The sequence below is a fragment of the Stenotrophomonas sp. 78350_Sma genome, from assembly GCF_056482105.1.
Genome location: NZ_CM151182.1, coordinates 1,760,233 through 1,811,834 on the forward strand (window position 1 = coordinate 1,760,233; position 51,602 = coordinate 1,811,834).

Annotated in this window: 63 protein-coding genes, 2 tRNA genes and 1 riboswitch (1 of these 66 running past the window's edge); of the genes, 43 read left to right on the forward strand and 22 right to left on the reverse strand. The window is 66.0% G+C overall.

The genetic code is table 11. The features are described from left to right. Positions 1-346 precede the first annotated feature (346 nt). From ACZK4H_RS08225 to ACZK4H_RS08235, 3 genes are all read left to right on the forward strand, one after another. On the forward strand, positions 347-847 hold the full coding sequence (locus tag ACZK4H_RS08225; RefSeq protein ID WP_004350481.1) for a DUF305 domain-containing protein: 501 nt from the start codon (positions 347-349) through the stop codon (positions 845-847). A 471-nt stretch (positions 848-1,318) separates the two neighbouring features. After that, positions 1,319-1,392: transfer RNA gene (locus tag ACZK4H_RS08230), tRNA-Cys, on the forward strand. A 53-nt stretch (positions 1,393-1,445) separates the two neighbouring features. Continuing rightward, positions 1,446-1,850, forward strand: a complete 405-nt coding sequence (locus ACZK4H_RS08235) for a nuclear transport factor 2 family protein (protein ID WP_260678128.1) — start codon at positions 1,446-1,448, stop codon at positions 1,848-1,850. Positions 1,851-1,900: 50 nt separating this feature from the next. Here ACZK4H_RS08235 and ACZK4H_RS08240 read toward each other — a convergent pair whose 3' ends face one another. Next, on the reverse strand, positions 1,901-2,305 hold the full coding sequence (locus tag ACZK4H_RS08240; protein ID WP_099552666.1) for an NUDIX hydrolase: 405 nt from the start codon (positions 2,303-2,305) through the stop codon (positions 1,901-1,903). Positions 2,306-2,412: 107 nt separating this feature from the next. On the opposite strand from ACZK4H_RS08240, the gene ACZK4H_RS08245 reads away from it, so the two are divergent. From ACZK4H_RS08245 to ACZK4H_RS08255, 3 genes are all read left to right on the forward strand, one after another. Next, positions 2,413-2,910: a GNAT family N-acetyltransferase gene (locus ACZK4H_RS08245; protein WP_099552665.1), complete on the forward strand. Its 498-nt coding sequence runs from the start codon at positions 2,413-2,415 to the stop codon at positions 2,908-2,910. Positions 2,911-2,988: 78 nt separating this feature from the next. Then, entirely contained in the window at positions 2,989-3,498 is a 510-nt protein-coding gene (locus ACZK4H_RS08250; protein WP_239503701.1) for a GNAT family N-acetyltransferase, read from the forward strand. Positions 3,499-3,590: 92 nt separating this feature from the next. Beyond that, entirely contained in the window at positions 3,591-4,118 is a 528-nt protein-coding gene (locus tag ACZK4H_RS08255) for a DUF4124 domain-containing protein (RefSeq protein ID WP_239503700.1), read from the forward strand. A gap of 4 nt (positions 4,119-4,122) precedes the next feature. Here the strand turns inward: ACZK4H_RS08255 and ACZK4H_RS08260 are convergent, their stop codons facing one another. Next, a complete protein-coding gene (locus ACZK4H_RS08260) occupies positions 4,123-4,770 on the reverse strand; it encodes a flavin reductase family protein (protein WP_099552662.1) in 648 nt (215 codons plus the stop codon). 105 nt (positions 4,771-4,875) lie between these two features. On the opposite strand from ACZK4H_RS08260, the gene ACZK4H_RS08265 reads away from it, so the two are divergent. Together ACZK4H_RS08265 and ACZK4H_RS08270 are read left to right on the forward strand one after the other, a co-directional pair. Further along, on the forward strand, positions 4,876-5,580 hold the full coding sequence (locus tag ACZK4H_RS08265; RefSeq protein WP_099552661.1) for an ArsR/SmtB family transcription factor: 705 nt from the start codon (positions 4,876-4,878) through the stop codon (positions 5,578-5,580). A gap of 124 nt (positions 5,581-5,704) precedes the next feature. Then, entirely contained in the window at positions 5,705-5,974 is a 270-nt protein-coding gene (locus ACZK4H_RS08270) for a hypothetical protein (protein WP_099552660.1), read from the forward strand. A gap of 15 nt (positions 5,975-5,989) precedes the next feature. Here the strand turns inward: ACZK4H_RS08270 and ACZK4H_RS08275 are convergent, their stop codons facing one another. The 3 genes from ACZK4H_RS08275 to ACZK4H_RS08285 all read right to left on the reverse strand — a co-directional run bounded on the left by ACZK4H_RS08275 (position 5,990) and on the right by ACZK4H_RS08285 (position 8,239). Further along, positions 5,990-6,754 carry a thioesterase family protein gene (locus tag ACZK4H_RS08275; protein ID WP_099552659.1) on the reverse strand — a complete coding sequence of 255 codons (765 nt, stop codon included), beginning with the start codon at positions 6,752-6,754 and terminating at the stop codon, positions 5,990-5,992. Between the two features lie 117 nt (positions 6,755-6,871). Then, positions 6,872-7,072 (reverse strand): hypothetical protein, encoded by a 201-nt coding sequence (locus ACZK4H_RS08280; RefSeq protein ID WP_099552658.1) that lies wholly within the window; start codon positions 7,070-7,072, stop codon positions 6,872-6,874. Between the two features lie 90 nt (positions 7,073-7,162). Then, complete coding sequence (locus tag ACZK4H_RS08285) at positions 7,163-8,239, reverse strand: alpha/beta hydrolase family protein (protein ID WP_099552657.1); 1,077 nt, start codon at positions 8,237-8,239, stop codon at positions 7,163-7,165. A gap of 261 nt (positions 8,240-8,500) precedes the next feature. On the opposite strand from ACZK4H_RS08285, the gene ACZK4H_RS08290 reads away from it, so the two are divergent. Continuing rightward, a complete protein-coding gene (locus ACZK4H_RS08290) occupies positions 8,501-9,019 on the forward strand; it encodes a P-loop nucleotide/nucleoside kinase family protein (protein ID WP_099552655.1) in 519 nt (172 codons plus the stop codon). A 10-nt stretch (positions 9,020-9,029) separates the two neighbouring features. Here ACZK4H_RS08290 and ACZK4H_RS08295 read toward each other — a convergent pair whose 3' ends face one another. Next, the gene (locus tag ACZK4H_RS08295; RefSeq protein ID WP_099552654.1) at positions 9,030-9,947 is read right to left on the reverse strand and encodes a LysR family transcriptional regulator; all 918 of its coding nucleotides are present in this window, start codon (positions 9,945-9,947) and stop codon (positions 9,030-9,032) included. A 103-nt stretch (positions 9,948-10,050) separates the two neighbouring features. On the opposite strand from ACZK4H_RS08295, the gene ACZK4H_RS08300 reads away from it, so the two are divergent. Next, positions 10,051-11,070 (forward strand): aldo/keto reductase, encoded by a 1,020-nt coding sequence (locus ACZK4H_RS08300; protein ID WP_099552653.1) that lies wholly within the window; start codon positions 10,051-10,053, stop codon positions 11,068-11,070. Positions 11,071-11,089: 19 nt separating this feature from the next. After that, positions 11,090-11,500 carry an SRPBCC family protein gene (locus ACZK4H_RS08305; RefSeq protein ID WP_099552652.1) on the forward strand — a complete coding sequence of 137 codons (411 nt, stop codon included), beginning with the start codon at positions 11,090-11,092 and terminating at the stop codon, positions 11,498-11,500. Positions 11,501-11,558: 58 nt separating this feature from the next. On the opposite strand, the gene ACZK4H_RS08310 is transcribed toward ACZK4H_RS08305, so the two are convergent. Beyond that, complete coding sequence (locus tag ACZK4H_RS08310; protein WP_099552717.1) at positions 11,559-12,053, reverse strand: DUF6265 family protein; 495 nt, start codon at positions 12,051-12,053, stop codon at positions 11,559-11,561. Between the two features lie 134 nt (positions 12,054-12,187). On the opposite strand from ACZK4H_RS08310, the gene ACZK4H_RS08315 reads away from it, so the two are divergent. Next, complete coding sequence (locus ACZK4H_RS08315) at positions 12,188-13,021, forward strand: AraC family transcriptional regulator (RefSeq protein WP_099552651.1); 834 nt, start codon at positions 12,188-12,190, stop codon at positions 13,019-13,021. 3 nt (positions 13,022-13,024) lie between these two features. On the opposite strand, the gene crcB is transcribed toward ACZK4H_RS08315, so the two are convergent. Both crcB and ACZK4H_RS08325 read right to left on the reverse strand, forming a co-directional pair. Continuing rightward, complete coding sequence (gene crcB / locus ACZK4H_RS08320; RefSeq protein ID WP_049430634.1) at positions 13,025-13,417, reverse strand: fluoride efflux transporter CrcB; 393 nt, start codon at positions 13,415-13,417, stop codon at positions 13,025-13,027. 74 nt (positions 13,418-13,491) lie between these two features. Then, a riboswitch (Fluoride riboswitch) is annotated at positions 13,492-13,555 on the reverse strand. Between the two features lie 22 nt (positions 13,556-13,577). After that, complete coding sequence (locus ACZK4H_RS08325) at positions 13,578-13,979, reverse strand: transcriptional regulator (protein WP_005408921.1); 402 nt, start codon at positions 13,977-13,979, stop codon at positions 13,578-13,580. A gap of 111 nt (positions 13,980-14,090) precedes the next feature. Between ACZK4H_RS08325 and ACZK4H_RS08330 the strand changes: the two genes are divergently transcribed. Together ACZK4H_RS08330 and ACZK4H_RS08335 are read left to right on the forward strand one after the other, a co-directional pair. Continuing rightward, on the forward strand, positions 14,091-14,300 hold the full coding sequence (locus ACZK4H_RS08330) for a helix-turn-helix domain-containing protein (protein WP_010486042.1): 210 nt from the start codon (positions 14,091-14,093) through the stop codon (positions 14,298-14,300). 353 nt (positions 14,301-14,653) lie between these two features. Continuing rightward, complete coding sequence (locus tag ACZK4H_RS08335; RefSeq protein WP_005408923.1) at positions 14,654-14,890, forward strand: hypothetical protein; 237 nt, start codon at positions 14,654-14,656, stop codon at positions 14,888-14,890. 1 nt (position 14,891) lies between these two features. Here the strand turns inward: ACZK4H_RS08335 and ACZK4H_RS08340 are convergent, their stop codons facing one another. Then, positions 14,892-15,941, reverse strand: coding sequence for a 4Fe-4S dicluster domain-containing protein (locus tag ACZK4H_RS08340; RefSeq protein ID WP_099552650.1), 1,050 nt, complete (start codon positions 15,939-15,941; stop codon positions 14,892-14,894). After that, on the reverse strand, positions 15,938-16,225 hold the full coding sequence (locus ACZK4H_RS08345; protein WP_099552649.1) for a hypothetical protein: 288 nt from the start codon (positions 16,223-16,225) through the stop codon (positions 15,938-15,940). The genes ACZK4H_RS08340 and ACZK4H_RS08345 overlap by 4 nt, the downstream gene beginning before the upstream one ends. A 178-nt stretch (positions 16,226-16,403) precedes the next feature. On the opposite strand from ACZK4H_RS08345, the gene ACZK4H_RS08350 reads away from it, so the two are divergent. Both ACZK4H_RS08350 and hemN read left to right on the forward strand, forming a co-directional pair. Continuing rightward, the gene (locus ACZK4H_RS08350; RefSeq protein WP_099552648.1) at positions 16,404-16,844 is read left to right on the forward strand and encodes a group III truncated hemoglobin; all 441 of its coding nucleotides are present in this window, start codon (positions 16,404-16,406) and stop codon (positions 16,842-16,844) included. Between the two features lie 44 nt (positions 16,845-16,888). Further along, a complete protein-coding gene (hemN, locus tag ACZK4H_RS08355; protein WP_099552716.1) occupies positions 16,889-18,298 on the forward strand; it encodes an oxygen-independent coproporphyrinogen III oxidase in 1,410 nt (469 codons plus the stop codon). A gap of 25 nt (positions 18,299-18,323) precedes the next feature. Here the strand turns inward: hemN and ACZK4H_RS08360 are convergent. Continuing rightward, a tRNA-Leu gene (locus ACZK4H_RS08360) sits at positions 18,324-18,410 on the reverse strand. 129 nt (positions 18,411-18,539) lie between these two features. Between ACZK4H_RS08360 and ACZK4H_RS08365 the strand changes: the two genes are divergently transcribed. The 4 genes from ACZK4H_RS08365 (at position 18,540) to ACZK4H_RS08380 (ending at position 22,646) form a co-directional block, all read left to right on the forward strand. Then, positions 18,540-18,974: a BLUF domain-containing protein gene (locus ACZK4H_RS08365; RefSeq protein ID WP_099552647.1), complete on the forward strand. Its 435-nt coding sequence runs from the start codon at positions 18,540-18,542 to the stop codon at positions 18,972-18,974. A gap of 142 nt (positions 18,975-19,116) precedes the next feature. Further along, entirely contained in the window at positions 19,117-20,403 is a 1,287-nt protein-coding gene (locus tag ACZK4H_RS08370) for a nucleotide sugar dehydrogenase (RefSeq protein ID WP_099552646.1), read from the forward strand. 55 nt (positions 20,404-20,458) lie between these two features. Beyond that, a complete protein-coding gene (locus ACZK4H_RS08375) occupies positions 20,459-22,081 on the forward strand; it encodes an FMN-binding glutamate synthase family protein (RefSeq protein WP_099552645.1) in 1,623 nt (540 codons plus the stop codon). A 103-nt stretch (positions 22,082-22,184) separates the two neighbouring features. After that, positions 22,185-22,646 (forward strand): GNAT family N-acetyltransferase, encoded by a 462-nt coding sequence (locus ACZK4H_RS08380; protein ID WP_099552644.1) that lies wholly within the window; start codon positions 22,185-22,187, stop codon positions 22,644-22,646. Between the two features lie 77 nt (positions 22,647-22,723). Here the strand turns inward: ACZK4H_RS08380 and ACZK4H_RS08385 are convergent, their stop codons facing one another. Both ACZK4H_RS08385 and ACZK4H_RS08390 read right to left on the reverse strand, forming a co-directional pair. Next, complete coding sequence (locus ACZK4H_RS08385) at positions 22,724-23,971, reverse strand: TIGR03862 family flavoprotein (RefSeq protein ID WP_099552643.1); 1,248 nt, start codon at positions 23,969-23,971, stop codon at positions 22,724-22,726. Next, positions 23,958-24,392 (reverse strand): FKBP-type peptidyl-prolyl cis-trans isomerase, encoded by a 435-nt coding sequence (locus ACZK4H_RS08390; RefSeq protein ID WP_088025589.1) that lies wholly within the window; start codon positions 24,390-24,392, stop codon positions 23,958-23,960. Before ACZK4H_RS08390 ends, ACZK4H_RS08385 begins: the two co-directional genes overlap by 14 nt. A 70-nt stretch (positions 24,393-24,462) precedes the next feature. Between ACZK4H_RS08390 and ACZK4H_RS08395 the strand changes: the two genes are divergently transcribed. From ACZK4H_RS08395 to ACZK4H_RS08410, 4 genes are all read left to right on the forward strand, one after another. Beyond that, positions 24,463-24,828 carry a DUF6164 family protein gene (locus ACZK4H_RS08395; RefSeq protein ID WP_099552642.1) on the forward strand — a complete coding sequence of 122 codons (366 nt, stop codon included), beginning with the start codon at positions 24,463-24,465 and terminating at the stop codon, positions 24,826-24,828. A gap of 353 nt (positions 24,829-25,181) precedes the next feature. After that, complete coding sequence (locus ACZK4H_RS08400) at positions 25,182-25,949, forward strand: sulfurtransferase (RefSeq protein ID WP_099552641.1); 768 nt, start codon at positions 25,182-25,184, stop codon at positions 25,947-25,949. Positions 25,950-26,140: 191 nt separating this feature from the next. Then, on the forward strand, positions 26,141-27,136 hold the full coding sequence (locus ACZK4H_RS08405; protein ID WP_099552640.1) for an LLM class flavin-dependent oxidoreductase: 996 nt from the start codon (positions 26,141-26,143) through the stop codon (positions 27,134-27,136). Between the two features lie 68 nt (positions 27,137-27,204). Beyond that, positions 27,205-27,702, forward strand: coding sequence for a pyridoxamine 5'-phosphate oxidase family protein (locus ACZK4H_RS08410; protein ID WP_099552639.1), 498 nt, complete (start codon positions 27,205-27,207; stop codon positions 27,700-27,702). A 92-nt stretch (positions 27,703-27,794) separates the two neighbouring features. Here ACZK4H_RS08410 and ACZK4H_RS08415 read toward each other — a convergent pair whose 3' ends face one another. Beyond that, positions 27,795-28,454 (reverse strand): exopolysaccharide biosynthesis protein, encoded by a 660-nt coding sequence (locus tag ACZK4H_RS08415; protein WP_099552638.1) that lies wholly within the window; start codon positions 28,452-28,454, stop codon positions 27,795-27,797. Further along, on the reverse strand, positions 28,438-29,742 hold the full coding sequence (locus ACZK4H_RS08420; protein ID WP_099552637.1) for a hemolysin family protein: 1,305 nt from the start codon (positions 29,740-29,742) through the stop codon (positions 28,438-28,440). The genes ACZK4H_RS08415 and ACZK4H_RS08420 overlap by 17 nt, the downstream gene beginning before the upstream one ends. Before the next feature lie 292 nt (positions 29,743-30,034). On the opposite strand from ACZK4H_RS08420, the gene ACZK4H_RS08425 reads away from it, so the two are divergent. Together ACZK4H_RS08425 and ACZK4H_RS08430 are read left to right on the forward strand one after the other, a co-directional pair. After that, positions 30,035-30,661, forward strand: coding sequence for a DUF47 domain-containing protein (locus ACZK4H_RS08425; RefSeq protein WP_004152833.1), 627 nt, complete (start codon positions 30,035-30,037; stop codon positions 30,659-30,661). Between the two features lie 13 nt (positions 30,662-30,674). After that, the gene (locus tag ACZK4H_RS08430; RefSeq protein WP_099552636.1) at positions 30,675-31,796 is read left to right on the forward strand and encodes an inorganic phosphate transporter; all 1,122 of its coding nucleotides are present in this window, start codon (positions 30,675-30,677) and stop codon (positions 31,794-31,796) included. A 370-nt stretch (positions 31,797-32,166) separates the two neighbouring features. Here the strand turns inward: ACZK4H_RS08430 and ACZK4H_RS08435 are convergent, their stop codons facing one another. From ACZK4H_RS08435 to parE, 3 genes are all read right to left on the reverse strand, one after another. Then, a complete protein-coding gene (locus ACZK4H_RS08435) occupies positions 32,167-33,663 on the reverse strand; it encodes a S10 family peptidase (RefSeq protein WP_099551457.1) in 1,497 nt (498 codons plus the stop codon). A gap of 110 nt (positions 33,664-33,773) precedes the next feature. Then, entirely contained in the window at positions 33,774-34,352 is a 579-nt protein-coding gene (locus ACZK4H_RS08440; RefSeq protein WP_099551460.1) for a GNAT family N-acetyltransferase, read from the reverse strand. Between the two features lie 126 nt (positions 34,353-34,478). Continuing rightward, positions 34,479-36,368, reverse strand: a complete 1,890-nt coding sequence (parE, locus tag ACZK4H_RS08445; protein WP_049429545.1) for a DNA topoisomerase IV subunit B — start codon at positions 36,366-36,368, stop codon at positions 34,479-34,481. A 172-nt stretch (positions 36,369-36,540) separates the two neighbouring features. On the opposite strand from parE, the gene ACZK4H_RS08450 reads away from it, so the two are divergent. The 10 genes from ACZK4H_RS08450 to truD all read left to right on the forward strand — a co-directional run bounded on the left by ACZK4H_RS08450 (position 36,541) and on the right by truD (position 44,434). Beyond that, positions 36,541-36,774, forward strand: a complete 234-nt coding sequence (locus ACZK4H_RS08450; protein ID WP_049429546.1) for a hypothetical protein — start codon at positions 36,541-36,543, stop codon at positions 36,772-36,774. Positions 36,775-37,174: 400 nt separating this feature from the next. Next, positions 37,175-38,839, forward strand: a complete 1,665-nt coding sequence (locus ACZK4H_RS08455) for a CTP synthase (protein ID WP_099551456.1) — start codon at positions 37,175-37,177, stop codon at positions 38,837-38,839. A gap of 89 nt (positions 38,840-38,928) precedes the next feature. Next, on the forward strand, positions 38,929-39,759 hold the full coding sequence (gene kdsA / locus ACZK4H_RS08460) for a 3-deoxy-8-phosphooctulonate synthase (RefSeq protein ID WP_019338187.1): 831 nt from the start codon (positions 38,929-38,931) through the stop codon (positions 39,757-39,759). Continuing rightward, the gene (locus ACZK4H_RS08465) at positions 39,756-40,103 is read left to right on the forward strand and encodes a hypothetical protein (protein WP_099551455.1); all 348 of its coding nucleotides are present in this window, start codon (positions 39,756-39,758) and stop codon (positions 40,101-40,103) included. Before kdsA ends, ACZK4H_RS08465 begins: the two co-directional genes overlap by 4 nt. Further along, positions 40,103-40,432: a hypothetical protein gene (locus ACZK4H_RS08470; protein WP_099551454.1), complete on the forward strand. Its 330-nt coding sequence runs from the start codon at positions 40,103-40,105 to the stop codon at positions 40,430-40,432. Before ACZK4H_RS08465 ends, ACZK4H_RS08470 begins: the two co-directional genes overlap by 1 nt. Positions 40,433-40,528: 96 nt before the next feature. Beyond that, on the forward strand, positions 40,529-41,821 hold the full coding sequence (gene eno / locus ACZK4H_RS08475; RefSeq protein WP_099551453.1) for a phosphopyruvate hydratase: 1,293 nt from the start codon (positions 40,529-40,531) through the stop codon (positions 41,819-41,821). Positions 41,822-41,825: 4 nt separating this feature from the next. After that, positions 41,826-42,179: a cell division protein FtsB gene (gene ftsB, locus ACZK4H_RS08480; protein ID WP_099551452.1), complete on the forward strand. Its 354-nt coding sequence runs from the start codon at positions 41,826-41,828 to the stop codon at positions 42,177-42,179. Continuing rightward, positions 42,176-42,874 (forward strand): 2-C-methyl-D-erythritol 4-phosphate cytidylyltransferase, encoded by a 699-nt coding sequence (gene ispD, locus ACZK4H_RS08485; RefSeq protein ID WP_099551451.1) that lies wholly within the window; start codon positions 42,176-42,178, stop codon positions 42,872-42,874. Before ftsB ends, ispD begins: the two co-directional genes overlap by 4 nt. Positions 42,875-42,908: 34 nt before the next feature. Beyond that, entirely contained in the window at positions 42,909-43,406 is a 498-nt protein-coding gene (gene ispF, locus ACZK4H_RS08490; protein ID WP_005409005.1) for a 2-C-methyl-D-erythritol 2,4-cyclodiphosphate synthase, read from the forward strand. Then, positions 43,403-44,434 carry a tRNA pseudouridine(13) synthase TruD gene (gene truD, locus ACZK4H_RS08495; RefSeq protein ID WP_099551450.1) on the forward strand — a complete coding sequence of 344 codons (1,032 nt, stop codon included), beginning with the start codon at positions 43,403-43,405 and terminating at the stop codon, positions 44,432-44,434. The genes ispF and truD overlap by 4 nt, the downstream gene beginning before the upstream one ends. Positions 44,435-44,503: 69 nt before the next feature. Here the strand turns inward: truD and ACZK4H_RS08500 are convergent, their stop codons facing one another. Continuing rightward, positions 44,504-45,043 (reverse strand): Smr/MutS family protein, encoded by a 540-nt coding sequence (locus ACZK4H_RS08500; RefSeq protein ID WP_099551449.1) that lies wholly within the window; start codon positions 45,041-45,043, stop codon positions 44,504-44,506. Positions 45,044-45,251: 208 nt separating this feature from the next. Between ACZK4H_RS08500 and surE the strand changes: the two genes are divergently transcribed. From surE to ACZK4H_RS08525, 5 genes are all read left to right on the forward strand, one after another. Beyond that, positions 45,252-46,031, forward strand: coding sequence for a 5'/3'-nucleotidase SurE (gene surE, locus ACZK4H_RS08505; protein WP_010485979.1), 780 nt, complete (start codon positions 45,252-45,254; stop codon positions 46,029-46,031). Beyond that, positions 46,028-46,705 (forward strand): protein-L-isoaspartate(D-aspartate) O-methyltransferase, encoded by a 678-nt coding sequence (locus tag ACZK4H_RS08510; RefSeq protein WP_049429575.1) that lies wholly within the window; start codon positions 46,028-46,030, stop codon positions 46,703-46,705. Before surE ends, ACZK4H_RS08510 begins: the two co-directional genes overlap by 4 nt. Positions 46,706-46,723: 18 nt before the next feature. Beyond that, positions 46,724-47,338, forward strand: a complete 615-nt coding sequence (locus ACZK4H_RS08515) for a YqaA family protein (protein WP_014036746.1) — start codon at positions 46,724-46,726, stop codon at positions 47,336-47,338. Continuing rightward, positions 47,335-48,117 (forward strand): peptidoglycan DD-metalloendopeptidase family protein, encoded by a 783-nt coding sequence (locus ACZK4H_RS08520; RefSeq protein WP_099551448.1) that lies wholly within the window; start codon positions 47,335-47,337, stop codon positions 48,115-48,117. The genes ACZK4H_RS08515 and ACZK4H_RS08520 overlap by 4 nt, the downstream gene beginning before the upstream one ends. A 180-nt stretch (positions 48,118-48,297) precedes the next feature. Beyond that, positions 48,298-48,786, forward strand: a complete 489-nt coding sequence (locus tag ACZK4H_RS08525; protein ID WP_099551447.1) for a hypothetical protein — start codon at positions 48,298-48,300, stop codon at positions 48,784-48,786. Between the two features lie 27 nt (positions 48,787-48,813). On the opposite strand, the gene ACZK4H_RS08530 is transcribed toward ACZK4H_RS08525, so the two are convergent. Together ACZK4H_RS08530 and yhbY are read right to left on the reverse strand one after the other, a co-directional pair. Next, positions 48,814-49,188, reverse strand: coding sequence for an Mth938-like domain-containing protein (locus tag ACZK4H_RS08530; RefSeq protein ID WP_099551446.1), 375 nt, complete (start codon positions 49,186-49,188; stop codon positions 48,814-48,816). A gap of 13 nt (positions 49,189-49,201) precedes the next feature. Further along, positions 49,202-49,507: a ribosome assembly RNA-binding protein YhbY gene (gene yhbY / locus ACZK4H_RS08535; RefSeq protein WP_004152868.1), complete on the reverse strand. Its 306-nt coding sequence runs from the start codon at positions 49,505-49,507 to the stop codon at positions 49,202-49,204. A 65-nt stretch (positions 49,508-49,572) separates the two neighbouring features. Between yhbY and rlmE the strand changes: the two genes are divergently transcribed. Beyond that, positions 49,573-50,205, forward strand: a complete 633-nt coding sequence (gene rlmE, locus ACZK4H_RS08540) for a 23S rRNA (uridine(2552)-2'-O)-methyltransferase RlmE (RefSeq protein WP_005409014.1) — start codon at positions 49,573-49,575, stop codon at positions 50,203-50,205. 69 nt (positions 50,206-50,274) lie between these two features. After that, a protein-coding gene (gene ftsH / locus ACZK4H_RS08545; protein WP_049427664.1) for an ATP-dependent zinc metalloprotease FtsH crosses the window boundary here: on the forward strand, positions 50,275-51,602 show its 5' portion. It continues 607 nt past the right edge of the window; the window shows 1,328 of its 1,935 coding nt (coding positions 1-1,328); its start codon is at positions 50,275-50,277; the stop codon falls past the right edge of the window.

Here is a 51,602-nt window from a genome sequence, read left to right on the forward strand (position 1 = left end):
GAAGGCGGAGGAGGCCATTGGCGTCCGCCGCAGGTGGCCTTGTCTTGCTTGATATGCAAGAATCGATCAGTTGCCGGCCCATCGAGCGATGAGGACGCAAGCTCGATATTGGCGCTCACGGTACCAGCGTCATAGGTGGCGCAAAGCCCATCAAGACCGATTTGGTATGGTCTGATATCCAGACGGTTCAAGACCAGCGAGTTGAAGCGTTCGACGCCCCTACGTCCAGTTGGGGACTGGAAATCAGCGGTTAGTGATGCATCGCTCCACATGCTGATATATCGACAAAGTATCTGCCGCAGTACCAGTGACCCTGCCAGGTTGCCCCAGCACATAGGAGACGGAGATGGCTGAACATTCCAATGAACATCAACATCACACATCCGGTCAGATGGGTAAGCACGGCCGACCATACGCCAAGTTCTGGGTGAACATGGTGTTGGGCCTCGTCGTCATGTACTTCGTAATGTTCAGCATGATCGACGGCGCCAGGGACTTCAGAAACAATCTCAACATGCTCTACATGGCGGTCACTATGTGGGCGCCAATGGGCATCTTCATGCTAGCGACAATGCCCGGCATGTTTCCAAACCGGCGGCTCAATCTCGTGCTGTACGGCTTGTTTGCCGTTCTCACACTCGGTTCTTTTGCCGCTACCCGTGCTCAAACCGGAATCGGCGATCGACAGTTCATCGCGTCTATGGTCCCGCACCATTCGGGAGCGATCCTCATGTGCCGCGAGGCGCAGCTCTCAGATCCGGAACTCGTCAACCTATGCCAAGCGATTTCCGATGGCCAGCGCGCGGAGATCGAGCAGATGAACCGGATTGCTGCACGCCTTCGTTGAGGCTGGCTGCCACTACACTGGCGCCGCGTTGCGCTCCGGCGAAGTTAGCCGCAGCGATGTAAAGATGAGTACTTGCGGTGTTCCGATGCCGGCGGTTGTGTCCTACAGCCGTCCAGGTGCCAGGTAGTCCACGCGACACCACCCCGCGCTGCCTGCGGAGCGAGCGCAAGTCATGATCGTCGCAAGTTGGAGTTCGATAGCGAACCCGCTCAGCAGCTGGACGCATCAGGCGTAACGACGGGTGGATGGATCATCCTTGGACGCTGGTGGAAGTGGTTGGATGAACTTTGTTGCCGAGGGCGAAAAACAAGGCTATAATTGAGTTCTTCGCTGATCACCACAGTGGAGAAAGTGATTGGGAAACAGAGACTTAGCGCTCTAGTGCATGACTCGTTTCCCGCTCCATGTTCCGACAGGCCCCATCTTGGGGTTTTGTCTTGTCAGGGCTACGTTCCTGGCGCGCAGTACGTTGGCCTCATGGCAGAGTGGCTATGCACCGGATTGCAAATCCGTTTACAGCGGTTCGATTCCGCTTGAGGCCTCCAATTGAAAAGCCCTGACTCCGGTCAGGGCTTTTTGTTTTTCTGCGGTCTGGAATGTGCTGTACGAGCGCTATGATCGGGTCTGGGCCTTGGCGGACTTCATGCGGATGACTCCCCGGCATATCGTGGAAACCTGGATCGAGCGCTTCAACGCAGGCGATGCTGCTGGCCTGGCGGAGCTGTATCACCCCGACGCGATCAATCACCAGGTCACCCAGGACCCGATCAAGGGCCGTGATGCGATCCGTGCCACCTTCGAGCGTGAATTCAACAACGCCGAAATGGTCTGCATTCCCGAAGTCATCCATGAGGCCGGCAATGTCGCTGCGCTGGAATGGCGCGACCCTCTTGGCCTGCGAGGATGCGGTTTCTTCACGGTTGATGGAGGGTTGATCACGTTCCAGCGCGGCTACTGGGACAAACTCTCGTTCCTGAAGATGCATGGCCTTCCGATCGAGTGAACCGCAAGCCAGGCCGGCAGCTGTGCTGACTTTCATCGTGGTCTGAGCAGCTACAGCCTTGCCAGCGCCCGCACCGTGGCCTGGGTCAGCGGCTGGGGCAGGGCATCCAGCGCGAACCAGCCCAGCCCGGTCTGCACACCCGGCTCCTGGACGGAGGCTTCGGCACCGGCAGGTGCCCGTGCCTCGTAGATCGGCGCGACCCAATGCTGCGCAAGCGCCGGCTCGAAATGATCGGCCACGCACAGCAGGCGCAGCAGCGTCACTTCCAACGCCGTCTCCTCGCGGACTTCGCGGACCACGGCGGCCTCCACCGTTTCCATCCAGTCGACTTTCCCACCGGGCAGGCCCCAGTGCCCGCGCTCCGGCTCGCGTCCGCGCTGGATCAGCAGGATGCGGCCGTCGGCATCACGGACGACGGCGCCACATCCAACGCGGGGAATCTGCAGTTCAGTCATGGCGGAGAATGAAGAAAGGGCAGTCTTCATTCTTGCATCCACGCCGTATCGGGCGAACCCGCGCTAGGCTGGGCACCTGCACATCAACAACCTCGCAGGTGGGTCGCATGCTCATCCGGCAACTTGGTGCTGACGACGCCGACATTCTCTGGCAGGCACGGTTGCAGGCGCTTCGCGAGTCGCCCGCTGCGTTCCTGTCCACGCTGGCCGAGGCGCAGAATGAGACGGCAGACGTGATGCGCGCCCAGCTTGCCGATCCCGGCACGCGTTATTTCGGCGCTTTCATCGACGGCATGCTTGCGGGCTTCCTGCGCTACGTACGCCCGATGCGGATGGCGCGACGGCATACGGCGGAAGTGCACAGTGTCCATGTGGGCACCGGCCATCGTGGCCAGGGTGTCGCCCGCCAGCTTTTTCTTGCTGCGTTTGCGTCTGCGCGCGCCGAGGGCATTGAATTGGTCACCCTGACGGTGCTGGCGGACAATGCTGCTGCGCGCGGGCTGTATGAATCGCTGGGTTTCAGCGTACTCGGCAGGGAGCCGCGGGCGGTCAAGCGCGAGGGCATCTACACGGATATCGTCTCGTACGGGATCACACTGCACTGAGAGTGAAACCTTGCCGCGGGCCCGGTCATGTTTCCGTGGCACGATGAGGCTGGACACATGTTCCAGGAAGACGGGGCAATGCACGTTCAGGTATCCAGCAGGGAGCGTGTGGCGCCGGAACACCGTCAGCAGGCGGTGGATCTGCTCCGCCAGGCTTTCCCGGACATGCAGGGCGAGGGCTACGCCATCCCGGGGCCGGTCGCTCTGGTCCTGGCAATGGAGTGTGATCAGGTGGTCGCACACCTCGCACTGTACGAACGCAACGTACTGCTGGACGGCGAGCCGGAACGCATCGGCTTGATCGGCGGGGTGGTGGTGCGTGCCGACGTTCGCCGGCAAGGCGTTGCCTCGCGCTTGATCGAAGCTGCGCACGCTGAACTGCGCCAGCGCGGGATCGATTTCGCGGTGTTGTTCGCCCTGGATCATCGGCACTATGCCTCTGCGGGCTATGTGCCGATGCAGAACGAGACCTGCTTCATTGAAGACGGCCATGCACGCCGGTTCGTCTATCGCGGCGGCATGGTGGCCATGCTGGGGGCGCGCCGCTGGACCACGGCCGTGCTCGATCTGCAGGGCGAAACGGTCTGAACGACGCCATCGTGCAGTCGCCCCCAAACCACCGTATCGTGTCGGTTGTCCAATGAACCAGGGAGCGGTGCAGGATGAAACGGAAGGTAGTGATGGCGATGATCCTGCTGGGGTGTGCCCCGCTGGCATCGGCCCAGGTCTACAAGTGCAAGGGCGCTTCCGGGGAAACGGTATACAGCCAGAATCCTTGTGCTGCCGGCGCTGAACCCATGAAGCTGCGTTCCAGCCGTTCCTCCACGGAAACGGCGGGGGAGGCATCGAACCGCGCGGCGGTGTACCAGAACACCGAACTGGCCGACGCCGGCATCGCCGAGCGCAACTGCGTGCAGGGCGAGCGCTCGCGCATCTACGGTCCGCTGGAGTCCCGCAGCCAGCAGGTTGGCCGGCAGGTCGCCGAGCTGAACCGTCAACTGGCCGCGGCGGGCATCAGCCTGGCCGGCGCAACACAGGACTCCGGCATCCGTGCGCAGATCGCCAGCCTGCAGCAGTCGCTGAGCGCTGAGCGTGTTGCAGCAGATACGCAGATGTCGAATGCGCGCGAACAGTGTGCATCGGTCCGGCGCGAACGTGAGCGGTCGGTGCGCGACAAGTTCAGCAGTTCGACCGCCCCTGCGAATTGACTGCTCACTGCGAGGCAGACGCGCGCATGGGCATTTCCGCACGGAAGTTGCGCCCGACCGGCTCTCCTACACCCAGGTAGTGCCGGAACAGGTAGATCAACGGTTTCCAGCGCGCCACGTCGATGTGCTGGGTGCCGTCCACGGTGATGTCTTCGTGCGCATGCACGCAGCGGATGCGGGCTTCGACGATCACGAAGCCCTGGCCGTCATCCTCGCCGGGTGGATGCATCGCCATTACGCTGGCCTCCACCTGCAGCGGGCACTCGGCAATGGCCAGCGGAGCAACGTGCGTCGACGCGACGGTACTGAACCCGCCCAGCGCGAATTTGTCACGCACGTGCACGTAGCCCATCGCCTGCTTGGCGGCCGGCACAGGGTTGCAGCCGGTCGCTCTGGCGATGGCCTCGACTTGTGCAGCCTGGGCGGATGAGGGGAAGTTCAGCACGCACTCGTTGCGCAGCTGCAGGTTGCGATAGCCCTGGCCCTGCGTACCGAGGCCCAGCACCACCCGGTTGCCCAGCGCCCAGAACGAAGAAAGCGGGCTGATGTTGCTGCTTCCATCGTCATTCAACGTGGTCATCAGCAGCACGGGCGTGCCTGGGTACAGGACAGAAGGGGTGATGCGGCGGCGGGGAATCGGGGCGTTTTTCACGGCAGGCCTTGCGGTATCGGGGTGCGCACTGTGCCTTGGCAGCAGGTGCAGACGCTTCGGCCTGCATCGAACTGTCGGCCGGCAACGGCGTGCCACAATGCGGGCATGGTCCACACCTCCGGTTCCCTTGTCAGCGTCGGTGCCCTGGTCGGTGACCAGGCGCGCGCGGCCATGCTGCTGCAGCTGATGGATGGACGGGCGTATACCGCGACGGAGCTGGCACGCGTGGCCGGGGTGACACCGCAGACGGCGAGCACGCATCTGCGCAGGTTGGTCGAGGGCGACCTGCTGGTCGCTGTCGCGCAGGGGCGCCACCGCTACCACCGGCTGGCCTCAAGCGAGGTGGCAGAGATGCTCGAAGGCATCCTGCGCGTGGCCGACCGCACGCCCTCGTGCACCGCGGCGGCCTCACGCAGCATGCCGGCGCTGCGCGAGGCACGTTCCTGCTATCGGCACCTGGCCGGCGTGCACGCGGTAGCCATCACCGATCGCCTGCTGCAGGCGGGGCACGTGCTGCCGTGCGAAGGGCATTGGCAGATCAGCGCTGGGGGCGCCGGATTCCTTGCCGGGCTGGGCCTGCCGTTGCGCGAGCTCCTGCAGCAGCCGGTGACGGCCAAGCCGGCGCGCTACTGCCGTGGTTGCCTGGATTGCACCGAGCGGCGGCCGCACCTGGCAGGGCTGGTCGGTGAGGCGATGCTGGACAGTTTCGTGAACAACGATTGGCTGCGGCGCGTCGAGGGCCGACGCGAACTGCGGCTGACGCCACCTGGGCGCGAGGCGTTGTGGCGGCTGTTCAACCTGGCGACCTGAGGCGCCCGGTCAGTCTCAGTCACCCACGACATGGCAAGGCGCTATGGTCAGGTTCCAAGTCTTAGGGAGCTGCAATGGCGAGCAGGGACATGAACGACCGTGGTACGCAGCCGGTACGCGGGCAATGAGCAAATCCTCTGCGGAAGTGCGCTGGCTGACGTTCCGGCTGATGAATGGCCAATCCATCGGGCCGGACCGTTTGAAGGACGGTTGGGTGATCGCTTCGGAAACCCGGCACTGCGGCGTACGCCGCGAAGCCATCGAAGGCGCAGGCGTGGTCTACGCGCTGTATGCGCCGGCCAACCTGGCCTCGCCGCGGCGCGCGGAGATGCGCATGCGCGAATTCCTGATGAGCTCCGGCTACACCTTCACGATGGGCACGCTGGGCGGCTGATCCGGCCTGTTGCGGCTACGGGCGCACGGTCAAGGCCTGGCCAAGCGTGCCAACTGGACCGCGCGCATCGTGGAGCACCGTGCTGGTCAAGCCAAGCCCCTGGCGGCCGAATGAGACTGACGTATCGAAGCCCAGCCATTCCCCTTCAGGCGTGCCGAACAGGTGGGCGGTCAGATCGAGGTTGGGGAAGGCGATCTCCTTCGGATCGGCGCGTACGGCCATGCCATTGGACAGATCGAACAGGGTGGCGGCACGCGCCAGCGGACTGACCGGTTCGCCCTCCAGCAGCGCATGCTTCGCGCGCGCCCAGTAGGTGGCACGGCCGGGACCCTGATCGTGCCGGCGGATCTCCACGCTCCTGATGAATCCGCCGGGCCAGACCGTGCCCGGGTCCCACGCCGGCATCGATTCCGGTGGCGCGATGGCAGCGATCGGCGTTCCGGCGATGGCCTGCGTATCGTTCGGGCGCATCAGCCACGCACGTACGCGTAGCGCCGCGCGATCGTCATGGCGCAGCGTGGCTTCGACCAGTTCGATGGTGCGACCACCACGCAGCACCTGCACGTCGGCCTCCATCGCTTCGATCGGAATGGTGCCGAGAATGTCGTAGGACAGGCGCGCGATCAGGAAGCCGTGGCCACGTGCGGCGGCGTTGCGTTCCAGATGGTGGGCCAGCAGTCCGATCGCAGGCGCGATGTGCTGTTCGCGGATGTTCCAGGCGCCGCCGGTGTGTTCGGTCGGCAGGTAGCGGGTGTCGCTCAGACGTTCGAAGAAGGCCATCGTATGCATTGCTTCAGCAGGGAGGGAGGCGGCAGGTGTTGCACCGGCCCCTGCATCGTAAGCGTTTGGCAACGTGACGGGCCGAGCCGGCCCCCGAAGGAGCCGGCCGGACACCGGTCAGGGCGACGGGCAGTCCGTTTCACGGCACAGCTTGTACTCGGCCAGGCACTGCTCGGAGGTCTTGCCCAGCGGTCCATGGGTTGCACGCAGGCATTGCTCGTACCGCAAGGTGCAGAACTCGCAGGAGTCTGCGGCGAAGGCCAGGCCGGTCACGGCCATGCCAAGGAGCATCACGGTCTTCAAGGTCATCTTGATCATCACGTCAGTCCTTTGTGTGCCCGTCAATGGGCCGGTCCACCATAGCAGCACTTCCTGGTCGGTCCTGACGCGCTGCGGCACGCGTTGGACTCAGGGCCGTACCGCCTTCAAGGCGTTGACCACCTGTGCTTCCGAAAAGCCACAATGCCCTTCGCCCACCGATGGCAGTACCTGCGGCACCGGCCGCGCACCGGCGTGTGCGGCCAACTGCGGATATACCGTCTGCATGTGCGGCACGATGGTCGGGTCGTTGTGGTTGAACTGGATCACCAGCGGTCGCTTCAGTGCGCCCGTCAGCGCCAGCGTCGCGCGCACCTTGGCCTGCGCGGCAGGTACAGCATCGATGCGCCGTACCCCGGCGTTGAATGCGGAGTCATCGCCGAAGCCGCTGTAGACCACGCCCATGTTGCCGACCGGCATGCCACCGCTGCGTGTGGCCAGTTCATGCAGGACCAGGGCGTGCAGGCTGATCGTGCCGGCCACTTCGTCGGGGGAAACCTGCAGCCGCTGCGCCAGCAACGCGGCATGCGCTGGGTCGCGTTGCAGCGCAGTGGCGATGCCCTGGTACAGCTCACCCTGCGGCAGCATGGCTGCATCACGCGATGCCAACCCGGTGCCCGGCAGCCCCTCGGCCCTGGGGAAGAAATAATCGAACGCGACCAGTGTGGTCAGCAGGTCGGCCGCGATCTGTTCGCCACTGAGATTGGCGCCGCACAGCGACACACCACCGGCATAGTGCTGCGGGAAGCGCTCGAGGCTGCCGATGGTCACGGCACCGCCCATCGAAAAGCCCAGCATCCAGGCGTGTCGCACGCGCTTGAGTTCACCCAGCGCATGCTGTCGCAGGTGTTCCATGTCGGTGATCGCCTCGGCCACCGCCCAGCCCTGGCTGGAATACGCGCTCTGCGCGACGGCGTAGCCCGCAGCCAGCAGTGCTGCGGTGCTGTCACTGGCGGCCATCGGCGTGGTGCGCGGCACGCCCACGGGCTCATAGCCATGGGCCAGCATCACCAGGTCGCCGTTCCAGTCTGCCGGTACATCCAGCCGCCAGGGGGCGCCCTGCAGCTCGCCGCTGAGCGTGCGCGGCGCGGTGGGCGCTGCGGCCAGCAAGGTCGTCGAAGGCAACAGCAGGCAGAGGGCAAGAGCGCATCGAAGCAGGGGGCGCATCGTGGTCATTCCATGCGGGAATGGCGCCGAGCATAGATCCCCGCACTACCTTGCGCGCGCTGCACTGCCGCAGGGCATTGCCTGCCGGCCGTGCTGCGCTCTACGCTGGCGGCATGGCCCTGCACAGTATCGCGTCGATTATCCGCATTCCCCACGGGAAGGCGGGGTAGCGCGCGGTCATCACGGCCATGCAACCCGCCCGGGAAGGCGGGTTGCATGCAGCACTCTCCCGGGTAATGGAATCCACCAAGGAGAACGCAGATGCACGACCTTTCATCGAACGACCCTGCGCCGACCCTGCACCTGGTGTGCGGCAAGATCGGTGCCGGCAAATCCACTCTGTCGCAGCAGTTGGCGTTGAAGCCGCGTCACGTATTGATCAGCGAGGACGCATGGCTGGCGGCGCTCTATCCGGGCGAAATCCATTCCATTGCCGACTATCTGCAGCGCGCAGCCACGTTGCGCACTGTGCTGGCCGATCATCTGCGCGCATTGCTGCAGGCGGGTGTTTCGGTGGTGCTCGATTTTCCATTCAATACGCCCGCCAGCCGCGCGTGGGCACGTGAAGTGTTCTCGCCGGCTGGCGCTGCACATCAACTGCATTTCCTCGATGTGGCAGACGAGGTCTGCAAGGCGCGGCTGCACGCGCGCAATGCACTCGGCGAGCATCCGTTCCAGGCCAGTGACGAGGAATTCGAGCAGATCACCCGCCACTTCGTTGCACCGGCCGCAGAAGAGGGCTTTGTGGTGATGCGCTACACCGAAGCAGGCCCGGCATAGCGCGGTCGGTTCAGTCGACGAAGGCCGGCTTGCCCTCGGTAGCGGTCTGCACCAGCGTCCTGCGGAAGGTCTCGACCAGCGGGCGCAGGTTGATGCGGTGCCAGGCCGCCCACAGCGGCGTGCGGTAGCTGAACCACGGCAGCTCGCGCAGCACCACGCCCGTCGGTGCCTGGTGGTCCAGGCTGCGCTGGATGGTGGTCAGGCCCAGCCCCGCGGCGACCAGCCCAAGTGCGGCCAGTGGTTCGGTCGCTTCCATGGCGATGGTCGGGGTGAAACCGGCCTTCGCGCAGGCGGCGATGAAGGTGTCATGGCGCAGCGCGCTTTCCTTGTGCATCACGCCGATCCACTGCTGGCTGGCCAGATCCGCGGGCGTGATGGTCTCTGCGCTGGCCAGTGGGTGGTCGGCCGGCAGCGCCAGCAGCATCGGGTCATTCAGTACCTGCGTGGCTTCCAGGTCCGGATCGTCGAACGCGGGTGGTTCGCAGACCAGGGCGATGTCCAGGCTGCGTTGGCGCAGGCCTTCCAGCTGCACGTCCGACTGCTGGTTGTACAGCGCGATGTGCACGGCAGGACGGTCGCCACGCAGTTCGCGCAGGGCGGTGGGCAATACGCCGGAGTGCATCGCGTATTCCAGATAGCCGATGCACAGGCCGCCTTCATCGCCGCGGCCGAGCCGGCGCGCCAGCGATTCCAGTCGGTTGGCGTGGGTCAACAGGGCGCGCGCCTCGGCGAGGAAGGTGCGGCCATCGGCGGTCAGCCGGATGCGCTGTTGCGAGCGTTCGAACAGCTGCAGCTCCAGCCGTTCCTCCAGCTGGGCGATCTGGCGGCTGAGCGGGGATTGGGAGATGTGAAGGCGCTCGGCGGCGCGGCCGACGTGTTCATCTTCGGCGACGGCCACGAAATAGCGCAGTTGGCGGAGATCGAGCATAAGACCATCCGGGACTCAAGATTGATAAATTATGTCTTGGACGGTCTGGCTGAGCAAGCCTAGCCTGTGCCTCAACCTCAACAACCTCCCCAAGGGGAATCCCATGAGCATCAACACTCTGCTGGCTGGCAAGACCCTCGGCTTCGGTACCGCGCCGCTGGGCAACATGTTCCGTGACATCCCGGAAGCCGAGGCCCAGGCCACGGTGGACGCGGCCTGGGAACAGGGCACCCGCTACTTCGATACCGCCCCGTTCTACGGCGCAGGCCTGGCCGAGATCCGGCTCGGCGACGCGCTGGCCAAGCGCAACCGCGACGACTTCGTGCTCAGCACCAAGGTCGGCCGCCTGATCCTGGACGAAGTGGAAGACACCAGCGCCCGCGACCTGGGCGAGAAGGGCGGCCTGTTCGTCGCCGGCCGCCCCAACAAGCTGGTCAACGACTACTCGGCCGATGCCACCCTGCGTTCGATCGACGACAGCCTCAAGCGCCTGAAGACCGATCGCCTGGATATCGTCTGGGTGCACGACATCGCCCAGGACTTCTACGGCGATGAGTGGCTGTCGTACTTCGAGACTGCACGCCGTGGCGCCTTCAAGGTGCTGACCCGCCTGCGCGAGGAGGGCGTGATCAGGGCCTGGGGCCTGGGCGTCAACCGCGTCGAGCCGATCGAGCTGACCCTGGACCTGGACGAAGCCCGTCCGGACGGCTTCCTGCTGGCGGGCCGCTACTCGCTGCTCGACCATGAGCGTGCGCTGCAGCGGGTGATGCCGAAGGCGGCCGAGCGCAACACCGGCATCGTGGTCGGCGGTCCGTACAGCTCCGGCGTGCTGGCCGGTGGCAGCCACTTCGAGTACCAGAAGGCGTCGCCGGAGATCCTGGCCAAGGTCGAGCGCATCAAGGCCATCGCGGCCGAGTACGGCATCAGCATCAAGGCGGCTGCCCTGCAGTTCTCGCTGGCCAACCCGGCGGTGACTGCGGTGATCCCGGGCGCCAGCCGTCCCGAACGCATCGCCGAGGACTACGCCGCACTGAAGGAAATCATCCCGGCCGGGTTCTGGCAGGAACTGCGCGCCCAGGGCCTGGTTGCGGCCAACGCCCCGTTGCCGATCGACAACATCTGAGTCCCAAGGAGACCTTCCCATGGCAACTGCATCTGTATCCATCACCGTGCCGACCCCGGCCGACCAGGTCTGGAACCTCATCGGCGGCTTCGATTCACTGCCCGACTGGCTTCCGTACATTCCCCGGAGCACGCTCAGCGAAGGCGGTCGCGTGCGCCATCTGGCCAATCCCGATGGCGATGCCATCGTCGAGCGCCTGGAAACCTTCGATCAGGCCGGTCGCAGCTACACCTACTCGATCCTGCAGGCCCCGTTCCCGGTCACCGGCTATCGCTCCACCCTGCGTGTGGTCGAGCAGGGCACTGGTTCGAGGATCGACTGGTCCGGTGAGTTCACTCCGGTGGGCGTCAGCAACGAAGAAGCGTCCGCGCTGTTCGAGGGCATCTATCGCGATGGCCTGAAGGTACTGGAAACCACGCTGGCTGGGTGAATGCCCGTGTGGTGTTGATCGCATGCAGACGCCCCGGCCGGTCCGGGGCGTTTGCGTGTCAGTGTGCGGGCGTCGGTCCACCGCAGGCGACGCGATGCATGGGAAAGTCCATTGCCTGCTTCGGGTTGTCCTGGGCGATCTCGATACGCGCATGCGCGCGCTGTTCATCGAGGCGTCGGTAGCGGATGCGCTGCGGGAAGTCGTTGGCCGGGTTCTCGAACACGGCCTCGTTGCCATCGACCCGGGTGGCATTGAACTCGGTGGCGTTCTGGCCGGAGGGCAGGGCGGTCAGCACCAGGCGGCCGTCGTCATGCTGGCGCAGCTGCATGAACTCGAAACCTACGGTGCGGCCGTCACGCAGGCTGCGGCTGCTGCCGAACAGGGTATTGCCTGCCAGGGTGGACCACTGCTCGCCGGCACCGGCCGGCTGGCCATCAAGCTGCCAGCAACCGGCCAGCCAGGCCAGGTGCTCGATCTTCGAGGGCGGGGAGGCCTGTGCGTGGGCCACCGCAAGCAGCAGCGGCAGCAGGGCCAGGGCAATGCGGATCGACATCGGTGCCTCCATGCGCGGGAATCCGTGGCCTGTATAGCGCCCGAGGGACGAGGCAGCCAGTGCCGTCCTTTCCAGTGTTGATTCCGATACGATCTGTCGCACTGAGCCTGTCTCGCTTGACCCAACGTCCCGCCATGGTCGATCGCCTCGCCATTCTGCTTGAACGCTTCGCGGTCACCGCCTCGGTGTTCCATGCCGGTGCGCTGTGCGGCATCAACACACTGGACGGCGAGGATGAGGCCGGTCAACTGCACCTGGTGCGACGTGGCCCGCTGCAGGTCAGTCATGGCCAGCAGACCGTACAGGTCGATGTACCGAGCCTGCTGCTGTATCCGCGCCCGATGCCGCACCGCTTCAGTACCGACCCACGGCAGGGCGCCGACATGGCCTGCGCGAACCTGCATTTCGAAGGTGGCCGGCTCAATCCGATCAGTGCCGCGCTGCCTGATTTCATCTGCCTGCCGCTGGCCGAGCTGTATGGCGGCAACGCGGCGCTGGAGTTGTTGTTCGAAGAGGCGTTCGAGCAGCGTTGCGGGCGAGCAGCGATGGTCAACCGCCTGTTCGAGGTGGTGATGATCCAGGTGCTGCGCCAGCTGATGGAAGGTGGCGAAATGCGCGGCGGCCTGTTCGCCGGGCTTGGCCATCCGCGATTGCGGCTGGCGCTGGTGGCGATGCATGAAGCCCCGGCGCAGGGATGGACGCTGGAAGATCTGGCCGAGGTGGCCGGCATGTCACGCAGCGTGTTCGCCGCCAGCTTCCGCGAGGCGATGGGGACCACCCCGGGCCAGTACCTGCAGGGCTGGCGGGTAGGGCTGGCGCAGCAGGCGCTGCGCCAGGGCCGGCCACTGAAGCGGATTGCCGACGAGGTGGGTTATGGCAGCGAGGCGGCACTCTCGCGCGCGTTCAAGGCGCACACGGGGCAGTCGCCACGCGAATGGCGCGGACAGGCGCGCGCTGGCGCGACCTGAGTTTCAGCCCAGGACCAGCCGGGCCAGCTTCATGCCACCGAACAGGCCGGCCAGGCCCAGTGCCACCGAGCCACCGGCATACAGTGCCGCCAGTCCATGCTGGCCGCGCTGCAGCAGCAGGCCGATCTCCAGCGCATAGGTGGAGAACGTGGTATAGCCGCCGAGGATACCGGTGGCGAGCAACAGGCGCAGCTGCGGCGAGGCACCATTGCGCATCGCGAAGACCTCGACCACCACGCCCATCAGCAGCGCGCCGCTGATGTTGATCAGGAAGGTCGACCACGGCCAGGGGCTGCCGACGGCCACCCGCGCGCCGATCAGGTTGCAGGCGTGGCGAAGGCAGGCGCCAATGCCACCCCCGATGAAGACAAGGACATAGTTGTTCAGCGTTTGCATCGCGTGCCTCGAGTGCGGGTTCGATGGCGAACGCCGAGGGCAGGCACTGCCTGCCGTCGACGAACACCGGGTTCGTCCTGGCAGGAGCCATCAGCCTTCTCAGGCGGTTATCGGGGGAGCCCCATCCCCATCGCGGCCCATGCTACCAGCGGCGGTGCATTCACGTCATCGAGGTGGTCAGCACGCGGGCAACCTTGCTGCGGCTGAAGCCATCCATCAGCAGTTCGAATGCCAGCAGGTCCAGTGCCGCGTGGCGGCGGTGGTCGATTTCCAAGCCATTCTCGGCCACCAGGTGACTGACCAGCTCGTAGGCGTCCTGCCAGACGTCCAGGTGGGCCTGGCTGGGAATGTAGGCGTTACCTGGTTCACCAACGCCGCGCCCGTTCACTCCGTACAGCAGCTCGCGCGCGTCCAGCTTGGCCGCATCGGCGATACGGAACAGCTGTTCGGCCTTCACATGCGAAGCGCTCACATGGTCGTTGAGCCAGTTGCTGATGGTTGCCGTGGTGGATTTGGCGGCGCGGGCCAGATCGGCCGGACGGGGGTGCCCGGCTTTCTTCATGGCGGCGGCGAGTCGTTGGCCGAGAGTATTCATCTATGCAAGCCAGCTTAACGCGTGGAATGCGAAGAAGCCTTGTCACAAGAATAAGGTTGGTTAACAGAGGGACCGACCGTGACCGAATTCTGGAGCAAACGGCAGGTGCGCACCCGGCTGGGATTCCGCACCGACGCCGAACTGGCCCGCTTCTTTGGCATCAGCCGTTCCGCAGTGTCGCAATGGCCTAGGGACTTTCCGATTCCGGCCCTGCGGCAGTACATCCTGCATCAGCGCTATCCGAACCTGTTCCCCACGACAGAAGCGTCGGCGGGCGAATCCATCTGACTTGCGCCGCCTTTTGTCGCATCTAGCACGCTAAGCGCATTTTGCTAAGTATGCTTAGCAAAATAGGCAAAATCGATCGATCTGAAGGTCACAATCGGTGTCATCTACTGGAGGAGTCGGTCCAGGGTTCCCGCGACCTGTCGGCTTCACCCCATCCGGGGGACCCATGTCCCCGTATGTAATTTCGTGAACGATTAATAATTTCAATCGCGAAAGTCGCTGCATGTAATTGACCTGTCGTGAAATCTATGACTAATTTGGATCAACCGGACGTGAAGCCCGGGAGTCTTTCAGTAGCACGCAAGTGAGTCGGTAGACCGTCAACGATGCAGAACAAGTCCAACGGAGGTCGTATGGAATACGGCATGCATGGCTTGGCTGAACGGGTACGCCGCGAACTGGAAGCCAGCTATCACAAACACGGATGCGGTCCGGCGTTCTGGGATACCTACCAGCAGGTGCTGGACCGGCTCGTCCCGCAGGGGACCGAGCGTACCGAGTTCACCAATGAAATGGCGCTGATCATCGAGCAGCTGGGCATTGTCCGACGTGCGCAGCTGGTTCCGCCGCACGCTGACGGGCCGCGTTGATTCAGAGCAGGCGCCAGGCGCCGCAGGCAAGCAGCACCAGCAACAAGGACAGCAGGGCCAGGGTCCGGGGTCGCCACAGGCGCTTCGGTTGCCCGGCCATCGCCTGCGGACTGCAGTAACGCACCAGCCCCGGACCGAAACCGGCCCGGTGCTGCTGTTGTGCGCAGGCCTCCAGGCAGGCGCCGCAGGCCAGGCAATCGGCCTGCGGCCCCTGGCGGATGTCCAGTTGCATTGGGCAGGCGCTGACACAAGCAGCGCAGTCGGTGCAGTCACCGAGGCGATCGGCGCTGAAGGTCGGCATCGGTCCGGCCAGCAGCGGATGCGCGGCGCGGAATACGTAGTCCTGCGCAGTGGTCGGGTCGAGCAGGCCACGACCGCGGCCGAGCACGCCGCCCAGGCCGGATGGACGCGGTCCGCGTGGCTCGCCGCGGCGCGCGTCGTACAGCATGCGTGGTGTATGCGGATCGGTCAGCAATGGCTGCATGCGTGCGAACGGGCACAACGAGCGGCAGACCTGTTCGCGCAGGAAGCCGGCATTGCCCCAGGTGGCAGCGGCATAGAACAGCACCCAGAACGTTTCCCAGCCGCTCCAGCCAGCGTTTGGCGCAGCGGCCAGCAATCCGGTGATCGGGCTGAACAGGCCGACGAAGGTAATGCCGGTCCACACGGACAGCAGTCCCCAGGCCAGCTGGGTGGCCGAGCGTACAGCAGGTGCAGGCAGCATGCGGGCCGCGCTGCGGGCGATCCAGTCGAAGGCGCGCCGCCACAGCGTCTGCGGGCAGGCGTGACCGCACCACACTCGGCCGGCGAGATGGGTAAGCAGCGCCAGGCCGACGGCCAGTACCACCAGCAGGCCGATCAGCACGCCGACGTCGCCGGGCCACAGGGTCCAGCCAAACAGGTCGAATCGCCGCGCGTTGATGTCCAGCAATAGCGCCTGGCGACCCTCCCAGCGCAGCCACGGCAGTGCGTAGAACAGCACCAGCAGGGCGGCGCTGAGCGTGCCGCGCCAGTGCCAGGGACGGGGAAGCCGAGTGCAGGACGTGCTCATCCCAGCGGCAGCTCGTCGTCGTCATCGCTCGGCATGGGCCGCTGCAGGTACCAGGTGACCGCGCTGGACAGTGCCGTCACCGACCAGAACATGAAGAATCCCGCCGTATAGCCCAGTTCTCGGCTGATGGCCGTGCCCGGGAAACTGATGGCCTGCAGGCGCAACGGATCGACGAAGGCGAAGAACACCACGCTGGCCACGCCGGCGGCGATGAAGCTGGGCCAGAGGATGGCGCCCCACTGCTGGATCAGCCGCTGGCGGCGGCTGGGAGAAGGTCTGTTCATGCTGTCCCGGATCGAAAAGTGGGCGGCGCGTATACTCGCCTGGGTCGGCGCGGCATCCGCAGGGCATGCTTCCTGCAAGCGTGCCAGCCTAGGTGCAGCGGACTGCGCCGACATTGATCTGGATCAACGGTGGTGTCGGCCGGCTGCGGCATACTGCCGGCACGCTTTGGGTACCCCGATGAATGCAACGCCGCCGCCTGTCCTTCCTGTCGCCTCGCCCGAGCTGTGCACCGAGCAGGAGGTGACCCGCCTGGTCCACGACTTCTACGCGCGCGTGCGCGAGGAGGAGCGATTGGGGCCGGTGTTCGAGGCCCACGTCCACGACTGGCCGGAGCATCTGGCCCAGCTGGTCGACTTCTGGTCGGCGATGCTGCGTGGCACCCGGCGCTTCAAAGGCTCGCCGATGTCCAAGCACATGGCCATCGAGCTGGACAAGGATCTGTTCGACCGATGGCTGGTGCTGTTCCGGATCACCACGGCCGAGTGCGGCAACCCGCCCATGCAGGAGCTGGCCAACGATGTGGCCGCGCGCATCGGTGACACCTTCTGGAAGCGCTACCAGATGCTGCGCTGGCCCCAGGTCGGCCTGCCGGTGCTGGGGATGCCCGCCAAGGATTGATCTGGGTCAAGGCGGCGCCAGTCGACCGGCGCGATGCTGGCGCCATGGACACGTTCTCTCCCGCCGCCGGCGGCCTGGCCTGGACCTTCGACCCTGACCTGCTGCGCCGGCATGACCGGCCGGGGCCTCGCTACACCTCGTATCCGACCGCGCCGCACTTCCACGATGGCTTCGATGCACCGGCGCTGCGCCAGGCGATCGCCGACAGCAACCAGCTGGCCCGCGCGCTGTCGCTGTACGTGCATGTGCCGTTCTGCTCCAGCCCCTGCTTCTACTGCGGCTGCAACCGGGTGATCACCCGCGACCGCGGCCGTGGCCACAGCTACGTCTCGCGCGTGCTGGCCGAGGCCGACCTGCTGGCGCCGCAGTTCGATGACGGCCGCGAGGTCATCCAGCTGCACCTGGGCGGCGGTACGCCGAACTTCCTCGATGCCGAGGCGATGACCACGCTGGTGGAAGGGCTGCGCCGGCGCTTCGATTTCAGCGATTCGCCGCAGCGCGATTTCTCGATCGAACTCGATCCGCGCTTCATCGACACCCGCGACGTCGCCATGCTGGCGCGGCTGGGCTTCAACCGGGCCAGCCTGGGCGTGCAGGATTTCGACCCGCAGGTGCAGGAGTCGATCAACCGCATACAGGGCGTGCAGCAGACGCTGGACATCCTGCGCGCCTGCCGCGACAGCGGTATGCGTTCGGTCAACGTCGACCTGATCTATGGCCTGCCGGGGCAGAGCCTGGAAGGATTCGGCCGCACCCTCGAACTGGTGCTGGCGCTGCGCCCGGACCGACTGGCGGTGTATGGCTACGCGCATCTGCCGCATCTGTTCCGTGCGCAGAAGCAGATCGACGAAAGCCGTTTGCCTTCGCCGGAAGACAAGCTGGCATTGCTGGGCCTGGCGGTGGAGAAGCTCTCTGCCGCAGGCTACCAGTACATCGGCATGGATCACTTCGCACTGCCGGAAGAGGATCTGTCACGCGCGCAGCGTGCCGGCCAGCTGCATCGCAACTTCATGGGCTACACCACCCACGCCGATACCGATCTGCTCGGCCTGGGCGTGAGTGCGATCAGCCACATCGGTGCCACCTACAGCCAGAATCCACGTGACCTGCCGTCGTGGGAGGACGCGGTGGACCAGGGGCAGTTGCCGGTCTGGCGCGGTGTTGCGCTCAGTGCTGACGACCAGCTGCGCGCGGAGCTGATCCAGCAGCTGATGTGCCAGGGCGAGGTGGATGGCACGGTGCTGGGGCGGCGCCACGGCATCGATTTCGAGCAGTACTTTGCCGAAGACCTGCGTTCGGTGCAGCGGCTGCAACAGGACGGCCTGGCCGAATACCGGGAGGGGGTCGTGCGCGCCAGTGAACCCGGGCGGCCGCTGCTGCGGTTGCTGGCGATGTGCTTTGACCCCTACCTGCGCGCCGCACACGAGCAACCACGCTACTCGCGTGCGATCTGATCGGTCTGCTGCGCAACGCGCACGATGGTGCCCGGAGCCGGAATCGAACCGGCATGGGGTTGCCCCCGGCGGATTTTAAGTCCGATGCGTCTACCAGTTTCGCCATCCGGGCCTGCAGCGCGGCGCCGATTGTAGCCCACCCGAGGCACGACAGCCGGGTTGTGCACGGAGCGGCGTGCTTAACTGTTATCCCTGTTCATGTCATAGTCCCAGCCATCGTTCCCAGGGGGGGAGCCACCCGATGTCGCTGCACGCGATTGCCTACGCCAGTGAGGCCCGCGCCGATCTGCGGACAACCGATCTTGATCGCCTGCTGGCCGATGCCACGGCCTTCAATCGTGTAGCCGGTGTCACCGGTGTGCTGATGTTTGATGGCAGCCGTTTCCTGCAGTATCTGGAAGGCCCCGAAGATGGCATCGATTCGGTGTTCCAGCGCATCGTCAATGCACGCAGCCATGCGCAGATGAAGGTGTTGTGCCGTGCGCCGGTGTTGCAGCGCGCATTTCCGCGCTGGTCGATGGGCACGCGGCGGATCGATGCGGACCTGCTGACCCAGATCGTTGACGCCGCATGGCCGGGCTTCCTGCTTGGCAGCGGTGGTTTCGAGCGGCTGCTGCAGGCCTGGACCGGCGCCGACGGCGAGCTGGAACCCGCCGCGGTCGCGCTGGGCTCCTGAGCCCGCCTTGGCGGCGGGGTGCCGGGGCCGTTAGGCTGTAGCCTTCCTGGTGCGGGTTTTCCGGAGTGGTACAGCGAATGAGTGGGTCGGCCGAAGCCATGGCAGCGTATCTGCGATCGCATCCGTTGCACGGGATGTGCCGATGAGTGCGCCGGTTGCGGCGGCCAGTGCACCCCGGTTTGCGGTGATCGGCCTGGGCTACGTCGGCCTGCCGTTGGCGGTGGCGTTTGGCCGGCAGTGGCCGACCTTGGGCTTCGATATCGATGCCGGTCGCATCGCCGAGCTGCGCAGCGGCCAGGACCACACGCTGGAGATGGAAGCCGACGAGCTGGCCAGTGCGCAGCTGCTGCAGTACGGCAGCGATCCGGCACTGCTCGATGCCTGCAATGTCTACATCGTCACTGTGCCGACCCCGATCGATGCATACGAGCAGCCCGACCTGGAGCCCCTGCGTTCGGCAACACGGCTGATTGCCAGCCATCTTCGCGCGGGTGACCTGGTGATCTACGAATCCACGGTGTATCCCGGCACCACCGAAGAGGTCTGCGTGCCGCTGCTGGAGCAGGTCTCCGGACTGCGCTTCAACGAAGACTTCTACTGTGGCTACAGCCCGGAGCGGGTCAGTCCCGGCGACCGCCAGCGGCGCCTGGCCGACATCCGCAAGATCACCTCGGGCTCGACGCGCGAGGTCGCGGCGGTGATTGATGGCCTGTACCAGCGCATCATCGCCGCCGGTACCTTCCCAGCGCCGTCGATGCGTGTGGCTGAAGCGGCCAAGGTGGTGGAGAACATCCAGCGTGACGTCAACATCGCGCTGGTCAATGAGCTGGCACTGATCTTCGACCGGCTCGGCATCGACACCCAGGATGTGCTCGACGCCGCCGGCAGCAAGTGGAACTTCCTGCCATTCCGGCCGGGCCTGGTCGGCGGCCACTGCATTGGCGTGGACCCGTACTACCTGCTGCACAAGTCCGAGAGCGTGGGCTACCACCCGGACCTGATCCACACCGCGCGGCAGGTCAACAACCGCGTCGGCGAGCATGTGGCGTCGCGGGTGCTGGCAATGCTGGCCGAACGCGGCTGCGTAGCTGCGCAGTCGCGCATCCTGGTGCTGGGCGTGACCTTCAAGGAGGATTGCCCGGACCTGCGCAACAGCCGCGCGCTGGAGCTGGCGCAGCGCCTGCGCGATGCCGGTGCACAGGTGGAGGTCAGCGACCCGTGGGTCGGCCCGGCGGCATTGGCCGATGCGGGCGTGCACTGGCTGGCCGAGCCGCTGGCGGGGAGTTACGACGCCGTAGTTCTGGCAGTGGCCCATGCCCGATTCAAGGCCATGGATGACGCCGCGATCCGGGAGCTGCTGGCGCCCGGTGGCATCGTCTACGACGTGAAGTCGGTCTGGCCGCGCAACGTGGTTGACGATCGCTTGTAAGCCCGGGCAGCGAGCGGCGCGGTAGACTCGGGGGCAGTTGCAACCGAGGAAAGCCATGCACCGGTATATCGTCTACCTGCTCGCCATCCTGATGTTCCCGATATGCCTGTGGCTGGCCACGATCTGGCCGGCCTGGTATTGGGGCGTCGGCCTGACTGCCGCGATGGTGGCGCTGGGGACCTGGGACCTGCTGCAGAAGCGCAGCACGTTGCGCCGCAACTATCCGGTGATGGCGCATTTCCGCTATGGCCTGGAATCAATCGGCCCGGAGATCCGCCAGTACTTCGTGCAGAGCGACCTGGAGGACGTGCCGTTCTCGCGCCAGCAGCGTGCGCTGATCTACCAGCGCGCCAAGAACGAGATGGACACGGTGCCGTTCGGCACACTGCGCAGCACCTATGCGGTGGACTACGAGTGGATCAACCACTCGCTGGCGCCGACCGCCATTGCCAAGCACGATTTCCGCGTGTTGATCGGTGCGAACTGTGCAAAGCCCTATTCGGCCAGCGTGTTCAATATCTCGGCGATGAGTTTTGGCTCGCTGTCGGCCAACGCGATCCGCGCACTGAACGAGGGCGCGCGGCGCGGTGGCTTCTACCACGACACCGGCGAAGGTTCGATCTCGCCCTACCACCGCGAGATGGGCGGCGATCTGGTCTGGGAGATCGGCTCGGGCTACTTCGGTTGCCGTGACGAAAAGGGCGGTTTCAGCGAAGAGCGCTTTGTTGCCAATGCCACCCATGATCAGGTCAAGATGATCGAGATCAAGCTGTCGCAGGGCGCCAAGCCGGGCCACGGTGGTGTGCTGCCGGCGCCGAAGGTGACCGCCGAGATCTCGGTGACCCGTGGCGTGCCGATGGGCGTGGACTGCGTATCGCCGTCGCGTCACTCGGCATTCTCGACGCCGGTCGAGCTGTTGCAGTTCCTGGCCCGCCTGCGCGAGCTTTCCGGTGGCAAGCCGGTCGGTTTCAAGCTGGCGATCGGCCACCCGTGGGAGTGGTTCGGCATTGCCAAGGCGATGCAGGAAACCGGGTTGCTGCCGGATTTCATCGTGGTCGACGGCGCCGAGGGAGGCACCGGTGCGGCACCGGCCGAATTCGTCGACCATGTCGGCGTACCGATGCACGAAGCACTGCTGCTGGTGCACAACACCATGGTCGGCCTGGACCTGCGCGAGCGCATCCGCATCGGTGCGGCGGGCAAGATCACCAGTGCGTTCGACATCGCGCGCACCATCGCGCTCGGCGCCGACTGGTGCAACGCCGGCCGAGGCTTCATGTTCGCGCTGGGCTGCATCCAGTCGCTGAGCTGCCACACCGACAAGTGCCCGACCGGCATCGCCACCCAGGACCCGGCGCGCTGGAAGCACCTGGATGCGCCGGACAAGGCCACCCGGGTGTACAGCTATCATGAGCACACGCTGCATGCCTTGAAGGAACTGTTGTGCGCCGCGGGCCTGAACGATCCGGCCGAACTGGGGCCGGAGCACATCCTGCGTCGTGTTTCGCCTGTCGAGATCCGCTCGCTGGCCTCCCTCTACCGCTACCTGGAACCGGGCGAGCTGCTGCACAAAGTGCCCGACCATGCGGTGTTCCATGCGTTCTGGGCCGATGCGCGCAGCGATTCCTTCCAGCCCCCGCCGAAGATCCAGGCGCTGCGCGCCAGCAAGTCGCGATAACGTGTTGCTGTAGAGCCGAGCCCATGCTCGGCTGCTTCTCTCATCGCGATGTTGGAACGAAGATCAGCCGAGCATGGGCTCGGCTCTACAAGGAGGAGCTGTCATGCGGTTCAGGAGCGGCACCATCGATGACGTCGCCACGCTGTGGGCGCTGCGCACGCGTTGTGTGCGTGAAACCTGCAGCAGTCACTACCCTCCCGAGGTCATTGCGCCGTGGTCTGCCTCGCCGCCGCCGTCGCAGTACGCACGGCTGCTGGGGCAGGGCGGCTGTGTAGTGGCCGAGGACGGGCAGGGTGGCCTGCTTGGCTTCGGTGTGTTCGATGCCGATGCCAATGAAGTCGATGCGTTGTTCGTTGATCCTGATCGTGGCGGCCAGGGCATCGGCCAGGCGTTGATGCAACGCCTGCTGGCGATGGCCGATCGTGACCGTGAGGTGGTGCTGTCGGCGTCGCTCAACGCCGTGCCGTTCTATCAACGACAGGGGTTCATCAGCGTGAGCGAAAAGGCCTACCCGCATCCCAGTGGCGTGGCGCTGGCGTCGGTGAGCATGCGCCGGCCGTGGTGACCAGCGCGTAGAGCCGAGCCCACGCTCGGCTGCCTTTGATTCAAGCCGAGCATGGGCTCGGCTTTACATAGTGCAGTTCACCGCCCGGCCAACCACGCGATAGCACCTTCCGCAGCACGCAGGCCGCTGGCGTAGCACGCGGTCAACAGATAGCCACCCGTCGGTGCCTCCCAGTCCAGCATTTCGCCGGCGCAGAACACGCCGGGCAGTGCCCGCAGCATCAGGCCATCATCCAGCGCATCCAGGCGCACGCCACCGGCGGTGCTGATCACCTCGGCCATCGGCCGGGGACGCTGCAGGCGCAGCGGCAGGCGCTTGAGCGTAGCCGCCACGGCAGGCAGGTCGTTGCCGGCTTCTTTACCCAGAATCTCGAACACCAGTGCGGCTTTCACTGCATCAAGGCCGGCCTGGCGACGCAGGTGCTCGCCGAAGCTGCGGCCCTTGCGCGGGCGCGACAGGTCGGCCAGCAGGCGCGCCTCGTCGCGGCCCGGCACCAGGTCCAGCCACAGCATCGCGTGGCCATCGTGGTTGATGGTTTCGCGCAGGTCGGCGGCCAACGCGTAGATCAGGCTGCCTTCAATGCCGTACTCACTGGCCACGCACTCGCCCTGCAGAGCCTGCGGTTGTCCAGCCAGGTCGATCCAGTGCGCAACCACCGGCTTCAACGGTGCACCGGCATTGCGCTGGGCGAAGAACGGGGTCCAGTCCACGTCGAAACCGCAGTTGGCTGACTGCAGTGGTGCGATGTCCACACCACGCGCCCGCAGTGGCGCAACCCAGGCGCCGTCGCTGCCCAGCTGCGGCCAACTGCCGCCGCCTACCGCCAGTACCGTGGCATCGGGGTGGACATCGATTTCCCCCGCTTCGGTGGCAAAGCGCAGGGCGCCGTCATCGCTCCAGCCGATCCAGCGGTGGTTGGCATGCAGGCGCACACCCTGTTCCTTCAATCGGCGTACCCAGCCGCGCAGCAGCGGCGCTGCCTTGCGGTCGACCGGGAACACCCGGCCAGAGCTGCCCACGTAGGTCTCAACGCCGAAGCCTGCGGCCCAGTCACGCAGTGCCTGCGCGTCGAAGCCATCCAGCCAGCTGCCGACCACAGCGGCCTGCTCGCGATAGCGGCTGTCGAACAACGGCCGCGGATCGGAATGGGTGAGGTTGAGCCCGCCCTTGCCGGCGATCAGGAACTTGCGGCCGGGTGAACCCTTGGCCTCGTACAGGTCGACCTCCAGCCCAGCGGCGCGCAGGCGCTCGGCGGCGAACAGGCCGGCCGGGCCGCCGCCGATGACGGCGACCCGCTGGGGCAGTGCGGTATTACGGTTTGACATCGAGCAGCTCGACGTCGAACACCAGCGACGAGCCGGCCGGGATCGGGCCGACGCGGCGGTCGCCGTAGCCGTAGTCCGGCGGGATCATCAGGGTGCGCTTGCCGCCGACCTTCATGCCGGCCACGCCCTCATCCCAGCCGCGGATGACCTGGCCGGCGCCCAGCGCGAAGGTGAACGGTTCGCCACGGCTGACCGAGCTGTCAAAGGTCTTGCCGTGCTTGGTTTCGGTGCGGTTGTCGTAGATCCAGCCGGTGTAGTGCACGGTCACCTTGCTGCCGGAGACGGCTTCGGCGCCGGTGCCGGGCACGGTATCGATGCGCTCGAAGGTGGTCAGGGTGCCGCCCGGCGGTGGGCCCGAGGGCTCGGTGGAACAGCCAACGGCGGCGAGGGACAGCAGCAGGGGAAGCAGCAGGCGGCGCATCGGGCGTCTCCGGAAGGGCGCAGGGCGAGGGCGGCAAGGGTAGCGCATCGGCGCCGGGTATCATGGGGGCATGGCAAAACTCCTGCTCAATCTGCGCAATGTCGGCGACGACGAATATGCCGATGTCTGCACGCTGCTCGACCAGCACGGCATCGCCTGGTACCGCACCGAACCCAGCCCGTGGGGCATTTCCAATGGCGGCCTGTGGCTGCGCGAGGATGGCGATCATTCGCGTGCGAAGGCGCTGATGGCCGAGTACCAGGCCGAGCGCGGTCCTCGCATCCGCGCTGAGCGTGAGCAGGCATTGCGTGATGGCACCGCCGAGACCTTCGGCAGCCTGTTCCGGCGGCGGCCGGTGTACGTGGTTCTGGTGCTGCTGGCGATGGCCGGTGCGGCGGCGCTGGTGCTGCTGCCGTTCGTGCTGTTGCGGGGGTAGAGCGTTCGGCCGGGTTGCACCCGGCAACCGCGGTAGTGCCGGCCTCTGGCCGGCAACAGCAACAGCAACAGCAACAGCAGGCATTCCGTGGGATGGCGTGGCGGTGTGGGTTTGCGGGGCCGCCGTGAACCCGTCCCTGGGGGCTTGGTCGCCGCATCCATGCGGCTCACACCCCGCAAATCCACACCGCCACGCCTTCGACAGTTTCACGCGATCTGCTGGCGCTGGGGGCGGATCCCTCCGATGCGCAGAGGGCTCTGACCGCTGAATCTGCAGATCTTCGATAGATCCACGCCACGGGTGGATGAACGTGAAAATCTGACCCTGGGGCGGTCTGGCGCTAAAATGGCGCAATGATCGCCAATACCGCTGCCTACCATTTCGCCGTCATCGACGCTCCCCAGGCCCTGTGCGACCAGTTGCTGGCGCGCGCCGAGGCGGCGCAGCTGCGGGGCACGATCCTGGTGGCGGGCGAGGGACTGAACCTGTTCCTGGCGGGTGCGCCGGAAGCGGTCGAGGGCTTCTATGCGGCGCTGCGTGCCGATTCGCGCTTTTTCGACATGCGGGTCAAGACCAGCCTCAGCGAGCACCAGCCGTTCGCGCGGCTGAAGGCCAAGGTGAAGGACGAGATCATCAGCTTCCGCCGTGACGACGGTCAGCCGCTGGACTATCCGCGCGCGCCGGCGGTCGATCCGGCCACGGTGCAGCGCTGGTTGCGGCAGGGGCATGACGACGCGGGCAAGCCGGTGGTGATGCTCGATACGCGCAACCTGCAGGAAGTGGAGTACGGCACCTTCAAGGATGCGCTGGTGTTGCCCATCCACAAGTTCACCGACCTGCCCGAGGCGCTGGCGCCGCACCGCGAAGCGCTGAAGGACAGCACCGTGGTCAGTTTCTGCACCGGCGGCATCCGCTGCGAGAAGGCCGCGCTGTGGATGGTCAACGACGGCATGGACAACGTGCTGCAGCTCGAGGGCGGCATCCTCGGCTACTTCGAGGAAGTGGGCGGCGAGGGCTACGAGGGCCGTTGTTTCGTGTTCGACGAGCGCGTGGCGCTGGATGCCGAGTTGAAGCCGATGGTTGACCAGCCGCTGGCCGAGCCGCGCCCCAGCGCGTTCTGATGCTTCCCCGGTAGAGCCGGCCGCTGGCCGGCTGCCAGGGCACGTTGCCTGCCGGCCAGCGGCCGGCACTACCGGATCAAGCGCAGCCAGCCCTGAACCCGCCCCACGGGAATCAGCATCCCGCCACCGTCACTGGCCGCGGCGCCTGGCCGACCCCATGCATGGGGGATCCTGTGACGGAAAAACGCCTGATGATCCCGTTGTCGATCCTTGACCTGGCCCCGGTCTGCGAGGGCAGTGACACCACCGCTGCCTTCGCCAACATGCTGGAACTGGCCCAGCACGCCGATGCGCTGGGCTACCGCCGCTATTGGCTGGCCGAACACCACAACATGCCAGGCATCGCCAGCGCGGCCACCGCCGTGCTGATCGGCCACGTCGCCGGTGGCACAACGCGCATCCGCGTCGGTGCCGGCGGCATCATGCTGCCCAACCATGCGCCGCTGCAGGTGGCCGAGCAGTTCGGCACGCTGGCCTCGCTGTATCCGGACCGCATCGACCTCGGCCTGGGCCGTGCGCCGGGCACCGATCAGCCGACCGCGCGTGCATTGCGCCGCTATTTCGACAGCGCCGACCAGTTCCCGCAGGACGTGCGCGAGCTGCTGCACTACTTCGAGCCGGTGCAGCCCGGGCAGGCGGTGCAGGCAGTTCCAGGTGGTGGCCTGCGAGTGCCGACCTGGATCCTCGGGTCCAGCCTGTTCGGTGCGCGCATGGCCGCCTCGATGGGCCTGCCGTATGCGTTCGCCTCGCACTTCGCGCCCGACGTGATGGACGAAGCGCTGGCGGTGTACCGCCGCGAGTTCCGCCCCTCGGCCACGCTGAAACAGCCGCACGCGATGCTGGCCTTGAACGTTGTCGCCAGCGACAGCGAAGCCGAGTCGCGCCGCCTGTTCACCAGCCAGCAGCAGAGTTTCGTCAATCTGCGTCGTGGACGCCCGGGCAAGATTCCGGCGCCGATCGATGACATCGAATCGTTCTGGGAACCGCATGAAAAGCTGGGCGTGGAGCGGGCACTGGCCTGCACCGTGCTGGGCGATCCGCAGCAGGTGGCGGATGGCATCGCCGCCTTCGTTGAACGGCACAAGCCAGACGAGCTGATGCTCACCGCCAACCTGTATGACCATCGTGCACGCCTGCGCTCGTTCGAACTGACCATGCAGGCCTGGCACGCCCGCCACGCGGGCTGAACAATTGCGTCACGGCCCATTGCGGCCGAACCGCGTCTGATGGGGGCTCAAACAGAAGGAGCCCCCACATGGCCGACACCCGCGCCGAACACATCGCCCAGCTGGCAGAACTGATCAAGGACGTGGAGGTGGCGATGTTCACCACCACCGGCGTCGACGGACGGCTCTACAGCCGGCCGCTGGCCACCCAGCAGGTCACCTTCGACGGTGACCTGTGGTTCGTCATCACTGCCGACAGCCCGAAGGTGGCCGAGATCGCGCTCGATCCGCGCGTCAACGTGGCCTATGCCTCGCCATCGAAGAACACCTACGTGTCTGTGGCGGGGCGCGCGCGGGTTGTCGATGATCGCGCGAAGATCGAGGCGCTGTGGTCACCGGCGATGAAGCTGTTCTTCCCGGGCGGCAAGGACGACCCCAACCTTCGCTTGATTCATGTGCGCGCCGACTCGGCCGAGTACTGGGACGGGCCGGGCACGCTGCTGGGCACGGCGCTGAGTTTCGTGCTGTCGGCAGTGCAGGACGAACCGGCGGCGTTGGCCGACAACGGGTTCATCGATCTTCGGTGATGACCGATGTCCGGTATTGGTAGTGCCGGCCGCTGGCCGGCAAACCTGGAAACGTGGCAGCCGGGCAGCGGCCGGCTCTACCGGATTCCGGCTCAGAACCAGCGCTGGAACAGTTCCACCGTATAGCCCACCAGCTGCCCCGAACTGAAACCGAAGAAGGCGATTGCCGCCAGCGCCGCGATCCAGTTGAACAGCATCAGCGCGCCATCGCGCTCCAGCAGCGCCAGCGCGAACAGCAGCAACTGGAAGCCGAACAGGAAATTGGTGAACGGAATCGGCAGCGACAGCAGAACGCCCAGCAGCACCAGCAGCAGGCCGGTGAAGGCGTGGGCGGGCAGTGGTGTCAGCAGCCGCGGCAGGCGCGGCTTCAGCATCTTGTCCAGGCGCCGCAGCGGACGATCGATACGGTCGAGGAAGCGGTGCATGGTGCCGCGCTTCGGCCCGCGCCGGGCAATGAAGCCGGGCAGCCAGGGACGGCGCAGGCAGCACAGCATCTGCAGGCCGATCAGGATCACCAGCGGCCCGCTGACCGCACCGCCCATGCCCGGAATCGGAATGAACGACGGCAGGATCGCCACGAACAGGAACACGCCGAACGCGCTCTGCTGCAGGTTGCACAGGATCCGGCCAAGCGGCATGTGCTCGGCCGGATCACCGGAGGCAAACATCTCCAGCAGGGTGCGGATGCCCTCGTTGCGGTAGGTCGGGCGCTCGGCGTCCGGACCCTGGCCGGCCTCAGGCGGTGAGCTCATCGGCCTGCTCGTCGGACAACGTGCGCAGCAGCAGCTTGTCCACGCGCGCACCGTCGAGGTCGACCACTTCGAAGCGCCAGCCAGCCCAGTCGAAGTACTCGCCCGCGTGCGGAATGCGGCCGAAGTAATGGATGCACATGCCGGCCAGCGTGTAGTAGTCGCCGTCCTCGGCGTCGGGCAGGTCGTTGCTGCCGATCAGTTCGCGCACGTCTTCGATCGGCAGCGATCCGTCCACCAGCAGCGAGCCGTCTTCGCGGGTCACCACCAGCGCGTCCTCGTCGGCGTTCTCCACCGCCTGCAGACGACCAACCACTGCGCCCATCAGGTCGCTGATGGTCACCAGGCCCTGGATCTCGCCGTACTCGTCCACCACCAGTGCCATCGACTGCTGTTCCTCGCGGAAGATCTCCAGCAGCTTCATCGCGTGGGTCGATTCAGAAACGTACAGCGGCTCGCGCAGGGTCTGGAACAACGCGTTGTCACCGCGCGCCATGCGCGTGGCCAGCGATTTCAGTTCAAGCACGCCGACCACGTCCATGTCGTTGTCGCGGTACACCGGGTACCGGGAGAACTCGTGCTCGGCCATGATTTCCAGGTTGCGCTCCAGTCCGCCCTGGGTATCCAGCCAGGCGATGCGGTTGCGCGGGGTCATCAGGCTGTCGGCGGTGCGGTCACCCAGGCGCATGACGCGGTTCATCATGTCGCGCTCGTGGGCGTCGATCACGCCGGCCTCGTGGCTCTCGGCCACCAGCATGCGGATCTCTTCTTCAGTCACCGAGGCGACTTCATCCTTGCCCAGGCCGAACAGGCGCAGCACCAGCTGGGTGGTCTTGGACAGCAGCCAGACGAAGGGCAGGGCGAGCTTGGCCAGCCAGCTCATCGGCATCGCCACCAGGCCAGCGATGGCTTCCGAGCGGGTCAGTGCCAGGCGTTTGGGTACCAGTTCGCCGAAGATCAGCGTGATGAAGGTGATCAGGCTGACCGCCAGCGCGGTGCCGATGTTGCCGGCGTAAGCGAAGCCCGGCATCAGACCCTGGATCCAGCCGGCGAAGGCTTCGCCCAGCGCTTCACCACCGAGGTAGCCGGTCAGCACGCCGATCACGGTGATGCCGATCTGCACGGTGGACAGGAAGCTCTCCGGCTTCTCCGACAGTTCCAGCGCCTTGGCGGCGCGCTTGGAGGTGGCGGCCATCTGCTTCAGGCGGCTCTTGCGCGAAGTCATGACCGACATCTCGGACATGGCGAAGAAGCCGTTCAACAGAACAAGCGCGAAGACAATCAGGATCATTTCAAACACGGGCGTCGTCCCCGGTTGGTGGCAGGGAGGGCGGGTGCTTGCGATGGCGGCAGGCGCTCAGGAACGGGGTCCGGCGCGGCGCTGGGGGATAAGGGTCGTCGTCCATAGGGTGCGCCCGAAGGCGCGCTGGCATCTTAGCAAAGGGGCGTGGCAGGGTGGCAACCGCCTGTTCAGGTTGGGGGTCTCGATGCCCGGAAAGGGGGCGGGGATACCCGAGATGGTCATCTAGCCGTCATAATTCCGTCTGGTGCCGTCCTTCCCGCGACGGCTGACAGGTTTCTCAATGTTCTCTCTGCAGACCATTTTCGGTTCCGGCAAACAGTTCTACACCCTGCTCGATGAGGCTGCCGTCGCGGCCTCCGACGCCGCCAAGGCGCTGCATTCCATGCTGCGCGAGGCCGACCGCCAGCCCGCGCTGGACGCCTTCAAGCTGGCTCGCCTGCGCGAACGCGCGGCCTCGGACAAGATCAGCCAGGCGCTGGTGGACAGCTTCATGACCCCGATCGAGCGCGAAGACATCGAAGCGCTGGGCTCGGCCCTGTACAAGATTCCGAAGCAGATCGAGAAGTTCGCCGATCGCTATTCGCTGGCCACGACCCATCTGGAACACATCGACTTCGCGCCGCGCGCGGCGATGCTGGAACAGGCCGCCGGCGTGGTGGTGGAGATGGTGGCCGACCTGCGCCACATGAACCTGGACCGGATGACCGCGCTGAACGAGAAGCTGCGCTCGCTTGAGAACGAGGCCGACCGCCTGATGCTCGAGCTGTACCGCGACATCTATTCCGGCCGCCTGGACAACCTGCAGATGTTCCTGCTGAAGGAATTCTTCGAGATCCTGGAAAAGGCCATCGACCGCTGCCGCGAGGCCGGCGTGGTGGCGTACCAGATCGTGTTGAAGAACAGCTGACGGACGCCGCCGCATGTTGACCCTTGTCCTGGTGGTGATCCTGGCCGCGCTCGTCTTCGAGTTCATCAACGGCTTCCACGACACCGCCAACTCCATTGCCACCGTGGTGGCGACCAAGGTGCTCTCGCCCGGCTGGGCGGTGATGCTGGCCGCCTTCATGAACCTCATCGGCGCGCTGACCGGTACCGCAGTGGCGCTGACCATCGCGTCGGGCCTGCTCAACACCAACGTGGTCGACGTCACCCCGCAGGTGATCCTGTGCGCCCTGCTGGGCGGCATCATCTGGAACCTGATCACCTGGTGGAAGGGGCTGCCGTCGTCGTCCTCGCACGCCCTGATCGGTGGCCTCTGCGGCGCCGGCCTGGCCGCTGCCCACAACAACTGGGACGCGCTTATCTGGTCCGAGCGCCTGGGCAGCTGGGCGCAGAACAAGGGCCTGCTGTGGAAGGTGTTCGTGCCGATGATCACTTCGCCGATCGCCGGTTTCCTGCTCGGCATCGTGGTGATGGTGCTGCTGTGGGGCCTGATCGCCGGACTGGCCAAGATCGGTGGCGCCATCGGTCGCCTGGCCCGGCCGCGCATTGTCAATGCGTTCTTCGGCAAGGCCCAGATCGCCTCGGCGGCCTACATGGGCTTCGCCCACGGCCACAACGACGCGCAGAAGACCATGGGCATCATCGCCATGACCCTGATCGGTGCCGAAGCCACCGGTGCGCTGGATGACCTGCCGTCCTGGCTGGCCTTCATGCACCCGGACGCGCACGCCGGTGACGGCATCGCGATGTGGATCGTGCTGACCTGTGCGGTAGTGATGGCTGCCGGTACCGCCTCGGGCGGCTGGAAAATCATCAAGACCCTGGGCCACAAGATGGTCAAGCTGCACCCGATCCACGGCTTCGCCGCGGAGACCAGCTCGGCCACCATCCTGACCCTGGCCGCCCACTTCGGCATGCCGGTCTCGACCACGCACAGCATCTCCACCGCGATCATGGGTGTCGGCTTCGCCAAGAACCCGCGCTCGCTGAAGTTCGGCGTGATCGAACGCATCGTCTGGGCCTGGATCCTGACCATCCCGGCAGCCGGCGGCTGTGCGTACCTGATCCTGAAGCTGTTCGAGCTGTTCGGCTGGACCTGATCGCCACGCCAGGGTGCAAACGAAAAAGCCCGCCGGATACCGGCGGGCTTTTTCATGGGCAGAGAATTTTTCCGCACACCTCGTGTCGACCAAGGTCGACACCTACCAGAGCAGAAACAGGGATCCGATCCCGTGCCGACCAACGGTCGGCACCCACCAACATCAGCAGGAACCTGTGAGCGGCGGGGTGGGGTGGGGTTGCAGGACCGTTGGCGCCATGGATGGCGCCATCGAGCCCCCAGGGATGGGTTTACGGCGTGTCCTGCAACCCCACCCCACCTCGCCAGCCCACGGAAACCCTGCTTTTGACGTTGCCGTTGCAGTTGCCGTTGATCCAGCGGGTGCCGGGCCGCAGGCCCGGCCGAACCCTTCAATTACGCTGGAACAGCGCCTGCACATCCTTGCGGAACGCCGCCTGGCTGTCCGCCCGGCTGTAGAACATGTGCCCACCCGGATAGCTTCTCACCTGCACGCGGTCCGGGTTGCTGCCCATCGTCGGCATCTGGTCCACCGTCAGGATCGACCCCATGAACGGGCACGACAGGTCATTCCAGCCGTGCACGATCAGCACCTGCAGGTGCGGGTCGATTGCCACCGCCTGGCGCAGCTGGGTCACCGCACCCTGGCGCAGGTCGCCGTTGCGGTCCCACAGCCGGTTCACGTCGTAATTCAGCGCCTGGTAGCGCGCATCCACCTTCCAGCCGACCACGCGCGTCACGAAGTCGACCATCGCGGTGGTGGTCGGCGCGATGATGCTGTCCAGCAGCGGATCGTTGGCGCGCTGCTCCGGATCGTTCGGGAACGGATCGAACGCAGTCACATTGGAATCGTAACGGCTGCCCAGCGTGCCCTTGTCGCGGAATACCTCGCGCAGGTAGGCCTGGGTTTCCAGGCGGCCACCGGCACGGCGCACGAACTGCGGGTCAAGTCCGGTCAGCTCGGTTACCCGGCGCAGCATCGCCTCGGTCGCCCGCGGGTCGCTGCGGCCCTTCATCAATGCGGTGGCGTAGTCGCCGCGGGTGTACTCGACCACCTCCTGCATCGCCGCATCGGTCAGCTTGCCCTGGCGCTCCAGGTGCGCTGCAGCGATCGACGGCAGCGTCTGCATCCACGCCATCGGCGAGACATCGGCGTTGTCTTCCAGGGTCGGGCTCAGGTAGGGCGAGACCAGCACGAGGCCGTTCATCGCCACGCCCAGCCGGGTCTGCAGGAAGTGGGTGATGCGCGGGCCACGGTAGCCACCGTAGCTCTCGCCGGTCAGGTATTTGCGCGACGCCATGCGCTGGTTGCGCAGCAGCCAGTCGTAGATCGAGCGTGACAGGTATTCGATGTCGGCACTGGGGTTGTACAGCGCCTTCTTGGCTTCGTCGTCGCCGATGCGTGCGCGGCTGAAGCCGGTGCCGACCGGATCGATGAACACCAGGTCGGTGAAGTCCAGCCAGGTGCCCGGGTTGTCATGCAGGGTGGCCGGCGCCGATGCGCTGTCACCCTCGGAGCCGAAGGTCACCACCTTGGGCCCGATGGCACCCATGTTGAGGTATACCGACGATGCCCCGGGGCCGCCATTGAGCGCGAAGGTCACCGGCCGGTCCTTGCCCGGCATCGTGTAGGCGGTGAACACCACATCGGCGATCACCTTGCCCTTCTCGTCGCGCACCGGCAGGGTGCCCACGGTGGCGGTGTAGTCGAGGGTGCGGCCGGCCAGGCGCATGCTCTGGCGCGCCGACGCATCGGCGGGCAGTGCAGGGGCTTCGGTCCTGTCGTCTTTCGGATCGGGCTTGGCGTCGGCGTCAGGCGCGGCCAGCACGCTGGCTGGGGCGATGAGCAGGCCGACGCAGAGCGCGGCAGTGTGCAGCAGGGACTTCATGGCACCGGATCGGCAGCGGAAGGGGGTTCCGATGCTAGGCCGGTGACGGGCCATGCCGTATGTGTCCAAAGGCATGGCCGCGCGTCGAGGCCGCCACTGGCCAGATTGGGTCAAGCGGGCAGGGTCGCTGCCGCGTCGTCGTCGGCCAGCAGGCCATAGACGGCCGAGTCGGCCAGTTCTCCCTGGATGCGCCAGCGCTGGCGCAGCACCCCCTCGCGGTGGAAGCCCAGGCGTTCCAGCACGTGCGCGGACGGAGCGTTGCGCGGGTCGATCTCGGCTTCCACGCGATGCAGGTGCAGGGTCCGGAACAGATAGCCCAGCATCTGCTGCAGGGCCTCATGCATGTATCCCTGGCCCTGGCGGTCTGGTGCCAGGAGATAGCCGATCTCGGCGCGCATGGCCTCGCGATCAATGGCGAACGCAACGCAGATGCCCAGCAGTGGGCCGTTGGGTGATTCGCGCACGGCCAGCTTCAACTGGGTACCAATGGCGTGCGCAGCAAGATCGTCGTCGATCTGTTCGCGGGCTTCGGCCGGACGCGTCCAGGCCGGGTGGTTCCACCAGCGCATCACGTCCGGATTGGATTGCAGCGTGAACAACGCGGCCGCGTCGTCACGGCGGATCGGGCTCAGCACCAACCGCGCGCTGTGCAGCGGCAGGGCGGGGAACAGCAACGAGTGGCTGGCCAATACGATGGTCCACACGGGTGGACGCGCATTATGGCGCCGCCGGGTTTGCCGATGGCGGCGGGATGGCTCCGGAGCGGATGGGGTCGGATCCCTTTCCGCAGGAAAGGGATCCGACCCCGCTCAGGATCAGACTTCCAGGGAGGCGAGGTCGCCCTTCGACTCCAGCCAGCCCTTGCGGTCGGAGGCGCGCTTCTTGGCCAGCAGCATGTCCATCAGCGAACTTGTCTGTTCGCGATCATCCACGGTCAGCTGCACCAGGCGGCGCGTATCCGGGTGGATGGTGGATTCACGCAGCTGCGGCGGGTTCATCTCGCCCAGGCCCTTGAAGCGGGTCACGTTGATGGCGCCCTTGATCTTCTCGCGTTCGATCTTGTCCAGCATCGAGCGCTTTTCTTCCTCGTCCAGGGCATAGAACACCTGCTTGCCCACGTCGATGCGGAACAGCGGCGGCATCGCCACGAACACGTGGCCGGCATCGACCAGCGCCGGGAAGTGCTTCAGGAACAGCGCGGTCAGCAGCGTTGCGATGTGCAGGCCGTCGGAGTCCGCGTCGGCCAGGATGATGACCTTGCCGTAGCGCAGGCCGCTGATGTCGTCCTTGCCCGGGTCGCAGCCGATGGCGATGGCCAGGTTGTGCACTTCTTCCGAGGCCAGCACGCTGTTGGACGAGACTTCCCAGGTGTTCAGGATCTTTCCGCGCAACGGCATGATGGCCTGGAAGTCCTTGTCGCGGGCCTGCTTGGCGCTGCCGCCAGCCGAATCACCTTCCACAAGGAACAGCTCGGTACGGGACAGGTCCTGGCTGATGCAGTCGGCCAGCTTGCCGGGCAGGGCCGGGCCCTGGGTGACCTTCTTGCGGACGACCAGCTTCTCGGTCTTCAGGCGCGCGCTGGCGCGCTCGATGGCGATCTGCGCGATCTTCTCGCCCAGCTCCACGTTCTGGTTCAACAGCAGGCTGAAGGCATCGTGGGCCGCGCCTTCAACGAAACCGGCCGCCTGGCGCGAGGACAGGCGTTCCTTGGTCTGGCCGCTGAACTGCGGGTCGGTCATCTTCAGCGACAGCACGAACGACACGCGGTCCCACACGTCTTCCGGGGCCAGCTTGACGCCACGCGGCAGCAGGTTACGGAAGTCGCAGAACTCGCGCAGCGCCTCGGTCAGGCCGGTACGCAGGCCGTTGACGTGGGTGCCGTGCTGCGCGGTGGGAATCAGGTTGACGTAGCTTTCCTGTACCAGCTCGCCTTCCGGCAGCCAGGCCACGGCCCAGTCCACCACCTCGGTGTCCTTCTTGAGGTTGCCGACGAACAGGTCGGCCGGCAGCGATTCGCGCTCGCCCAGTTCCAGCTTCAGGTAATCGCGCAGGCCGTCTTCGTAGTACCAGGTGTCGACTTCGCCGGTGGCCTCGTCGGTCAGCTTGACGGTCAGGCCAGGGCACAGCACGGCCTTGGCGCGCAGCAGGTGCTTGAGCGCGCGCACCGCGAACTTGGGCGTGTCGAAGTACTTCGGGTCCGGCCAGAAGCGCACGCGGGTACCGGTGTTTTTCTTGCCGACGGTACCGACCACTTCCAGCGGGGTGGCGCGGTCGCCGTTGCGGAAGGTGATGCGGTGCTCGGCTCCTTCGCGCTTGATGTGTACTTCCACCAGGGTCGACAGCGCGTTGACCACGCTGACGCCGACGCCGTGCAGGCCGCCGGAGAAGGTGTAGTTGTTGTTGCTGAACTTGCCGCCCGCATGCAGGCGGGTGAGGATCAGCTCGACACCCGGGATCTTTTCTTCCGGATGGATGTCCACCGGCATGCCGCGGCCGTCATCGCTGACCTCCACGCTGCCGTCCTTGTACAGGGTGATCTCGATCGAGCGGGCGTGGCCGGCGAGGGCCTCGTCCACCGAGTTGTCGATCACTTCCTGCGCCAGGTGGTTCGGGCGCGCGGTGTCGGTATACATGCCGGGACGGCGCTTGACCGGGTCAAGGCCGGACAGGACTTCAATATCGGCGGCGTTATAGCGGGCGTTCATCTATCTTCTAAAGCGCGGAGCGACGCGCAAGTGTGCGGTCTGTGCGGCGAATTTGCACGCCTGCGGTTCAGCCTCGGCGACGGGGAGGGGGTAAAATGGCAGCCGCTGGAATCTGAACGCCGGCGACCCCCGTTGGGTCGAAACATCCAAGCCATACCGCGAGGAGGACCTCATGAAGAAGTTGCTGACCATTGCGATCCTGGCCGCTGCCGCCGTTGCAGTGCCGCTGGTGGTGGCGCAGAACGCCGGCCAGCCGGCCCCGCAGCAGGGTGACCAGGCCGACAAGGCCCAGGCCGAAGCCGATGCCAAGGCCAAGCGCCGCGCCCAGGCCAATGCCGAGATGAAGGCGCAGGGCCAACCGGCCCCGCAGCAGGAAGAGGAAGAAGAGGCGAGGAAGAAGAAGTAATCCTTCCACCCTCCGAAGCCCTTGCCGCAAGGGATTCGCCCCCCGACGCCCCGCCCAGCGGGGCGTTTCTTTTGTGTGATGGCCGCAACTGCCTCTTGGGTTGGCGGCCATCAATCTGTAAACTATGGCTTTCCGGGAGTAAGTGCGTGTCCACCCTTTGCGAATGGGCTGGCACGACCATGCGTGGTCGCCAGCAATGCGGGTCGCAGGTGACGGTCGATATGACCGGCACGGCCGCCCCGACCTCGCAGGGTGGTCCCCGTCCGGCGCCTGCCGCCGCACGGCCCAGCACCTCCCTCGCTGCCCCAGCGAACCGGAAAACCCCCTTCAAGCTCCATGCCCGCCCTCCGGGTGCGCGTGGTGCTGCCGTTTTCCATTTCCAGACAGGATGCTTGCAGCCATGACTCCCTTGATTTTCGTAACCGGCGGCGTGGTGTCCTCGCTCGGCAAAGGCATTGCCGCCGCGTCGCTGGCCGCCATTCTCGAAGCCCGTGGCCTGAAGGTCACGATGATGAAGCTCGACCCGTACATCAACGTCGACCCGGGCACCATGAGCCCGTTCCAGCACGGTGAGGTCTACGTCACCGACGACGGCGCCGAGACCGACCTCGACCTGGGCCACTACGAGCGCTTCGTGCGCACCCGGCTGAGCCGCAAGAACTCGGTCACTACCGGCCGCATCTACGAGAACGTGATCCGCAAGGAGCGCCGCGGCGACTACCTGGGCGCAACCGTGCAGGTCATTCCGCACATCACCGACGAGATCCGCCGCTGCATTGACGAAGCCACCGAAGGCTACGACGTGGCCCTGGTCGAGATCGGCGGTACCGTCGGCGACATCGAGTCGCTGCCGTTCCTGGAAGCGATCCGCCAGGTGCGCACCGAGCGTGGCCCGGAGAAGGCGCTGTTCATGCACCTCACCCTGGTGCCGTACATCGGTGCCGCCGGTGAGCTGAAGACCAAGCCGACCCAGCACTCGGTGAAGGAACTGCGCTCGATCGGCATCCAGCCGGACGTGCTGCTGTGCCGTTCCGAGCAGGCGGTGCCGGATTCTGAGCGCCGCAAGATCGCCCAGTTCACCAATGTCTCCGAGCGCGCGGTGATCAGCGTGCCGGACGTGGACGTGCTGTACCGCATCCCGTCGGGCCTGCATGCACAGGGCCTGGACGAGATCGTGGTCAACCAGCTGAAGCTGGCTGACAAGGTCGGTCCGGTCGACCTGTCGATGTGGGAAGACGCGGTCGACGCGACCCTGCATCCGCTGGACGAAGTGACCATCGCCGTGGTCGGCAAGTACGTCGATCACCAGGACGCCTACAAGTCGGTCGGCGAAGCCCTCAAGCACGGCGGCCTGCGCCAGCGCACCAAGGTCAATCTGAAGTGGCTGGAAGCACAGGACCTGGAAGGCACCGACATGGCTGCACTGGCCGATGTCGACGGCATCCTGGTGCCGGGTGGCTTCGGTGACCGTGGTTTCGAAGGCAAGGTGCTGACCTCGAAGTTCGCCCGCGAGCAGCAGGTGCCGTACTTCGGTATCTGCTACGGCATGCAGGCGGCCGTGGTCGACTACGCGCGCAACGTGGTGGGCCTGGAAGGTGCCAACAGCACCGAGAACGATCGCCAGTCGCCGAACCCGGTGATCGGCCTGATCACCGAATGGCGCACCGCCACCGGTGATGTCGAGAAGCGCGACGACAAGAGCGACCTCGGCGGTACCATGCGCCTGGGCCTGCAGGAACAGCGCCTGAAGCCGGGCACGCTGGCCCGCGAGCTGTACGGCAAGGACGTCGTCGCCGAGCGCCATCGCCACCGTTACGAGTTCAACAACCGTTACCGCACCCAGCTGGAAGATGCTGGCCTGGTGATCGCCGGCAAGTCGATGGACGACACCCTGGTGGAAGTGGTCGAACTGCCGCGCGACGCGCATCCGTGGTTCCTGGCCTGCCAGGCGCATCCGGAATTCCTGTCCACGCCGCGTGATGGCCATCCGCTGTTCATCGGTTTCATCCGCGCCGCGCGCGAGCGCAAGGCCGGTGGCAAGCTGCTCTCCGCAGCGCGCGCCTGACTTGTGAATGGGGGCTTCGGCCCCCATCCTGCATGCTTCAACCCCCAGCGCACCGGCCCGGCCGGTGATGCGGACAACAAGGAAACGCCATGAAACTGTGTGGATTCGAGGTCGGGCTGGACCAGCCCCTGTTCCTGATCGCCGGCCCCTGCGTGATCGAGTCGATGCAGCTGCAGCTCGATACCGCCGGCAAGCTGAAGGAGATCACCGACAAGCTCGGCGTCAACTTCATCTTCAAGTCCAGCTTCGACAAGGCCAACCGCACCTCGGGCACCGCGTTCCGCGGCCCGGGCATGGAAGAGGGCCTGAAGGTCCTGGCCGAGGTCAAGAAGCAGATCGGCGTGCCGGTGCTGACCGACGTCCACGAATACACCCCGATGGACGAAGTGGCCTCGGTGGTGGACGTTCTGCAGACCCCGGCGTTCCTGGTCCGCCAGACCGATTTCATCCGCAAGGTGTGCTCGGCCGGCAAGCCGGTCAACATCAAGAAGGGCCAGTTCCTGGCGCCGTGGGACATGAAGCCGGTCGTGGAGAAGGCCAAGGCCACCGGCAACGAGCAGATCATGGTCTGCGAGCGTGGTGCCAGCTTCGGCTACAACAACCTGGTCAGCGACATGCGTTCGCTGGCGGTGATGCGCGATACCGGTTGTCCGGTGGTGTTCGACGCCACCCATTCGGTGCAGCTGCCGGGCGGCCAGGGCACCAGTTCCGGCGGCCAGCGTGAGCACGTGCCGGTGCTGGCCCGTGCTGCCGTGGCGGTGGGCATCTCCGGCCTGTTCGCCGAGACCCATCCGGACCCGTCCAAGGCCCTGTCCGACGGCCCCAATGCGTGGCCGCTGGACCAGATGGAAGCGCTGCTCGAGACCCTGATGGAACTCGATGCGGTGACCAAGAAGCACGGCTTCTCGCGCTTCGCGTGAGTCGTGACCCGTGGCTGGCGCTGGAAACCCAGCGTCACCGCCGGCACTGGAAGCAGTGGCCGTGGGGCCTGATCGCACTGGGCCTGGCCGTGCTGTTCACCGTGGGCATGTTCGGCCTGGTGCTGATCGGTGCCGCGTCCGTGCGGCCACCCGGTGATGGCAGCAGTGCACTCGATCTGCGGGCGTACTTCATTGCGCTGCTGGTGGCAGAGCTGCTCGGTGCGGTGGGATGCGTCGTTGCCGCTGTGCTGGCCTGGTGGCTGAATCGCGGCAAGGTCACGGCTGGGCTGGCGATCATCCTGCTCTCGCTGTGGCTGGGCGCCCTGTTCTACGGATTGCTTTGATGAATACGACCACATCGGCGCGTGGCTGGCCCTGGGGCCTGATCGCCCTGGGGCTGTCCGTGTTGACCTGGATCGCTCTGGTGGTGGGCGTGCTGGCCTTCACGTCCGGTTTCCGGCCACCAGGGGACGGAAACAGCGGCGTGGAGGCCACGCAGTGGTGGATGCTGGGCGCGCTGGTCACGATGGTGCTGTCCTTCCTGGGCTGCCCGGTGGCGATGGTGCTGGCCTGGCGCCGGCAGCGTGGCCCCATCCTGGCGGCGATTGCCGGTGCATTGCTGGTGATGCTGGTATCGATGGTCCTGATCGTGATCGGGTCCAGCTGGGGCTGAAGCCGCCTGCGCCATTTGGCAAGTGGCGGGCAGCCGGGGATAATCACGCGGCATTCGTTTTGTCGCCCCCTCTCCATACAGGTAACCGGCCCGACCATGAGTACGATCCGCAGCATCCACGCCCGTGAAATCCTCGACAGCCGTGGCAACCCCACGCTGGAAGCCGAAGTCATCCTGGAGGACGGTTCGTTCGGTCGTGCCGCGGTTCCCTCTGGCGCCTCGACCGGCACCAAGGAAGCGGTCGAGCTGCGTGACGGCGACAAGACCCGTTACCTGGGTAAGGGCGTGCGCAAGGCCGTCGACAACGTCAACACCACCATTGCCAATGCGCTGAAGGGCTTCGAGGCCACCGACCAGGACGGCCTCGACCGTCGCCTGATCGACCTCGATGGCACCGAGAACAAGGGCCGCCTGGGCGCCAACGCGCTGCTGGGTGTTTCGATGGCCGCCGCGCACGCCGCCGCCGCATCGAGCAAGCAGGCACTGTGGCAGTACCTGGCCGCCAGGACCGGCGTGACCCCGTCGCTGCCGGTGCCGATGATGAACATCATCAACGGCGGCGCGCACGCCGACAACAACGTCGACTTCCAGGAATTCATGGTGCTGCCGGTGGGCTTCACCTCGTTCTCCGAAGCGCTGCGCGCCGGTACCGAGATCTTCCATTCGCTGAAGTCGGTGCTGAAGGGCCACGGCCTGAGCACGGCGGTGGGCGACGAAGGCGGCTTCGCGCCGGACTTCCGCAGCAACGTCGAAGCGCTCGACACCATCCTCGAAGCGATCGGCAAGGCGGGCTACACCGCCGGTGAAGACGTGCTGCTGGGCCTGGACGTGGCCTCCAGCGAATTCTTCGAGAACGGCAAGTACAACCTGGTCGGCGAGAACAAGCGCCTGACCTCCGAGCAGTTCGTCGACTTCCTCGCCGACTGGGCCGCGCAGTACCCGATCATCACCATTGAAGATGGCCTGGCCGAGAATGACTGGGCGGGCTGGAAGCTGCTGACCGACCGCATCGGCAAGAAGGTGCAGCTGGTCGGCGACGACCTGTTCGTGACCAACCCGAAGATCTTCCAGGAAGGCATCGACTCGGGCACCGCCAATGCGATCCTGATCAAGGTCAACCAGATCGGCACCCTGAGCGAAACCCTGGAAGCGATCGCCATGGCCGATCGCGCCGGCTATGCCGCCGTGGTCTCGCACCGTTCGGGCGAAACCGAAGACACCACCATCGCCGACATCGCCGTGGCCACCACCGCCACGCAGATCAAGACCGGCTCGCTGTGCCGCAGCGATCGCGTGGCCAAGTACAACCAGCTGCTGCGCATCGAGGAAGCCCTCGGTGCCGGCGCGCGTTACGCCGGTCGTGACGCGTTCGTTTCGCTGAAGCGCTGAGCCGATGCGCGACTGGCGCTGGATGCTGCTGGTGCTGGCCCTGCTGCTGGGCTGGCTGCAGTACCGCTTCTGGTTCGGTCCGGGAAATTCGGGTGAAGTGATGATGCTCGAAGCCCAGGTCGCCAACCAGGAGCGGGACAATGAGGGCCTGCAGCAGCGCAATGATGCGCTCGCTGCGGAAGTGAAGGACCTCAAGGAAGGCCAGTCCGCCATCGAGGAGCGCGCGCGCAGCGAGCTGGGCATGATCAAGCCTGGCGAAAAGTTCTACCGCGTGGTCGAGGATGCGCCGGTCCACCTGGCGCAGCCTGCGGCAGGTGTCAGTGCGCAGGTCGGCGACCACCCGGCGGACGTGCCATGAGTGCGGCGATCTGGGTCGTGGTTCCGGCTGCTGGCCGTGGCACCCGCTTCGGCGCGCCGTTGCCCAAACAGTACCTGCAGGCAGGTGGGCAGATCCTGCTTGCCCATACCCTGGACGCCCTGCTGGCGCACCCGGCCGTGGCCGGGGCGATGGTGGTGATCGGCCAGGACGACGCCGACTGGCCCGGCTGGAACGAGTGGGCGGGCAAGCCGGTGCTGACCTGCATCGGTGGCGCGACCCGTGCCGCTTCGGTGCTGGCTGGCCTGCAGGCGCTGCCGGAGACGGTGCGCGCTGATGAGTTCGTACTGGTCCACGATGCCGCGCGGCCGAACCTGTCGCCGGCCGATCTTGGCCGCCTGCTTGAAGTCGGTCGTACCGATCCGGTCGGGGCGATCCTGGCTGCCCCGGTGCGCGACACGCTCAAGCGTGCGGGCGACGACGGTGGCATCGATGGCACCGAGCCGCGTGAGCGCCTGTGGCGCGCGCTGACACCACAGCTGTTCCGCCGCCACCAGCTCAGCCGCGCGTTGTCCGAAGCCGCGGCCGCCGGTGTCGAAGTCACCGACGAGGCCATGGCCATGGAGCGCCAGGGGCAGCGCCCGCTGCTGGTGGAAGGCAGTGAGGACAACTTCAAGGTCACCACCCCGGCCGATCTGGACCGGTTCGAATTCGTACTTTCCCGCCGCGCCGGCTGACCGTCCGCGCGGCCCTGCTGCAAGGGTTGCATCCATGAGCACCGCACCGTTCCCGCCCGTCCGTATCGGCCAGGGTTACGACGTCCATGCCTTCGGTGAAGGCGATCACATCATGCTCGGCGGCGTGAACGTGCCGCACAGCTGCGGCGTGCTCGCGCACAGCGATGGCGACGTGATCCTGCACGCCCTGTGCGATGCGATGCTCGGCGCGCTGGCGCTGGGCGACATCGGCCAGCATTTCCCGCCGAGTGACGACCGCTGGAAGGGCGCCGACAGCAGCGATTTCGTGCGCCACTGCGACAGCCTGCTGCGCGAGCGCGGCTGGCGCGTCGGCAACACTGACATCACCGTGATCTGCGAGCGGCCGAAGGTTGGCCCGCATGCGCTGGCGATGCGTGAGCGCATCGGTGGCCTGCTGCAGCTGCCGCTGGATGCGGTCAGCGTCAAGGCCACCACCTCGGAAAAGCTGGGTTTCACCGGCCGCGGTGAAGGCATCGCCGCACAGGCGGTCGTGTTGCTGGTGGCGGCATGATTCCGCTGCCGTTGGCGTTTGGCGCGCCGCTGTTGACGGCGCGCATCCGTACCACGCCGGACGATTTCCAGGTCGACGAGCTGCCTGCCTTCGAGGCCATCGGCGAAGGCGAGCACCTGCTGCTGCACATCCGCAAGCGCGGTGCCAATACCGTGCATGTGGCCAAGGTGCTGGCCAAGTGGGCGGGCCTGCCGGAAATGGCGGTGAGCTACGCTGGCATGAAGGATCGCCATGCGGTCACCACCCAACGTTTCAGCGTGCACCTGCCCAAGCGCGTCGCGCCGGACCTGGCCGAGCTGGCCAGTGACGAGATCGAAGTGCTCGAAGCGACCTGGCACAACCGCAAGCTGCAGCGTGGCGCACTGGCCGGCAACCGTTTCAAGCTGGTGCTGCGTGAAGTGCAGGGCGATGCCGCAGCGATCAGCGAACGCCTGCAGCAGATTGCCGGGCGTGGCCTGCCGAACTGGTTCGGCGAGCAGCGCTTTGGGCGCGACGGCGGCAATGTGCCGGCGGCACTGGCGATGTTCGGTGGCCGCCGCATGCGCAAGGATCAGCGTTCGCTGCTGCTGTCAGCGGCTCGTTCGGCGCTGTTCAACCGCGTGCTGGCCGCGCGTGTGGAGCAGGGCAACTGGGATCAGCCGCTGGACGGTGAAGTGTGGATGCTCGATGGCAGCCGCAGCGTGTTCGGACCCGAGCCGTACACCGACGTGCTGGCCGAGCGCCTGGCACGCTTCGACATCCATCCCAGCGCACCGCTGTGGGGCGAAGGCGAGCTGCGCAGCAGCGATGCGGCACGCGAGCTGGAGCTGGCCGCGCTGGACGACGACGAGTCGAAGGCGCTGCGGGCCGGCCTGGAAGACGCGCGCCTGAAGCAGGAGCGCCGCGCGCTGCGCCTACGCCCGGCGCTGCTGCAGCACCAGTGGCTGGCCGATGACGTGCTGGAACTGTCGTTCGCACTTCCGCCGGGCTGCTACGCCACGGCCGTGCTGCACGAGCTCGGCCCGGTCGAGGACGCCTCACAGGCCTGACAGAAAAAGGGGACGGAGGGAATTAAGTCGCTTGTGGCACAAACGACTTAATTCCCTCCGTCCCCTTTTTCATCTGCGTGCCAGCAGCACCAGCATCGCGCCGGTGCCGCCTTGCCCGGTCGGCGCCGAATGGAACGCCAGCACGTCGTTGCGCAGCCGCAGCAGGCGATCGACAAGGTTCTTCAGTACCGGCGCGCCGCCGTCGGACTGCAAACCCTTGCCGTGGATGATGCGCACGCAGCCGTATTCGTGTGCATGCGCTTCCAGCAGGAACTGGCGCAGCAGCGTCTCCGCCTGCGCGGCGGTGGCACCATGCAGGTCCAGCTCGTCCTGCACCGAATACTGGCCACGCTTCAGGCGCTGGAACAGGCGTGGTGGCAGGTTGTCGCGGCGATAGCTGGCCACGTCGCCGGCTTCCAGCGGCGTGCTGTCGCGCAGCAGCCGGGCGAACTCGCCGGCCGCTTCGGCCTCGTCACGTTCGGCCATGCGCGCGCGCGGCTTCGGCCGGGGCGCAGCCGGTGCCGGCTCGGCGTCCTTGCGCAGCGGCGTCACTTCGCCGATGGCCGCACGGAACAATGCGGCCGGATCTTCGTCTTCAGGGTGCGACATGCGCACAGGTTAAACCGCCGGCGCAGGTCTGCCTATGACGGTTCGATGTCGGTCGTGACCGCCGGCAGGGTAGGACCGGCGGCTCGCATGCGGCACAATAGATGATGCCCTTGCAGGGTCGACGGCTTCCGCAGGGAGCACGACGGTCCCGCCCACACTGCACGGTGACGGAATCGAATTCTTGGAAAATCAAGCGGTTAAATCGAAGATGCGAATCCTGGTGAGTAACGACGACGGTGTCGACGCCGCAGGCATCCGGATGCTGGCCTCGGTGCTGCGCGAGGCTGGACACGAAGTCACGGTGGTCGCACCCGACCGCGATCGCTCCGGCGCCAGCAACTCGCTGACCCTGGACCTGCCGATCCGCCTCAAGCGCATCGACCATTACACTGTCTCGGTGGCCGGTACGCCCACCGACTGCGTGCACCTGGCGCTGACCGGCCTGCTTGAATTCGAGCCCGACATTGTCGTGTCCGGTATCAACAACGCCGCCAACCTCGGCGATGATGTGATCTATTCCGGCACCGTTTCGGCGGCGATGGAAGGTCGTTTCCTCGGCCTGCCGGCGGTGGCGGTCTCGCTGGTCACCCGCAACCACGATCCGAAACACTTCGAGACCGCCGCGCGCGCTGCGGTGGAGATCGTCGCCCGGCTCAAGGCCGATCCGCTGCCGGCTGACACCATCCTCAACGTCAACGTGCCTGACCTGCCGTGGAGCGAGGTCAAGGGCTTCGAGGTCACCCGCCTCGGCAACCGCCATCGCGCCGAAGGCTGCATCGCGCAGAAGGACCCGCGCGGCAACGAGGTCTACTGGATCGGCCCGGCCGGTCGTGAGCAGGACTCCGGCCCCGGCACCGATTTCCACGCGGTACGCACTGGCCACATCTCGATCACTCCGATCCAGGTCGACCTGACCCGCTACCAGGCCCTGGAAAAGGTGGCCAGCTGGGTCGGCGGCCTCAGCGCCGCGCTGGACCAGCCGGCATGAGCCCACGCCTGCGCCTGCAACCGGAAGCCGTTGGTATCGGCATGACCTCGCAGCGCGTGCGTGACCGCCTGGTCGATCGCCTGCGCGAGGCCGGCATCGTCGACGAGTCGACCTTGAATGCGATCCGGGTGGTGCCACGTCATCTGTTCATCGATGAAGCGCTGGCGTCACGTGCCTACGAAGACACCGCCCTGCCGATCGGCCACGGCCAGACCATCTCACAGCCGTGGGTGGTGGCGCGCATGACCGAGGCCGTGCTGCAGGTCTCGCCGAAGAAGGTGCTGGAAGTCGGTACCGGCTCCGGCTACCAGGCCGCCGTGCTCGGCGCGCTGGGCCTGGAAATCTACACCGTCGAGCGCATCGGCGACCTGCTGCGACAGGCGCGCAAGCGCTTCCGCGCGCTGGGCATGAACATCCGTACCAAGCATGACGACGGCCGCGCCGGCTGGGCCGAGCATGGCCCGTTCGATGCCATCGTGGTCACCGCCGCGGCGCCCGCACTGGTCGATGAACTGGTCGGGCAGCTGGCCGAGGGCGGCCGCCTGGTGGCGCCGGTCGGCGGGCCGGGCGGGCAGTCGCTGGTGCAGCTGGACCGCAAGGCTGACGGCAGCATCGAACAACGCGTGCTGGCGCCGGTCACCTTCGTGCCGCTGCTGTCCGGCATGCTTGACTAATCCACGGAGCAGGGTTGCATGAAGATTTTCGGGCCGCTGTACGAGCGGGCGATGAAGTGGGCGGCGCACGAACGCGCGCCGACCTACCTGACGGTGCTGAGCTTCTTCGAGGCGATCATCTTCCCGGTGATGCCGGAAGTGATGCTGGCGCCGATGTGCGTGGCCCAGCCGAAACGCGGCTGGTGGTTCGCCACCCTCAGCCTGGCCGGCTCGATGGTCGGCGCGCTGGTCGGCTATGCGCTGGGTCATTACGCCTTCGAGGCGATCAAGCCGCTGTTCGAAGCGCTGGGCATGCTGCCGGCGATCGAGCAGGGCATCACCACCGTGCAGGCGAAGATGGCCGAGTCGCCGTGGGCGGTGTTCACCTTCCTGGTGCTGGGCGGCTTCATGCCCATCCCGATGAAGGTCTTCACGTGGGCATCAGGTATCGTCGGTGTACCGATGCCGCAGTATCTGTTGAGCATGCTGATCGGTCGTGGCAAGCGCGTGTTCGTGCTGGCCGCGGTCATCCGTATCGGTGGTGCGCGTGCTGAAGCGGCACTGCGTCGCTGGATTGAACCGCTGGGCTGGATCGCCACCGCGTTGGTGGTGGTGCTGATCGCCTGGCTTGTATGGAGGTCGAAGTTCGCATGAGTCCTGATCGTCTGAGCAAGGGAGTGCGCATCGGCGCGCTGGCGTTGCTGGTTTCCACCCTGACCGCCTGCGGCACCGCAACCGTGGTCCGCCCGGGCGGCGGCAGCACCGGTGGCGTGACCACGCCGAAGACTTCGGTACCCAAGCCCGGGCAGACCGTGGTCGTGCGCAAGGGCGATACCATCTATGCGCTGGCCCGCATCCACGACATCACCCCGGCCGACCTGATTGCCTGGAACAGCCTGGACAACCCGTCGACCATTCATCCGGGCCAGGTGATCCGGCTGTATCCGGCCGGAGCCAGCGGCGGCCGTGCGCCCACCACGGTGGTCACCCCGCCGCGTCCGGGTAGCAGCAGTGGCGGCAGCACCGCGCCGGCCCCGGCGCCGGTCGGTCCGGTGAAGAGCAACATCGCCTGGCGCTGGCCGGCCGATGGCGCGATCGTTGGCCGCTACGTGGCCGGTGACGCCACCAAGCAGGGCGTTGATATCGCCGGCACCAGCGGCCAGGCGGTGAAAGCCACCGCCAATGGCGTGGTGGTGTACTCCGGTGCCGGCCTGGTCGGCTACGGCGAGCTGATCATCATCAAGCACAGCGACCAGTGGCTGTCGGCCTATGGCCACAACCGCAAGCGCCTGGTGAATGAAGGGCAGAGCGTGAAGGCCGGCGAGCAGATCGCCGAGATGGGCCGTACCGGTGCGAACCGCGACATGGTCCACTTCGAGATTCGCTACAACGGCAAGCCGGTCGACCCGCAGCAGTACCTTCCGGCGCGCTGATCGCCGTTGGAACGGGGAGCGCCGGGCCACGCCCGGCGATCCTGACCTGTAGCGTCGAGCCATGTTCGGCTCGGGTACCGCAGAGGCTCGGTCACTTGCGATCTTGTGTGTCGCAGGCTCACCTTCACGGCGGATGGAATACCCGGCATTCTTGAGCGATCCCATCCGCTCCGGTGCCGCATGTTCCGCTTTGCTTCCGCGCTCGCACTGCTCACCGTCGCGCCGCTGGCCGCAGCAGCCAGCGATCCGCGTGACGTGGTTACCCGTCTCTACGACGCGGTCCAGGCGCCGGCTTCGAACGAAACGGCCATTCCGTCACTGCTGGGCGATGCCCTGCGCTCAGCCGTCGACGCGCAGCGCGTTTACGAGCGGACCTGTGCCGCGTTGGCCGCGCACGACGAGAAGCCGCATATGCTCGACCAGAGTCCGTATCTGCTGGCGCCGGATCGACCGGAAACGATATCTGTAGGAATGCCCGGATCGAGCGGTGACGCCACCTGGATCCGCGTCGACATGTCCGTGGGCGACTATCGTTGGACCGACCGGGTCCTGCTGCAGCGGCAGGACCGGGACTGGAAGGTCATGGATATCCGCTGGGGGCAGGGCGGCAACCTGATTGGCCGGCTCAAGGCGTTCTCGGCCTTCCGCTGCACACCTTCGGGCAGCTAGCGCCGGGAGGTACCCGGCGATTCCACGTCAGCCTTCGAGAATGAAAGCAGCCGCGACCTTGCGACCTTCGCCGGCCAGGATGTTGAAGGTGCGTGCGGCGGCCGGATTGTTCATCACTTCCAGGCCGATCCCGCGCGACAGGCAGGCGGCCATCACCACCGCTGGCGGGAACACCTGGCGATCACCGGTACCGAGCACGATCAGCGCCGGGTTCAGCGCCAGGATCGGCTCCAGGTCCGCCAGCTGCAGCGCGGCGGCACTCGCCACCGGCCAGTGCGTGACCAGCTGGTCCGGGGTCAGGAAGAAACTGCTGCCCAGCACCTGGTCATTCACCTTGGCCGAGCGGCCATCGGCGGCGCGCAGGCTGTAGGCGTAATCCGGCGGTTCGTGGTTCAGCTGCATGGCAGTGGGGCGATCAGCCGCGCGGCAGCACGATCTGGCGCTGTTCCTTGCTCGGGCGGTACAGCACGGCGACGTGGCCGATGCGCTGCACCAGCGCGCTCTCGGTGGCTTCGACGATCTCGCCGATCATCACGTCACGGGCGTCGCGGTCTTCGGCAGCGACCTTCACCTTGACCAGCTCGTGGCGCTCCAGCACTTCGTTCAGCTCAGCGATGAAGGCCGGGGTCACGCCCTTGCCGCCGGTCTGCAGCAGGGCCTTCAGGTCGTGGGCTTGGCCGCGCAGGAAACGGGTCTGGGAGGCGGTCAGGGCGATGGACATGCAGGAAAACACGGTTGAATGGGGCGATCAGGGTATCATGAGGACCCCATCAGCCCCTATTTTCAATGGCTACCCGCAGCAAAAGCAGCCAGCGCTGGCTCAAGGAACACTTCTCCGACCCCTTCGTGAAGAAGGCCCAGGCCGAAGGCATGCGCTCGCGCGCCGCCTACAAGCTCGAAGAGCTGCTTGAACGTGACCGGTTGCTGAAGCCGCACATGGTGGTGGTCGACCTCGGTGCGGCCCCTGGCGGTTGGTCTCAGCAGGTGCGGAGACAGATCGGCGACACCGGTCGCGTGCTGGCCCTGGACATCCTCGACATGCCGCCGCTGGCCGGCGTGGAGTTCCTTCATGGTGACTTCAGGGAAGAAGCCGTCCTATCGCAGTTTGAAGCCATGCTCGGGGATCAGCCGGTAGACCTTGTGCTGTCGGACATGGCCCCCAATAAGAGTGGTGTGGGCGCGGTTGACCAGCCGCGGATGATGCACCTGGCGGAGCTGGCCCTGGATTTTGCCGACAACCACCTGAAGACCGGTGGGGCATTCCTGATCAAGCTGTTCCAGGGTGAAGGCTTTGACGACTACGTGCGCGACATGCGCCGCCGGTACGACAAGGTCTCCATCCGCAAGCCGGAAGCGTCGCGCAAGCGCTCTCCCGAGGTGTATGCCTTGGGTCAGGGAAAACGCGCCCACATGAAGTAAGCTCGCAACGTACGCAAGTTCGACCCCAACGCAACGCCAGCACTGAGAGGAACACCGGAGCCAATGAGGATGAACGACTTGACCAAGAACCTCCTGCTATGGGTGGTCGTCGCCGTCGTGCTGATGGTGGTCTTCCAGAGCTTCTCGCCGAAGTCCTCCGGGGCCGGCGCGCAGGGCGCGTCGTACTCGCAGTTCCTGGACCAGGTGGACAGCGGCAACGTGCAGAAGGTCGCCTTCGGCGGCGACATGCGCGGCGGCACCAGCCAGCTGACCTACACCACCCGCGGTGGGCAGTCGTCCACCATCACCGCGCCGTTCGATCGTGACCTGATCAACGTGCTGCGTACCAAGAACGTGGAAATCGTGCAGGAGGAGCCGTCCAGCGGCATTTCCCTCGGCGCGATCCTGATGAATTTCCTGCCGGTCATCCTGATCATCGGCTTCTGGTTGTTCATCATGCGCCAGATGCAGGGCGGTGGCGGTGGTGCCAAGGGCGCGATGTCCTTCGGCAAGTCGCGCGCCAAGCTGCAGGGCGAGGACCAGATCAAGGTCACCTTCGCCGACGTCGCCGGTTGTGACGAGGCCAAGGAAGAAGTAGGCGAGCTGGTCGACTTCCTGCGCGACCCGTCCAAATTCACCAAGCTGGGCGGCAAGATTCCGCGCGGCGTGCTGATGGTGGGTCCGCCGGGTACCGGCAAGACGCTGCTGGCCAAGGCCATCGCGGGCGAGGCCAAGGTGCCGTTCTTCTCGATCTCCGGTTCGGACTTCGTGGAAATGTTCGTCGGCGTCGGTGCCAGCCGCGTGCGCGACATGTTCGAGCAGGCCAAGAAGCATGCCCCGTGCATCATCTTCATCGACGAAATCGATGCTGTCGGTCGCCACCGTGGTGCCGGCCTGGGTGGCGGTCATGACGAGCGCGAGCAGACCCTGAACCAGCTGCTGGTCGAGATGGACGGTTTCGAAGGTGGCGAAGGCGTGATCGTGATCGCCGCGACCAACCGTCCGGACGTGCTGGACCCGGCGCTGCTGCGTCCGGGCCGTTTCGACCGCCAGGTCGTGGTCGGCCTGCCGGACGTGAAGGGCCGCGAGCACATCCTGAAGGTCCACATGCGCAAGCTGCCGCTGGCCGACGACGTCGAGCCGATGGTGATCGCGCGTGGTACCCCGGGCTTCTCTGGTGCCGACCTGGCCAACCTCTGCAACGAGGCCGCCCTGTTCGCTGCACGTGGCAACGAGAAGGAAGTCCGCATGGACCACTTCGACCGTGCCCGCGACAAGATCCTGATGGGTGCCGAGCGCCGCTCGATGGCCATGAGCGAGGAGGAGAAGACCCTCACCGCCTACCACGAAGCCGGCCACGCCATCGTTGGTCGTCTGGTGCCCGAGCATGATCCGGT

Bases quoted from the DNA above. Each gene is read 5' to 3' on its own strand.
- ACZK4H_RS08515 (WP_014036746.1), top strand. From the start codon at position 46,724: ATGAAGATTTTCGGGCCGCTGTACGAGCGGGCGATGAAGTGGGCGGCG.
- ACZK4H_RS08255 (WP_239503700.1), top strand. From the start codon at position 3,591: ATGGCGATGATCCTGCTGGGGTGTGCCCCGCTGGCATCGGCCCAGGTC.
- ispF (WP_005409005.1), top strand. From the start codon at position 42,909: ATGAGCACCGCACCGTTCCCGCCCGTCCGTATCGGCCAGGGTTACGAC.
- ACZK4H_RS08315 (WP_099552651.1), top strand. From the start codon at position 12,188: ATGGTCGATCGCCTCGCCATTCTGCTTGAACGCTTCGCGGTCACCGCC.
- ACZK4H_RS08345 (WP_099552649.1), bottom strand. From the start codon at position 16,225: ATGAACAGACCTTCTCCCAGCCGCCGCCAGCGGCTGATCCAGCAGTGG.
- ACZK4H_RS08520 (WP_099551448.1), top strand. From the start codon at position 47,335: ATGAGTCCTGATCGTCTGAGCAAGGGAGTGCGCATCGGCGCGCTGGCG.
- ispD (WP_099551451.1), top strand. From the start codon at position 42,176: ATGAGTGCGGCGATCTGGGTCGTGGTTCCGGCTGCTGGCCGTGGCACC.
- ACZK4H_RS08420 (WP_099552637.1), bottom strand. From the start codon at position 29,742: ATGATCCTGATTGTCTTCGCGCTTGTTCTGTTGAACGGCTTCTTCGCC.
- hemN (WP_099552716.1), top strand. From the start codon at position 16,889: ATGGACACGTTCTCTCCCGCCGCCGGCGGCCTGGCCTGGACCTTCGAC.
- ACZK4H_RS08450 (WP_049429546.1), top strand. From the start codon at position 36,541: ATGAAGAAGTTGCTGACCATTGCGATCCTGGCCGCTGCCGCCGTTGCA.
- ACZK4H_RS08325 (WP_005408921.1), bottom strand. From the start codon at position 13,979: ATGAAGAAAGCCGGGCACCCCCGTCCGGCCGATCTGGCCCGCGCCGCC.
- surE (WP_010485979.1), top strand. From the start codon at position 45,252: ATGCGAATCCTGGTGAGTAACGACGACGGTGTCGACGCCGCAGGCATC.
- ACZK4H_RS08365 (WP_099552647.1), top strand. From the start codon at position 18,540: ATGTCGCTGCACGCGATTGCCTACGCCAGTGAGGCCCGCGCCGATCTG.
- ACZK4H_RS08400 (WP_099552641.1), top strand. From the start codon at position 25,182: ATGATCGCCAATACCGCTGCCTACCATTTCGCCGTCATCGACGCTCCC.
- ACZK4H_RS08455 (WP_099551456.1), top strand. From the start codon at position 37,175: ATGACTCCCTTGATTTTCGTAACCGGCGGCGTGGTGTCCTCGCTCGGC.
- ACZK4H_RS08240 (WP_099552666.1), bottom strand. From the start codon at position 2,305: ATGACTGAACTGCAGATTCCCCGCGTTGGATGTGGCGCCGTCGTCCGT.
- ACZK4H_RS08390 (WP_088025589.1), bottom strand. From the start codon at position 24,392: ATGCGCCGCCTGCTGCTTCCCCTGCTGCTGTCCCTCGCCGCCGTTGGC.
- eno (WP_099551453.1), top strand. From the start codon at position 40,529: ATGAGTACGATCCGCAGCATCCACGCCCGTGAAATCCTCGACAGCCGT.
- ACZK4H_RS08385 (WP_099552643.1), bottom strand. From the start codon at position 23,971: ATGTCAAACCGTAATACCGCACTGCCCCAGCGGGTCGCCGTCATCGGC.
- yhbY (WP_004152868.1), bottom strand. From the start codon at position 49,507: ATGTCCATCGCCCTGACCGCCTCCCAGACCCGTTTCCTGCGCGGCCAA.
- ftsB (WP_099551452.1), top strand. From the start codon at position 41,826: ATGCGCGACTGGCGCTGGATGCTGCTGGTGCTGGCCCTGCTGCTGGGC.
- kdsA (WP_019338187.1), top strand. From the start codon at position 38,929: ATGAAACTGTGTGGATTCGAGGTCGGGCTGGACCAGCCCCTGTTCCTG.
- ACZK4H_RS08275 (WP_099552659.1), bottom strand. From the start codon at position 6,754: ATGGCCTTCTTCGAACGTCTGAGCGACACCCGCTACCTGCCGACCGAA.
- ACZK4H_RS08425 (WP_004152833.1), top strand. From the start codon at position 30,035: ATGTTCTCTCTGCAGACCATTTTCGGTTCCGGCAAACAGTTCTACACC.
- ACZK4H_RS08370 (WP_099552646.1), top strand. From the start codon at position 19,117: ATGAGTGCGCCGGTTGCGGCGGCCAGTGCACCCCGGTTTGCGGTGATC.
- ACZK4H_RS08265 (WP_099552661.1), top strand. From the start codon at position 4,876: ATGGTCCACACCTCCGGTTCCCTTGTCAGCGTCGGTGCCCTGGTCGGT.
- ACZK4H_RS08430 (WP_099552636.1), top strand. From the start codon at position 30,675: ATGTTGACCCTTGTCCTGGTGGTGATCCTGGCCGCGCTCGTCTTCGAG.
- ACZK4H_RS08530 (WP_099551446.1), bottom strand. From the start codon at position 49,188: ATGCAGCTGAACCACGAACCGCCGGATTACGCCTACAGCCTGCGCGCC.
- ACZK4H_RS08375 (WP_099552645.1), top strand. From the start codon at position 20,459: ATGCACCGGTATATCGTCTACCTGCTCGCCATCCTGATGTTCCCGATA.
- ACZK4H_RS08500 (WP_099551449.1), bottom strand. From the start codon at position 45,043: ATGTCGCACCCTGAAGACGAAGATCCGGCCGCATTGTTCCGTGCGGCC.
- ACZK4H_RS08350 (WP_099552648.1), top strand. From the start codon at position 16,404: ATGAATGCAACGCCGCCGCCTGTCCTTCCTGTCGCCTCGCCCGAGCTG.
- ACZK4H_RS08305 (WP_099552652.1), top strand. From the start codon at position 11,090: ATGGCAACTGCATCTGTATCCATCACCGTGCCGACCCCGGCCGACCAG.
- ACZK4H_RS08250 (WP_239503701.1), top strand. From the start codon at position 2,989: ATGCACGTTCAGGTATCCAGCAGGGAGCGTGTGGCGCCGGAACACCGT.
- ACZK4H_RS08245 (WP_099552665.1), top strand. From the start codon at position 2,413: ATGCTCATCCGGCAACTTGGTGCTGACGACGCCGACATTCTCTGGCAG.
- ACZK4H_RS08415 (WP_099552638.1), bottom strand. From the start codon at position 28,454: ATGAGCTCACCGCCTGAGGCCGGCCAGGGTCCGGACGCCGAGCGCCCG.
- ACZK4H_RS08310 (WP_099552717.1), bottom strand. From the start codon at position 12,053: ATGTCGATCCGCATTGCCCTGGCCCTGCTGCCGCTGCTGCTTGCGGTG.
- ACZK4H_RS08280 (WP_099552658.1), bottom strand. From the start codon at position 7,072: ATGATCAAGATGACCTTGAAGACCGTGATGCTCCTTGGCATGGCCGTG.
- rlmE (WP_005409014.1), top strand. From the start codon at position 49,573: ATGGCTACCCGCAGCAAAAGCAGCCAGCGCTGGCTCAAGGAACACTTC.
- crcB (WP_049430634.1), bottom strand. From the start codon at position 13,417: ATGCAAACGCTGAACAACTATGTCCTTGTCTTCATCGGGGGTGGCATT.
- ACZK4H_RS08340 (WP_099552650.1), bottom strand. From the start codon at position 15,941: ATGAGCACGTCCTGCACTCGGCTTCCCCGTCCCTGGCACTGGCGCGGC.
- ACZK4H_RS08290 (WP_099552655.1), top strand. From the start codon at position 8,501: ATGCACGACCTTTCATCGAACGACCCTGCGCCGACCCTGCACCTGGTG.
- ACZK4H_RS08510 (WP_049429575.1), top strand. From the start codon at position 46,028: ATGAGCCCACGCCTGCGCCTGCAACCGGAAGCCGTTGGTATCGGCATG.
- ACZK4H_RS08270 (WP_099552660.1), top strand. From the start codon at position 5,705: ATGAGCAAATCCTCTGCGGAAGTGCGCTGGCTGACGTTCCGGCTGATG.
- ACZK4H_RS08285 (WP_099552657.1), bottom strand. From the start codon at position 8,239: ATGCGCCCCCTGCTTCGATGCGCTCTTGCCCTCTGCCTGCTGTTGCCT.
- ACZK4H_RS08405 (WP_099552640.1), top strand. From the start codon at position 26,141: ATGATCCCGTTGTCGATCCTTGACCTGGCCCCGGTCTGCGAGGGCAGT.
- ACZK4H_RS08380 (WP_099552644.1), top strand. From the start codon at position 22,185: ATGCGGTTCAGGAGCGGCACCATCGATGACGTCGCCACGCTGTGGGCG.
- ACZK4H_RS08300 (WP_099552653.1), top strand. From the start codon at position 10,051: ATGAGCATCAACACTCTGCTGGCTGGCAAGACCCTCGGCTTCGGTACC.
- parE (WP_049429545.1), bottom strand. From the start codon at position 36,368: ATGAACGCCCGCTATAACGCCGCCGATATTGAAGTCCTGTCCGGCCTT.
- ACZK4H_RS08410 (WP_099552639.1), top strand. From the start codon at position 27,205: ATGGCCGACACCCGCGCCGAACACATCGCCCAGCTGGCAGAACTGATC.
- ACZK4H_RS08525 (WP_099551447.1), top strand. From the start codon at position 48,298: ATGTTCCGCTTTGCTTCCGCGCTCGCACTGCTCACCGTCGCGCCGCTG.
- truD (WP_099551450.1), top strand. From the start codon at position 43,403: ATGATTCCGCTGCCGTTGGCGTTTGGCGCGCCGCTGTTGACGGCGCGC.
- ACZK4H_RS08225 (WP_004350481.1), top strand. From the start codon at position 347: ATGGCTGAACATTCCAATGAACATCAACATCACACATCCGGTCAGATG.
- ACZK4H_RS08435 (WP_099551457.1), bottom strand. From the start codon at position 33,663: ATGAAGTCCCTGCTGCACACTGCCGCGCTCTGCGTCGGCCTGCTCATC.
- ACZK4H_RS08295 (WP_099552654.1), bottom strand. From the start codon at position 9,947: ATGCTCGATCTCCGCCAACTGCGCTATTTCGTGGCCGTCGCCGAAGAT.
- ACZK4H_RS08470 (WP_099551454.1), top strand. From the start codon at position 40,103: ATGAATACGACCACATCGGCGCGTGGCTGGCCCTGGGGCCTGATCGCC.
- ACZK4H_RS08395 (WP_099552642.1), top strand. From the start codon at position 24,463: ATGGCAAAACTCCTGCTCAATCTGCGCAATGTCGGCGACGACGAATAT.
- ACZK4H_RS08335 (WP_005408923.1), top strand. From the start codon at position 14,654: ATGGAATACGGCATGCATGGCTTGGCTGAACGGGTACGCCGCGAACTG.